Origin of the sequence: Jannaschia pagri, assembly GCF_019655435.1 — a bacterium.
GTDB classification, from domain to species: domain Bacteria; phylum Pseudomonadota; class Alphaproteobacteria; order Rhodobacterales; family Rhodobacteraceae; genus Jannaschia; species Jannaschia pagri.
The window spans coordinates 342,838-387,319 of the sequence record NZ_BPFH01000005.1; the positions used below are offsets into that span (position 1 = coordinate 342,838).

At 64.3% G+C, this 44,482-nt stretch carries 43 protein-coding genes (1 of these 43 cut by a window edge); 23 read left to right on the forward strand and 20 right to left on the reverse strand.

Going from position 1 to position 44,482, the window contains the following annotated elements; genetic code table 11:
• The 6 genes from K5R33_RS14730 to K5R33_RS14755 form a co-directional block, all read right to left on the reverse strand.
• A protein-coding gene (locus K5R33_RS14730; RefSeq protein ID WP_220749819.1) for a hypothetical protein crosses the window boundary here: on the reverse strand, positions 1-856 show its 5' portion. 368 nt of this gene lie to the left of the window's left edge; the window shows 856 of its 1,224 coding nt (coding positions 1-856); its start codon is at positions 854-856; its stop codon lies off the left edge, out of view.
• A 103-nt stretch (positions 857-959) separates the two neighbouring features.
• Positions 960-1,589: a uracil phosphoribosyltransferase gene (gene upp / locus K5R33_RS14735; protein WP_220749820.1), complete on the reverse strand. Its 630-nt coding sequence runs from the start codon at positions 1,587-1,589 to the stop codon at positions 960-962.
• Complete coding sequence (locus K5R33_RS14740; protein WP_220749821.1) at positions 1,577-2,557, reverse strand: adenosine deaminase; 981 nt, start codon at positions 2,555-2,557, stop codon at positions 1,577-1,579. The genes upp and K5R33_RS14740 overlap by 13 nt, the downstream gene beginning before the upstream one ends.
• A complete protein-coding gene (locus K5R33_RS14745) occupies positions 2,554-3,738 on the reverse strand; it encodes a phosphopentomutase (protein WP_220749822.1) in 1,185 nt (394 codons plus the stop codon). Before K5R33_RS14745 ends, K5R33_RS14740 begins: the two co-directional genes overlap by 4 nt.
• On the reverse strand, positions 3,735-5,048 hold the full coding sequence (locus K5R33_RS14750) for a thymidine phosphorylase (RefSeq protein ID WP_220749823.1): 1,314 nt from the start codon (positions 5,046-5,048) through the stop codon (positions 3,735-3,737). The genes K5R33_RS14745 and K5R33_RS14750 overlap by 4 nt, the downstream gene beginning before the upstream one ends.
• Positions 5,045-5,437, reverse strand: coding sequence for a cytidine deaminase (locus K5R33_RS14755; RefSeq protein ID WP_220749824.1), 393 nt, complete (start codon positions 5,435-5,437; stop codon positions 5,045-5,047). Before K5R33_RS14755 ends, K5R33_RS14750 begins: the two co-directional genes overlap by 4 nt.
• Before the next feature lie 144 nt (positions 5,438-5,581).
• Between K5R33_RS14755 and K5R33_RS14760 the strand changes: the two genes are divergently transcribed.
• Both K5R33_RS14760 and K5R33_RS14765 read left to right on the forward strand, forming a co-directional pair.
• Positions 5,582-6,064 (forward strand): YHS domain-containing (seleno)protein, encoded by a 483-nt coding sequence (locus K5R33_RS14760; protein WP_220749825.1) that lies wholly within the window; start codon positions 5,582-5,584, stop codon positions 6,062-6,064.
• A 37-nt stretch (positions 6,065-6,101) separates the two neighbouring features.
• Entirely contained in the window at positions 6,102-6,530 is a 429-nt protein-coding gene (locus tag K5R33_RS14765; protein WP_220749826.1) for a DUF1801 domain-containing protein, read from the forward strand.
• Here K5R33_RS14765 and K5R33_RS14770 read toward each other — a convergent pair.
• The gene (locus tag K5R33_RS14770; protein WP_220749827.1) at positions 6,527-7,441 is read right to left on the reverse strand and encodes an MBL fold metallo-hydrolase; all 915 of its coding nucleotides are present in this window, start codon (positions 7,439-7,441) and stop codon (positions 6,527-6,529) included. The genes K5R33_RS14765 and K5R33_RS14770 overlap by 4 nt on opposite strands.
• A 163-nt stretch (positions 7,442-7,604) precedes the next feature.
• Here K5R33_RS14770 and gltX point away from each other — a divergent pair, with 163 nt between their 5' ends.
• Both gltX and K5R33_RS14780 read left to right on the forward strand, forming a co-directional pair.
• On the forward strand, positions 7,605-8,936 hold the full coding sequence (gene gltX / locus K5R33_RS14775; RefSeq protein WP_220749828.1) for a glutamate--tRNA ligase: 1,332 nt from the start codon (positions 7,605-7,607) through the stop codon (positions 8,934-8,936).
• A 177-nt stretch (positions 8,937-9,113) separates the two neighbouring features.
• Positions 9,114-10,340 carry a bifunctional alpha/beta hydrolase/OsmC family protein gene (locus tag K5R33_RS14780; protein ID WP_220749829.1) on the forward strand — a complete coding sequence of 409 codons (1,227 nt, stop codon included), beginning with the start codon at positions 9,114-9,116 and terminating at the stop codon, positions 10,338-10,340.
• Between the two features lie 66 nt (positions 10,341-10,406).
• Here the strand turns inward: K5R33_RS14780 and K5R33_RS14785 are convergent, their stop codons facing one another.
• Both K5R33_RS14785 and K5R33_RS14790 read right to left on the reverse strand, forming a co-directional pair.
• Positions 10,407-11,894 (reverse strand): hybrid sensor histidine kinase/response regulator, encoded by a 1,488-nt coding sequence (locus K5R33_RS14785; protein ID WP_220749830.1) that lies wholly within the window; start codon positions 11,892-11,894, stop codon positions 10,407-10,409.
• A complete protein-coding gene (locus tag K5R33_RS14790; RefSeq protein WP_220749831.1) occupies positions 11,895-13,790 on the reverse strand; it encodes a propionyl-CoA synthetase in 1,896 nt (631 codons plus the stop codon).
• Positions 13,791-14,008: 218 nt separating this feature from the next.
• On the opposite strand from K5R33_RS14790, the gene K5R33_RS14795 reads away from it, so the two are divergent.
• Genes K5R33_RS14795 through K5R33_RS14815 form a run of 5 tightly spaced genes read left to right on the forward strand, consistent with a single transcriptional unit; the run spans position 14,009 to position 16,138 of the window.
• The gene (locus K5R33_RS14795; protein ID WP_220749832.1) at positions 14,009-14,437 is read left to right on the forward strand and encodes a protein tyrosine phosphatase family protein; all 429 of its coding nucleotides are present in this window, start codon (positions 14,009-14,011) and stop codon (positions 14,435-14,437) included.
• A 2-nt stretch (positions 14,438-14,439) separates the two neighbouring features.
• Positions 14,440-14,793 (forward strand): SH3-like domain-containing protein, encoded by a 354-nt coding sequence (locus K5R33_RS14800; protein ID WP_255576470.1) that lies wholly within the window; start codon positions 14,440-14,442, stop codon positions 14,791-14,793.
• On the forward strand, positions 14,783-15,097 hold the full coding sequence (locus K5R33_RS14805; protein ID WP_220749833.1) for an SH3-like domain-containing protein: 315 nt from the start codon (positions 14,783-14,785) through the stop codon (positions 15,095-15,097). Before K5R33_RS14800 ends, K5R33_RS14805 begins: the two co-directional genes overlap by 11 nt.
• Positions 15,087-15,740 carry a nitrile hydratase subunit alpha gene (nthA, locus tag K5R33_RS14810; RefSeq protein WP_220749834.1) on the forward strand — a complete coding sequence of 218 codons (654 nt, stop codon included), beginning with the start codon at positions 15,087-15,089 and terminating at the stop codon, positions 15,738-15,740. The genes K5R33_RS14805 and nthA overlap by 11 nt, the downstream gene beginning before the upstream one ends.
• Positions 15,737-16,138: a VOC family protein gene (locus tag K5R33_RS14815; RefSeq protein ID WP_220749835.1), complete on the forward strand. Its 402-nt coding sequence runs from the start codon at positions 15,737-15,739 to the stop codon at positions 16,136-16,138. Before nthA ends, K5R33_RS14815 begins: the two co-directional genes overlap by 4 nt.
• 61 nt (positions 16,139-16,199) lie before the next feature.
• On the opposite strand, the gene K5R33_RS14820 is transcribed toward K5R33_RS14815, so the two are convergent.
• The 3 genes from K5R33_RS14820 to K5R33_RS14830 form a co-directional block, all read right to left on the reverse strand.
• Positions 16,200-17,111 (reverse strand): ABC transporter permease, encoded by a 912-nt coding sequence (locus K5R33_RS14820; RefSeq protein ID WP_220749836.1) that lies wholly within the window; start codon positions 17,109-17,111, stop codon positions 16,200-16,202.
• Positions 17,104-18,111: an ABC transporter permease gene (locus K5R33_RS14825; protein WP_220749837.1), complete on the reverse strand. Its 1,008-nt coding sequence runs from the start codon at positions 18,109-18,111 to the stop codon at positions 17,104-17,106. Before K5R33_RS14825 ends, K5R33_RS14820 begins: the two co-directional genes overlap by 8 nt.
• A gap of 599 nt (positions 18,112-18,710) precedes the next feature.
• Complete coding sequence (locus K5R33_RS14830) at positions 18,711-20,426, reverse strand: peptide ABC transporter substrate-binding protein (protein ID WP_220749838.1); 1,716 nt, start codon at positions 20,424-20,426, stop codon at positions 18,711-18,713.
• Between the two features lie 367 nt (positions 20,427-20,793).
• Between K5R33_RS14830 and K5R33_RS14835 the strand changes: the two genes are divergently transcribed.
• Positions 20,794-22,650, forward strand: a complete 1,857-nt coding sequence (locus tag K5R33_RS14835) for an ABC transporter ATP-binding protein (RefSeq protein ID WP_220749839.1) — start codon at positions 20,794-20,796, stop codon at positions 22,648-22,650.
• 115 nt (positions 22,651-22,765) lie between these two features.
• Positions 22,766-23,923: an acetylornithine deacetylase gene (argE, locus tag K5R33_RS14840; protein WP_220749840.1), complete on the forward strand. Its 1,158-nt coding sequence runs from the start codon at positions 22,766-22,768 to the stop codon at positions 23,921-23,923.
• 96 nt (positions 23,924-24,019) lie between these two features.
• On the opposite strand, the gene K5R33_RS14845 is transcribed toward argE, so the two are convergent.
• Positions 24,020-25,357 carry an NAD(P)/FAD-dependent oxidoreductase gene (locus K5R33_RS14845; RefSeq protein WP_220749841.1) on the reverse strand — a complete coding sequence of 446 codons (1,338 nt, stop codon included), beginning with the start codon at positions 25,355-25,357 and terminating at the stop codon, positions 24,020-24,022.
• Between the two features lie 141 nt (positions 25,358-25,498).
• Here K5R33_RS14845 and K5R33_RS14850 point away from each other — a divergent pair, with 141 nt between their 5' ends.
• Entirely contained in the window at positions 25,499-26,668 is a 1,170-nt protein-coding gene (locus tag K5R33_RS14850) for a M20 aminoacylase family protein (RefSeq protein ID WP_220749842.1), read from the forward strand.
• A 567-nt stretch (positions 26,669-27,235) separates the two neighbouring features.
• Positions 27,236-27,664: a hypothetical protein gene (locus tag K5R33_RS14855; protein ID WP_220749843.1), complete on the forward strand. Its 429-nt coding sequence runs from the start codon at positions 27,236-27,238 to the stop codon at positions 27,662-27,664.
• 68 nt (positions 27,665-27,732) lie between these two features.
• Here K5R33_RS14855 and K5R33_RS14860 read toward each other — a convergent pair whose 3' ends face one another.
• Positions 27,733-29,250, reverse strand: a complete 1,518-nt coding sequence (locus K5R33_RS14860; RefSeq protein ID WP_220749875.1) for an AMP-binding protein — start codon at positions 29,248-29,250, stop codon at positions 27,733-27,735.
• Between the two features lie 47 nt (positions 29,251-29,297).
• A complete protein-coding gene (locus tag K5R33_RS14865) occupies positions 29,298-29,792 on the reverse strand; it encodes a hypothetical protein (protein WP_220749844.1) in 495 nt (164 codons plus the stop codon).
• 220 nt (positions 29,793-30,012) lie between these two features.
• Here K5R33_RS14865 and moaA point away from each other — a divergent pair, with 220 nt between their 5' ends.
• The 3 genes from moaA (at position 30,013) to K5R33_RS14880 (ending at position 32,453) form a co-directional block, all read left to right on the forward strand.
• Positions 30,013-31,026: a GTP 3',8-cyclase MoaA gene (gene moaA / locus K5R33_RS14870; protein WP_220749845.1), complete on the forward strand. Its 1,014-nt coding sequence runs from the start codon at positions 30,013-30,015 to the stop codon at positions 31,024-31,026.
• Positions 31,027-31,386: 360 nt separating this feature from the next.
• The gene (locus K5R33_RS14875) at positions 31,387-31,992 is read left to right on the forward strand and encodes a ferredoxin (RefSeq protein WP_220749846.1); all 606 of its coding nucleotides are present in this window, start codon (positions 31,387-31,389) and stop codon (positions 31,990-31,992) included.
• Positions 31,989-32,453, forward strand: a complete 465-nt coding sequence (locus K5R33_RS14880) for a SixA phosphatase family protein (protein WP_220749847.1) — start codon at positions 31,989-31,991, stop codon at positions 32,451-32,453. Before K5R33_RS14875 ends, K5R33_RS14880 begins: the two co-directional genes overlap by 4 nt.
• 110 nt (positions 32,454-32,563) lie before the next feature.
• Here the strand turns inward: K5R33_RS14880 and K5R33_RS14885 are convergent, their stop codons facing one another.
• Entirely contained in the window at positions 32,564-33,043 is a 480-nt protein-coding gene (locus K5R33_RS14885) for an Lrp/AsnC family transcriptional regulator (RefSeq protein WP_220749848.1), read from the reverse strand.
• A gap of 120 nt (positions 33,044-33,163) precedes the next feature.
• Here K5R33_RS14885 and cysG point away from each other — a divergent pair, with 120 nt between their 5' ends.
• The 6 genes from cysG (at position 33,164) to K5R33_RS14915 (ending at position 38,781) form a co-directional block, all read left to right on the forward strand.
• Positions 33,164-34,546 carry a siroheme synthase CysG gene (gene cysG, locus K5R33_RS14890; protein WP_220749849.1) on the forward strand — a complete coding sequence of 461 codons (1,383 nt, stop codon included), beginning with the start codon at positions 33,164-33,166 and terminating at the stop codon, positions 34,544-34,546.
• Complete coding sequence (locus K5R33_RS14895; protein WP_220749850.1) at positions 34,543-34,848, forward strand: DUF2849 domain-containing protein; 306 nt, start codon at positions 34,543-34,545, stop codon at positions 34,846-34,848. Before cysG ends, K5R33_RS14895 begins: the two co-directional genes overlap by 4 nt.
• Positions 34,848-36,500 carry a nitrite/sulfite reductase gene (locus tag K5R33_RS14900; RefSeq protein WP_220749851.1) on the forward strand — a complete coding sequence of 551 codons (1,653 nt, stop codon included), beginning with the start codon at positions 34,848-34,850 and terminating at the stop codon, positions 36,498-36,500. Before K5R33_RS14895 ends, K5R33_RS14900 begins: the two co-directional genes overlap by 1 nt.
• Positions 36,490-37,230, forward strand: a complete 741-nt coding sequence (locus K5R33_RS14905) for a phosphoadenylyl-sulfate reductase (RefSeq protein WP_220749852.1) — start codon at positions 36,490-36,492, stop codon at positions 37,228-37,230. The genes K5R33_RS14900 and K5R33_RS14905 overlap by 11 nt, the downstream gene beginning before the upstream one ends.
• A gap of 124 nt (positions 37,231-37,354) precedes the next feature.
• Positions 37,355-37,774 carry a DUF934 domain-containing protein gene (locus tag K5R33_RS14910; protein ID WP_220749853.1) on the forward strand — a complete coding sequence of 140 codons (420 nt, stop codon included), beginning with the start codon at positions 37,355-37,357 and terminating at the stop codon, positions 37,772-37,774.
• 143 nt (positions 37,775-37,917) lie between these two features.
• Entirely contained in the window at positions 37,918-38,781 is an 864-nt protein-coding gene (locus tag K5R33_RS14915) for a ferredoxin--NADP reductase (protein WP_220749876.1), read from the forward strand.
• Positions 38,782-38,832: 51 nt separating this feature from the next.
• Here the strand turns inward: K5R33_RS14915 and K5R33_RS14920 are convergent, their stop codons facing one another.
• The gene (locus K5R33_RS14920; RefSeq protein WP_220749854.1) at positions 38,833-39,522 is read right to left on the reverse strand and encodes an RraA family protein; all 690 of its coding nucleotides are present in this window, start codon (positions 39,520-39,522) and stop codon (positions 38,833-38,835) included.
• A gap of 105 nt (positions 39,523-39,627) precedes the next feature.
• Complete coding sequence (locus K5R33_RS14925) at positions 39,628-41,028, reverse strand: hypothetical protein (protein ID WP_220749855.1); 1,401 nt, start codon at positions 41,026-41,028, stop codon at positions 39,628-39,630.
• A gap of 58 nt (positions 41,029-41,086) precedes the next feature.
• Between K5R33_RS14925 and infC the strand changes: the two genes are divergently transcribed.
• Positions 41,087-41,764: a translation initiation factor IF-3 gene (gene infC, locus K5R33_RS14930; protein WP_444542930.1), complete on the forward strand. Its 678-nt coding sequence runs from the start codon at positions 41,087-41,089 to the stop codon at positions 41,762-41,764.
• Positions 41,765-41,832: 68 nt separating this feature from the next.
• On the opposite strand, the gene K5R33_RS14935 is transcribed toward infC, so the two are convergent.
• Both K5R33_RS14935 and K5R33_RS14940 read right to left on the reverse strand, forming a co-directional pair.
• Positions 41,833-42,870, reverse strand: coding sequence for a permease (locus tag K5R33_RS14935; protein WP_220749856.1), 1,038 nt, complete (start codon positions 42,868-42,870; stop codon positions 41,833-41,835).
• 29 nt (positions 42,871-42,899) lie between these two features.
• Complete coding sequence (locus K5R33_RS14940) at positions 42,900-43,217, reverse strand: ArsR/SmtB family transcription factor (RefSeq protein ID WP_220749857.1); 318 nt, start codon at positions 43,215-43,217, stop codon at positions 42,900-42,902.
• Between the last annotated feature and the right edge of the window lie 1,265 nt (positions 43,218-44,482).

The window sequence follows — 44,482 nt, forward strand, 5'->3', positions numbered from 1 at the left end:
GCGCGGCGGGAACCGCCGTGCTGCGGCGCGTGGACGGCGTCGACGGATCAATGCGCCGGGCGTTTGCGGGCGGTGTGACCGTGCGCACAACCTGCTCCTGCGCGCGTGCGTTTCGGCCAAGACCGCGCACGGGCTGGCTGGGGGCCGTCACAACCGTTGGCGCGGTCACACTGACGACGCGAGACGGGCGGGCGGATGTCGAGGTTGGGCTGCATCCGGGCAGATAGCGCGCGGACAAGGCCGAGGCGCCGCATCCGGGCGGCAGGGTGACGGCCTGTGGCGTGGGCGCACGGACGACCTGAGGCATGGGACGGGGCGCAGCCGCTCGCCGGGGCGCTGGCGCGGCGGCCCTGCGGGGCGCGCGCGCAGCGGGCGCGGCCGTCCGCGGGGGCGTTGCCACACGCCGGGGCGCTGGCTCTTCGATACGGCGCGGCGTTGCGGCGGCGGGTGCCCTCCGGATAACGGGCTCTGCGGCGGCAACGGGCGCGGTGGTCGCCGGAGTCGTCGCAGTTGCGGCCTCAACCGAAGGTCGTGGCGTCGGAGCCGCCGTCACCTGGCGCGGCTCTGGCGCGGGCGTTGGCGCCGGGGCGACGGTTGGCGTTTCGGCCCTGCGAGACGGCGCCGCGCCACAGACAACACTCCGATCACGGTTCACGCGCGGCACCCAGCGGGTCGCCCCATCCACACCCGCGCGAATGAAGATGCACCCACGGCTGTCGACGTATTGCGCGCCGGTAAAGCTGCTTGGCGGAATCTCAGCCGGGCCAGAAATGGAGCGTGAGCCCTGCGCCCAGACTCCGCTTGCCGCCGCGATCGCACTCGCTGCAACCACCCCAATCGCAAAAGATCTCAACATGCCCAATTCGCCTTTTGTCAGGCGGCCCCCGCCGCGTCGGTTTTTTCGCACCCTGCACGACAGGCCCATACCAAGTAAAGTATGTGGGCACGGCAAAACGCCTCTATTTCGTGCCAAACATGCGGTCACCCGCATCCCCTAGGCCCGGAACGATGTATCCCTGCTCGTTCAATCGCTCATCCACCGCCGCCGTGACAATGGGCACGTCCGGGTGCGCATCCTTCATGCGCGCAATGCCTTCGGGCGCGGCGAGCAAACACAGAAACCGAATATCCTTCGCCCCGGACGACTTCAGCAAATCAATCGCCGCCACCGAGGAATTGCCCGTCGCCAACATGGGATCGACCGCGATGACCAGTCTTTCGTCCATGTGATCGGGCACTTTGAAGTAATATTGCACCGGCTCCAGCGTCTCCTCATCGCGGTAGAGGCCGACAAACCCGACCCGGGCCGAGGGCACAAGCTCCAGGATGCCGTCCAACAACCCGTTTCCCGCCCGCAGGATCGAGACAAGCGCCAGCTTTCGCCCCGACAGGGTTGGCGCGTCCATGGGCATGAGCGGCGTCTCGATCCGCTTCGTTTCCATGGGAAGTTCCCGAGTGATCTCATAGGCCAGTAACTGGCTGATTTCCCGAAGAAGCTGCCGAAAGACCGCCGTGGAGGTTCCTACCTCGCGCATGATGGACAGCTTGTGTTGCACAAGCGGGTGCGTGACATGGGTCAAGTGGTCCATGACGTCTCCAATCGGGTCAAAAGATCGTTGCGGGTGGCATCGTCGCAAAAGGCGGCGCGGGCGGCGGTGCGGTTAATGTCCAACCAAGTCTCCGAACGCCAACCGAAGGCTTTGGTTAGGGCGGCGTACTCCCCGCCCATCGTCGTGTGAAAAAACGGGGGATCGTCGGTCGATACCGTGATCGGCACCCCCCGGGCGTGCAGACGGTCGATGGGATGATCCTCGATCCGCTCAAACAGCCCGAGCGCCACGTTTGAGCCGGGACAAACCTCCAACACGATGCCCTCGGCAGCCAAGCGGTCGACCAGGGCGTCGTCTTCAATCGCACGCACGCCATGCCCGATCCGCGTGACACCCAAGTCATCCAGGGCGGAACGGACGGACTCTGGGCCGCCGAACTCGCCCGCATGGGTTGTTAGATGCAAGCCTGCGGCTTTGGCGCGGGCAAAGGCCCTGGCGAAGTCGCCTTGCGTTCCGACCGCCTCGTTGCCGCCCATGCCAAAGCCAGTGATGAAGTCACCAGCCGTGGCAGCGGCGCACTCCGCGACCTCTTGAGCGGCCTCAGGGCCAAAGTGCCGGATGCAGGTTACGATGCCACGCATGTGGATGTCCGGCACGCTGGCAGCGGCCTCTTGGATGGCTGCCAGGTAATCTCGCCAAGCACCCAGGTCGCGACCCCCGCAGAAATCAGGGCTCAAGAAAGCTTCCGTATAGATGACGCCCTGCGCCGCAGATTGCTGTAACACCGCGTATGTCAGACGACCGAAGTCTTCTGGTGTTCTCAGGACCTGCGTGGCGGCCTCATAAACATTAAGAAAGCCTGTGAAGTCATTGTATTTGTAAGACCCATCAGCATCGAAAACGCCGTCCAACCGCACACCTTGTTCCGCAGCCATCCTTTGGATCAGCTTCGGCGGTGCCGCCCCTTCTAGGTGAAGGTGCAACTCAATCTTTGGACGCATCGTCATAGGAACGCTCTCCCTGGTCCAACGGACGGAATACCCAGATGGGCGCAGATCGTCGCCGCAACATCTACGAAACCCACCTGCCCCAAGGACCCTGCGTCTCCGGTCGCGCCGGCGCAGAGAACAGGTACCCGCTCTCGCGTGTGGTCTTTGCCGTGCCACGTCGGGTCGTTCCCATGGTCCGCGGTAAAGATAATCAAATCGTCAGGGCGCAGGGCGGCCAGCAAATCCGGCAGGCAGCGGTCGAACCATTCCAAATGCCCCGCATAGCCCGCCACATCCCGCCGATGCCCGTACAGGCTGTCGAACTCCACGAAGTTCGCGAAGGTGAGCGAACCATCTGGTTGCTCAGCGAGGGCCGCCTTCAGATGCTCCATCAGTTGCGCATCGGTGCCTTTGGCAACCGTATCGATCCCGCGACCGGAGAAAATATCCCAAATCTTGCCAATGGCATGGACATGGCCGCCAGCCCCCTGCACCGCGTCGCACTGGGTCGGTCCCGGTGGCTCCAAAGCATAGTCTTTGCGGTTGGTCGTTCGCGTCCATGGGCCGTCCCCCACGAACGGCCGGGCGATGACGCGACCGACGCGGCGGGCGTGCAACATGGGCGCCAGGGCCTCACACAGGGCATACAGCCGGTCGAGGCCGAAGTGCTCCTCATGGGCCGCGATCTGAAAAACGCTGTCCACGGAGGTGTAGCAGATCGGCCAGCCCGTGCGGATGTGGGCTTCGGCCTCCTGGGCGATGATCTCCGTGCCCGAAGCGTGGCGATTGCCCAGGATCCCATCGGTCCCGGCCAAGCGACAGACCTCGGCAACGAGGCCCTCGTCAAAGGACGGTTCCGTTCTTGGGAAGTACGTCCAATCCCACGGCACGGGCAGTCCCGCCAATTCCCAATGGCCCGAGGGGGTATCCTTTCCCAAGCTGACCTCCGTCGCCGCGCCCCAAGCCCCTTGCGCGTCCGCCGCCAAGCCGGGGCCGATTTCACCCGAAGCAAGACGCAAGGCTGCGCCAAGCCCCAGTTTGTCGAAATGCGACAGATTTATGGCTCTTCGATCGCCTAAATCTGGGAAATTCTGTAGAATATGTGCAAGTGTATTCGCGCCCTCGTCTCCGAAATCGGCAGCATCCGGTGCCCCACCAATGCCGAGGGAGTCCAACACAACGAGGAATGCACGGCTCATCGCACGGTCTCCTGCACCAGGGTCGGAGGGGTTACGGCGCCGTCCTCCAGGGTGATCGCATGGGCAACCTTTTGGGCGGCGGCTTCGGCGCTATCGGAATCCCGCGCATGGATCCGGGCAAGGGGTTGATCCTCGACCATTGTGGCGCCGAGTTGCGCCAGATGGCTGATGCCAACCGTGGGATCCACGGTATCATCCTCGCGTCGACGTCCACCGCCCAGGTCGACGACTATTTCCCCCAATGCCCGGGTATCGATCTTGGCAACCACGCCAGGTCGATCCGCCCGCAGTTCCGCAACGACAGGTGCGGCGGGCAGGCGGTCGCGCCACCGTTCGAGAAAATCGGCGGGCCCGCCTTGGGCAGCAACCATGTTTCCAAAGACCACCGCAGCGCCACCCGAGGCCAAAGCCCGCGCGATCCGCTCCGCTCCGTCATCCGCATCCGCCGCAAGGCCACCCAGCGCCAGCGCCTCCCCTCCGAGGGCCTGCACAAGGGCCAACAACCGCGCGGATGCGCGCCCCGTCGGGTCCGTCAGCGCCTCCATTGCCGAAATAACCTCCAGCGCGTTGCCCGCACTGGTCGCAGCCGGTTGAGACATATCCGTCAGGATGGCCGAGGTCATAACACCCGCCGCCTGCCCCGTCTCCACAAGGGCCTGCGCTAGGCGCCGCGTCTCTGTCGGGTCAGGCAGGAAGGCGCCGGAGCCGGTTTTGACATCCAGCACAAGCGCCTCCGGTCCTTCGGCCAGCTTCTTCGACAGGATCGAGGCCACGATCAGATCAAGGCTTTCGACTGTGCCGGTCACGTCCCGCACCGCATAGAGCCGTCGATCCGCCGGGGCGATGTCGGCCGTCGCCCCAACGATGGCACAGCCCACCCGCGTGACCACGGATTGCAGCTCATCAACCTGCATCTGAGTACGAAAGCCAGGGATCGCGGACAGCTTGTCCAGCGTGCCGCCCGTGTGCCCCAACCCCCGGCCAGAGATCATCGGCACATAGGCCCCACAGGCGGCTAGGGCCGGAGCCAAGATCAGCGAGACGCAATCGCCGACGCCGCCGGTCGAATGCTTGTCCAACACGGGGCCGTCCACGTCCCAGTGGAGCACTTCGCCCCCGTCGCGCATGGCGCGGGTCAGCGCCGCACGCCCAGCGGCGTTCAGGGGCGTGTGGCAGATGCCCATGGCAAAGGCTCCCGCTTGCGCGTCCGACACACTGCCATCGGCCAGACCACTGGCAAAGGCCGCAAGGGCCTTTGCACTGGGGCGCCGCCCTTGGCCCAAATCCTGGAGAAGTCGGCGCGCCGTCACGCCATGTGATCCGCGTCGAACGCCCCTGGCAGCAGATTGCCGACGGTCGTGGCCTGCTCCTCTCCGGCGACAGTGGCCAGCGTCACGGGCACGGAGCCGCCCGCGAATTCGGCAAGCTTTTGGCGGCACCCGCCACAGGGCGGCACCGGCGCGGGCGATCCGGCCACCACATACACTTCGGTCACGTCCCGTTCTCCGGCGGCGCACATGGCGGCGATGGCCCCCGCTTCGGCGCAGGTGCCCTCGGGATAGGCCGCGTTCTCGACGTTGCAGCCAATGAATACCGCGCCGGAGGCGGTGCGGATGGCCGCGCCAACCTGAAAGTTCGAATAGGGCGCATGGGCGTTTGCGCGCACCGCAAGGGCCGCCGCACGCAGATCTTCGGACATGGGATGCTCCCGCTGGATCACGTCATCAAAGGCTTGGCCCGACGCGCCGAGCGATGCAAGGGGCCAGCCTCGCAACGCCGTGAACGGGCTTGATTGGTCTTTGGCGCCCAGGTCGGAGAAGATCCGCGCGAAAGGAGATCTCCCATGACCCCTACGCGACGTAATCTTATCCTTGGCGGTGGCCTCGTGGTCCTGGCCGGAAGCGCAGGCGCCGCGGTGTTGCTGCGTGACCGACAATTGCCCCCGGCGCGCGTCTACAGCGAGAACGGCCTGGCCATCCGCGGCACGGACCCGGTCGCCTATTTCACCGAAGGCCGCCCCGTTTCGGGCGACCCGACACTCACCCACGATTGGGCTGACACGACCTGGGCCTTCGCCAGCGTTGACAACCGAGACCGCTTTGCCGCCGATCCCACGGCCTACGCCCCGCAATACGGCGGCTTCTGCGCTTGGGCCGTGGCCGAGAAGGGTGAACTGTTCTCCACACAGCCAGCGAATTGGGCGGTCGTGGACGGCAAACTCTATCTCAACTTCAACGACAGCGTGCAGGCCCGCTGGAACGAAGACGTCCCGGGCTTCATCGCAAAGGGCGATGCCCGCTGGCCCGACATCGTGGCCTCAGTCTAGGGGCGACGCCAAACAGCGGCCATGCTAGCGTTCGGGTATGGTCGCTGATGTTCCCAACGGACCGGACGCCTGTCAGGCCGTCATAGGCGCCCTGCCCGAGGCGCGAGCGTTAGAGGCGCGCGAACTCGACACGCTCTACCGCCAGGAAACGGGCTTCGCGCCCCACCTCTGGAACGGCCGGATCATCGGCTACGGCGCCTATGCCTATACCTACGACAGCGGCCGCTCGGGCCAGTTTCTGGCCACCGGATTTGCCATGCGGACAGCGGGCCTAAGCTTTTACATCATGCCGGGGTATGCGGATCACAGTGCGATCCTAGACAGGCTTGGGCCCCACAAGATGGGCAAGGCCTGCCTTAACGTCACCAGATTGGACCGCATCGATCTCGATGCCTTACGGGAATTGATCCGAGCGGGTCTCACCGACCTGCGAAACCGCTGGCCGGTGACACCAGAGCCCGCCTAGAGCATCATCTGGTAGCTCTCCGGCACCCAATGGAAGCCGTCGCCGCGCGTGTCCACATAGCCGACGGCAGGGAACGGCATGTGATATCCGATCATCGGCATCTTTTCTGCGGCAAGCATCCCCAGAACCGCCCGGCGCGTGGCCGCCGCAGCCTCTTTGTCCATGTCGAAACGGACTTCCCAATCGGGATGCGCAAGCGACCAGACGTAGTGATTGGCCAGATCGGCGGCGATCAACAGGCTATTGTCGCCAGAGGACAGACGGTAGTTCATGTGCCCCGGCGTGTGTCCAAAGGCGGCGACGGCGGTGATCCCCGGCGCGGCATCTTGGCCGTCCTCCAGAAACGTCATCTTTTTGGCCAGGGGCACGACGTTGGCCTGAAAGTTTTCGGCCTCGCGTGCGGCCCAGGCGTCATATTCCGCACGACCCGTCATGTAGGACGCATTGGCGAACGTAGGGGCGCCATTGCGCATCAGACCGCCGATGTGGTCGCCATGCATATGGGTGATGACCACCGTATCCACATCGTCCGTGGCATATCCGGCGGCCTCTAGCACGGAGGCGATACCGTCCCCGGACTGACCGGTATCGAACAGAACCAGGCTCTCGCCCGTGTTGACGAGGGTCGGCGTGAAAAAGAACTGGTTCACGTCCGACGGGATATGCGCCGCCTCTGAGACCTCACGGAAGGTCTCCGCATCCACATTCATCCCGAAGATGGTCTGGGGATCCGCCGGGTTCGTGACCGTGTTGGCCAGCAAGGTCGTCACCTCCAGGTCCCCGAGTGCAAAGCGGCGGATGTTTTGCAAGACGGGCCCCTGCTTTGGGGCGGCTGCCGCAACGGGCAAGGCGGCGGCAAGCGGCAAAGCCGCAGTTGCGGTGAGCGCCGCGCGGCGGGTGATCTGCGTCATGGGTCTCTCCTGGGGGCGATTGACGTGGCTGAGACCGTAGGTCGCACCCTGGGCGCGGCAAGGCACATCCCCGTGACCGCCCTGCCCCGCGGGCCTGCCAAACACCCCTTCCCCTGGACAACCGTCACGCCCTTTGCCACACGCCGCTGAAAGGAGCCGCCCCATGCCGTCCACCGATATCGTCACCCGCTTCGCCCCCTCGCCCACCGGCCACATCCACGTGGGCAACCTGCGCACGGCCTTGCTGAATTGGATGATCGCCCAAAAGGCCGGCGGGACGTTCATCTTGCGCCTGGATGACACCGATCCGGAGCGGTCTAAAGACGAATACGCCGACGCCATCCGCGAAGATTTGGAATGGCTTGGCCTGACCTGGGATCGGGAAGAGCGCCAATCGGCGCGCCTCGACCGCTATGCCGCCGCCGCCGATGAGATGCGCGCCATGGGCCGTCTCTATGAGGCGTTCGAGACGCCGGTTGAATTGGACCTGAAGCGCAAGAAGCAGCTGAATATGGGCAAGCCGCCCGTCTACGACCGTGCCGCGCTCGCGTTGTCCGACGAAGACAAGGACCGGCTGCGGGCCGAACGCGGCGGTCATTGGCGCTTTAAGCTGGACCAAGAGCGGATCGAGTGGACCGATGCGATCCTGGGCGACCTGAGCATTGACGCGGCTTCGGTCTCGGACCCGGTGCTGATCCGGGGCGACGGTCAGGTGCTGTATACCATTGCCTCGGTGGTGGACGACACGGACATGGGCGTGACCCATGTGGTGCGCGGCTCTGACCACGTGACGAACACCGCCACGCAAATTCAGATCATGGCGGCACTAGGCCATGGCCACCCGACGTTTGCGCACCACTCGCTGTTGACCGGCCCCCAGGGCGAGGCGCTGTCGAAACGCCTGGGCACCCTGTCGATCCGTGACCTGCGTGCCCAGGGGGTGGAGCCTATGGCCCTCCTGTCGCTCATGGCGCGCCTCGGGTCGACCCAACCTATCGAAGTGCGCGACACGCCTGCTGATCTGGCGGCGGCCTTCGATCTGTCCCAGTTTGGTGTGGCGCCGACGAAGTTCGACGTGGACGCGCTCAAGCCCCTGTCGGGGTCCGTCCTTCAGACCCTGCCCTTAGCCGCCGTGGCCTCAGATGTCGCAGCGCTCGGCGTGCCTAGCGAGCAAGCGGAGGCCTTTTGGACCGTGGTGCGCGACAACATCCAGTCTCGCGCGCAAATGGCCGACTGGTGGCGTCTGATGACCGAGGGCGCGGATCCGCAGATCGCCGAAGAAGATGCGACGTTCGTGGCCGAGGCACTGGCCCTGCTGCCCGACGCGCCCTGGACGCCGGACACCTGGTCGTCCTGGACGGGCGCGGTCAAGGCCGCCACGGGGCGCAAAGGCAAGGGCCTGTTTAAACCCCTGCGTCTGGCGATGACGGGTCGTCCCGACGGGCCGGACATGGCCAGCCTGATGCCTTTGTTACAGCGCAAGCCCTCGGTCTGAGCGCCCCCCTCGGGGCCAGGACCGATTTTCCCGGAAAATCGGGCGCCAGTGGCAGCCGTGGTGCCAAAGGCTCACCGCGCGCGCACGGGGCATCACCCCTGCGTGACGGCGCAGGGCGCACGTCTTGCAGGCAAGGGCGTTGGAACGTCATCTTAGGGTCAACCGAAAGGACCCCAGATGCCGACCGAACGTTTCACCTTTGCCGGACATGACGGCAGCGCCCTGGCCGCCCGTTTAGACCTGCCCGACGGACCGGTGGGCGCCACCGCACTGCTGGCCCATTGCTTCACCTGCGGCAAAGACATCGCGGCCTCCCGCAGGATTGCGGCACGACTGGCAGCGATGGGAATCGCCGTCCTGCGCTTTGACTTCACCGGGCTGGGCCATTCCGGTGGTGAGTTCGAGAACACGTCCTTCACCTCCAACGTGGATGACCTGCGCGCGGCGGCGACGGCTTTGGAGGCCAGGGGCCTCGCCCCGAGTATCATCATCGGGCACTCCTTAGGCGGGGCAGCCGTTTTGCGCGCGGTCGGCGATATGCCGACGGTCAAGGCTGTGGTCACCATCGGCGCGCCGTTTGACCCCGGCCACGTCACCCATAACTTCGACAACGCCCTGGAGGATATCGCCCGGGACGGCGCCGCAGACGTGGTTCTGGGCGGACGCAAGCTGCGCATTGGGCAAGGGTTCGTCGAGGACGTCTCCGCCCAGGCGCTCGCCCCCGCCATCCGGGACCTGAACCGTGCGCTCCTGGTCCTGCATGCACCGCGCGACATGACCGTGGGGATCGACAATGCCACGCGCATTTTCGTTGAGGCCAAGCACCCGAAAAGCTTCGTCACCCTAGACGACGCCGACCACCTTATCACCCGTCAGTCGGATGCAGATTACGCGGCAGATGTAATCGGGGCCTGGGTCAGCCGGTATGTCGACATCACCCAGCCCGCGCCTCCCATCGGCGCGCCAGAGGGTGTGACCCGCGTGACCGAGGCGGATCCAGCGGGGTTTGCCCAGGACATCGTTGCGGGCGGACAGCATCACGCCCGTGCCGATGAACCTGCCGCCTATGGCGGAACAAACCAGGGTATGACGCCCTATCAGTTGCTGGCCGCCGCCCTGGGGGCCTGCACCTCGATGACCATGCGCATGTACGCGCGGCGCAAGGGATGGCCGATGGATCAAGTGGCTGTCGATGTCACCCATGACCGGATGCACGCCCAGGACGCGCCCTCCGCGACGGAGCGGATCGACCGCTTTCGTCGTGAGATCACAGTCACAGGTCCTCTCGATGTCGATCAGCGGCGGCGCCTTCTGGAGATTGCGGACAAATGCCCGGTGCACCGCACCTTGGAGGCCGGCGCCGAGGTCGAGACCGTTCTGTTGGAACCGGAAACCCAAGACTGACCGGGTGTTGCGCGGACAGGATCCGGCCTTCAGACCGGACCGGTCGACGTGTAACCCTGGGGCGGCCTAAGGCCCTGTGCGTGCAAGTTCCGTGCGCAACTCGGACAAACGCCCGAGGCAGACCTTGGTTGCGATGCGAACGGCCGCGACATCCCCCTGGCGCGCGACTTGGTTCAATCGGCGCGCGGCCTCCTGGGTGGGCAAGGCCCCCACAGCGCCGGACAGCGACAACAGGATGTGCGTTTGCGCGCGGATTTCGACCACGTTCACAGGCTCTAGCGCCCCAGACAGCCCGTCGAAGACACCTGCCAGGTCCTCTTTTAGACGATCCAGCAGCACGTTGCCCTGGTCCGGTCCAGCGGCGGCCATAAGCTCCGCCAGGGTAATGGCGCTGAGCGCTGGCGCCCGTTCCGGCACCCAGTCCGTCGGGTCGGGCGCGTTCTCCAGGTAATGGTGCAGGGCCTTCCCAAAGGCCTCGATCGTACCGAGCGGTTTGGCCAAGATACCGTCTGCCCCCGCTTCGTAGATGGCGTCGCGGTTGTCCCGCATCACATAAGCGGTCATGGCAACCATCACCATCGGCGGGGCCACCCCACGAGCCTGGCGCACCCGTTCCGAGCGGATCACGTCCAGCCCGCCAAGCTGCGGCATCTCAAGATCGACGAGCGCCAGATCAAACCGCTCTCGGGACAGCCAGTTCAAGGCTTCAATGCCGTTGGAGGCGATCTCGCTTTCGGCCCCCATGCGGCCCAGCATCCCCTTCAGTAGGGATTGGTTGGTCCCGCTATCGTCAGCGATCAAAACGCGCCAACCGGTGAGGTCAGGGAGCTCCGCGCCCTCATCAGACGGGTCGCGACGCCAAGACAAGGCCGGTATGGTCAGCGTGACGCGCGCGCCGCCCGTCTCCAGATTGCTGGCCGTCATTTGACCGCCCAAACCCTCTGCGTGGGCGGCGGCGATATGCAGGCCCATGCCCGTGCCCGGAGCGGACCCACCCCGCGTGGCGGGATCAAACAAGCGTGGCAAAAGATCCGGTGGGAAGCCGGGTCCATCGTCGCTGACGCAGAAGCGAAGCGCGCCGTCTTCATAGACACCTGCGCCCAGTTCGACGGTTCCGCCGGGGGCGTGGCGCAGGGCGTTGCCCATCAGGTTGGCCACGATACGCCGCAAATGCAGCCCATTCAGACGCACGACCTCTGGCAAAGTCTCTGATCGGTTCAGGGTGACCATCGTGCCCGTTGGGCGGGATGCGCCGTGCCATCGCCGCAGCTCATCATCGAGAAAACGGTGGAGGTTGAGCACCCCCACCTCCGTCTCCACCCCTTGGCCAGGGGTGCCCAGCAACATCTCTTCGACCAACCGCGCCAGCAGTTCCGACGCCACATGAACACGCCCGAACTGCTCGCGCGCGGCCTCCGACAGGTCATCCGGATCAATCAGTCGCAGGCCGCCGATCACATCCGAGACGGCGGCCCGTATATCATGGGCGAGCAGTTCCACTGGGTCTGGGGAGAACCCCTCTCCGGCGGAAGACGTGCGTCGCCCCCCCGTCACCTAGGCCATCGCCTTGGCATAGCCCAAGGTGCCGAGCGCGGTGCCGATCTCATCCATAATGGCGGGATCGTCGATGGTGGCCGGCATCTTCCATTCGGCGCCATCGGCGATCTTGGCCATGACACCGCGCAAGATCTTACCCGACCGCGTTTTGGGCAGGCGATCCACCACCACGGCCAGCTTGAAGGCCGCCACCGGCCCGATCTTATCGCGCACCAGTTTCACACACTCCTTGACGATCTCGTCGTGGGGACGGTCTACGCCCGCCGTCAGGATCAAAAAGCCCAGTGGCAATTGCCCCTTCAGCGCATCGGCCACGCCAATGACCGCGCATTCGGCAACGTCCGGGTGAGTGCCCAGGACCTCTTCCATGGCGCCAGTGGATAGGCGGTGGCCCGCGACGTTGATGACATCATCCGTGCGCGCCATGATCCAGAGGTATCCGTCCTCGTCCAGCATCCCCGCATCCCCCGTCTCATAGTAGCCGGGGAAAGTGTTGAGGTAGCTTTTCTCGAACCGCTCCCGCGCGTTCCACAGGGTGGGCAGCGTTCCGGGTGGCAGCGGCAGTTTCACCGCGATGGCGCCGAGCGTGCCGGGCGCGACCGGGTGCCCGCCGTCATCCAGAACCTGAACATCGTAGCCGGGCATCGGAACCGAGGGAGAGCCGATCTTGACCGGCAGTTCTTCCAATCCCATGGGGTTGGCCGCGATGGCCCAACCGGTTTCCGTCTGCCACCAATGGTCGATGACCGGCTTGCCTGTCAGGCGCTGGATCCATTGGATCGTATCGGGGTCGGCACGTTCACCGGCCAGGTAGATCGCCCTGAGACCAGACAGGTCATGGCCCTTCATGAAGGTGCCGTCCGGGTCCTCCCGCTTCACCGCGCGGAAGGCGGTCGGCGCCGTGAAGAAGGCCGCGACCTTATGGTCAGAGATCACCCGCCAGAAGGTCGAGGGATCAGGCGTGCCCACGGGCTTGCCCTCAAAAACGATCGTCGTGCAGCCATGCACCAGTGGCGCGTAACAGATGTAGCTGTGTCCAACGACCCAACCAACGTCCGAGGCGGCCCAATAGACCTCACCCGGTTTGACGCCATAGATGTTGGACATGGTCCAATCCAGCGCCACAAGGTGCCCACCAGTGGCCCGAACCACGCCTTTGGGCGCGCCGGTCGTGCCAGAGGTATACAGGATATACGCAGGATGATCGCCCCGCACAGGAACGCAAGGATGGGGGTCGGCGGCGGCCACGGCCTCCTCCCAATCGACGTCGCGGGGGCCGAGTTCAATCTCCAGGCCCGGACGCTCCAGAATGATGCACACATCCGGCTTGTGGGACGCAATCTCAATGGCCCCGTCGAGGAGCGGCTTGTAGGGAACGGTGCGGTTCGGCTCGATCCCGCCCGAGGCGGCCAGAACGGCCTTGGGCTGGGCATCGTCGATGCGGACAGCCAATTCGGCGGCGGCAAAACCTCCGAACACGACCGAATGAATGGCCCCCAGGCGTGCGCAGGCCAGCATCGCCTCCAGGGCCTCGGGAACCATGGGCATGTAAATCAGAACCCGGTCGCCCTTTGTCACACCACGGGCGGCCATGGCCCCGGCCAACCGGGCGACACGATCCTGCAGTTGGGCATAGGTGATATGACGCACGGTGTCCGTCACGGGGCTGTCGTAGATGATCGCAGTCCGATCCCCGTTTCCAGCGGCGACATGGCGGTCCACGGCGTTGTGGCAGGTGTTCACCATCCCATCGGCGAACCATTCCGGCACGGGTCCCCCCTGATCATGGAGTGCTTTGGTCGGCGCCGCGTCCCAGTCAATGGAGCGCGCGGCATCCATCCAAAAGCCCTCTGGATCGCTTTGTGCCCTCTCCCACTCAGATTTCCAGCCCATCGTTCTCTCCCGATCGTTCGATGGCCCCATCTAGGGGCGGCATACTCAGGCATGCAAGAAACCGCCGCGCGCTGCGAGCGCTATCATCGCGACATGTCCTGAACTATCCACCATCGCCGCGCCCAAGCAAGCGGCCTTCGACGACAGGGGCTTTGCGCTTTGGGGACAGAGCGTGCAAAACTCCGCCCTAAAGACCTGGAGACCCGGAGACACCGCGAATGGACTTGCTGCCTTTGGACGACACAACATCCGTCGCCCCCCAATTGCATCCCGAAGAGATGGCGGAGCTTGCGGCAACGGGCGTGACAGCCGTCATCTGCAATCGCCCCGACGCAGAGGTCCCGCCCTCGCACCAGGCAGCCGCCATGCAGGCCGCCGCCGAAGCCGCAGGTCTCGCCTTTGTCTTTAACCCCGTGTCGATGCCCAACATGACGATGACGGCCGTCGAAGAGCAGGGTGACGCCATCGACGCCGCGGAGGGCAAGGTTGTCGCTTATTGTGCGTCCGGCACCCGGTCCGCTGTTCTCTGGGCGCTCAGCCAGACCGGACGCATGACCCCGGATGAGATCTTGGCGGCGACGGAACGGGCGGGCTTCCAATTGGGCGGCCTCCGCCCGCAGTTGATCGCCCTGGCCGAGGACGCGTGACCATGGCGGACAGCGATTACTTGGGCCCGGGACGGCGCTGGCACGACATGGGCGGCGACCTTGCCGGTCCTGTCCCCACCGCAGACCACGATTTCGCCCTGTGGGAGAAACGGGTGGACGCCCTGGTGATCCTGTCCGGTCTCAAAGGCGTGTTCACGGTCGATGGGTTGCGCCGCGTCCTGGAAGACATGGGACCGGAGGCCTTTGAGACCATGACCTATTACGAACGCTGGGTTGCGGCCTTGAACCAAAATCATCTGGAGCAAGGCACCTATACGGTGGCCGAATTGGCCACCAAAATGGCCGAGGTTCAGGCCCGTGGCGCCACCTATGGTGCGGCAAACCATGTCCCCTAGCGCGGCACCTGAGGCGCCGACGGGGTGCTGGCTGCCAGGCACGGCCGTCCGCGTCCGCGCGCTGATGCCGCCGGGACATGTGCGCACGCCGGCCTATCTGCGCGGAAAAACCGGCGTTGTGGAACGCGTCCTTGGCCCATTCGGCAACCCCGAGCAGCTTGCCTACGGCCATGCCACGACGCCCCTGCCCCTGTATCGCGTGCGCTTTCATCTATCAGATCTTTGGCCAGACGCTGCGGCCAGCACCGACACCCTCGACGCCGAAATATACGCCCATTGGTTGGAGCCTGCGGATGCCCCATGACCACCCCGATCACGACGCGCCCGACGGGCTGTCGCCCTCTGGCCATCCGTACCGTGCGGATCAGGACACCGACCTGACCTATTGGCAGACGTTGGAAATTGCCGTCCGTGAGTTGATGATCGACAAGGGCGTCGTCACACCTGCCGAAGTCACGGCCCAGGTGGAGGCCATGGACGCGCGCAGCCCCGCCGACGGCGCCGCCGTCGTGGCGCGGGCCTGGACGGACGCGGCATTCCGTGCGCGACTGCTCTCTGACGGCTCCGCCGCCTGCGCCGAGATGGGGTTCGATGTGGGCCCCATGAAGCTGATCGCGGTCGAAAACACACCCGAGGTTCACAACGTCATCGTTCGCACGCTGTGCAGCTGCTACCCGCGGAACCTGCTGGGCCTGCCGCCCGATTGGTACAAAAGCCGCGCCTACCGATCCCGCACAGTGCGGGAGCCGCGCGCCGTCTTGGCGGAGTTCGGATTGGTCCTGCCAAGCAGCACGACCGTCCGCGTTCACGATTCGACAGCGGATATGCGCTATATCGTTCTGCCCATGCGCCCCGATGGCACCGACGGGATGACCGCTCAGGACCTGGCGAAGCTCGTGACGCGAGACGCCATGATCGGCGTTGGCGTCGCACGGGCACCAGCGTGATTTCCCATGTCTGCCTCGGCAGCACCGACCTACCCCGCTCCCACCGGTTCTTCACGGCGCTGCTGACGCCCCTGGGTCTGACCGAGGTTATCATGGGCACGAATGGCGAACCGCCCGTCTTGTGTTGGCACCAGCCAGGGACAACAGCACCGCGCCTTTATGTGGCGATACCGTTTGATGATCGTCCTGCGACGGCCGGCAACGGGTCCATGCTGGCCCTCTCCGCGCCCTCACAGGCGGCGGTCGACGCCGCCCATGCCGCTGGCCTCGCGGCAGGTGGCACCGATGAGGGAGCGCCTGGCCCACGTCCACACTACGGGCCCGACTACTATGGCGCCTACCTGCGCGATCCCGATGGCAACAAGCTGCATCTTGTCCATGCAACGGGCACCGCGTGAGGGGCCTAAGACTTTTCAACGAAAAGTCTTTCCAGAGTTTTCAGCGAAAACTCTGCCCCCTTCATCGACCGCGCAGCCGCGGATCCAGGGCGTCGCGTAGACCATCCCCGACGTAGTTGATCGACAACACCACGAGGGAAATCGCAAGACCAGGCCAGAACGCCCGTCCCGGGTAGTTCTGTAAGTACTGCACCCCGTCATTCAGAAGACGTCCCCACGTCGGGAAATCCGGCGGAAACCCTAACCCAAGGAACGACAAGGCCGACTCCGTGATGATCGCCGTGGCAATACCCAAGGTGGCAGACACCATGATCGGCGACAGCACATTGGGCAGAATGTGCCGCGTGATGATCCGGGCGGGTGGCGTTCCAATGGAGCGGGCGGCCAAAACAAACTCCCGCTCCTTCAGGGCCAGGACATCGCCGCGCACGATCCGAGCCGTTTGCATCCAAGAGGTGATCCCGATGGCCGCCACGATCAGAATAAAGATCCCCGTCTCGACCCCAAAGGCGGCGGTGAGCGGCTCCCGAAACAGCAGCACCATCACCAAGAGCAGCGGCAGCAACGGCAAGGCCAAGAAGAGATCGGTCAGGCGCATCAACAGGCCGTCCAAGCGCTTGAAGTAGCCCGCCAAAACACCGATCAGCGTGCCGAGCAGCAAACTCAACCCCATGGCCGTCAATCCGACCGCCATGCTGATGCGCCCCCCCGCGATGACCCGGGCAAAGATATCGCGGCCCAGTTGGTCGGTGCCCATCGGGTGCGCCCAACTCATCCCTTGGTTGCGAGAGCGAATGTTGGTCTGCGTCGGGTCCAAGGGCCAGAGGTATGGCCCCAGAACGACCAACAGAACGATGGCGAGGAAAAAGCCGGCCCCGATCAGCGCGCCCTTATGGCTGCGAAACTGATCCCAAACATCCCACCACTGACTGCGGGCCGCATGTGTCAGGTCGGTTGCAGTGGCGTCAGTCATAGCGGATCCGCGGGTCTAGGATGCCGTAGAGCACGTCGGCAATCAGGTTGAAGAGAACGATCAGCACAGCAAATATGAAGGTGAGCGTTTGTACCATGGGCAGGTCGTTGGCCTGGATCGCAGTGATCAGCAACTGACCGATGCCATTCACCTTGAACACCTGTTCGGTGATGATCGCCCCGCCAAAAATCGACGGCACGCCCAGCGCAATCACCGTGACCACGGGAATCATCGAGTTCCGCAGGACGTGGACCAGCACCACCGCTTTTTCCCGCAGGCCTTTCGCCCGCGCGGTCCGCACGTAGTCCTGTCCCAGATTGTCCAGCATCGACGCGCGCATGAACCGACTAAGTTGCGAGGTGATTTGCAGCGCCAGGACCATCACGGGCAGGGTCATCTGCAGAACCTGCTGTTTGAACGCGGCCCAGCTGTCGACGACAAGCGTCGTGTCATAGATGGACGGGAACCATTTGAGTTGCACGGCAAAGATCACGATGACCAAAACACCCGAAAAGAAGGGCGGCACCGAAAAGCCGATCATCGTGACGAAGGTCCCGGCCTGATCGAAGACCGAGTACTGTTTGTAAGCGGAATAGATGCCCACCGGGATCGCGATCAGGATGGCGACGATATAGGCGGTGCCCACGACCCAGAGCGTCTGGGGGATCCGCTCGGCAATCGCGATGAAGACAGGCGCGCGGTTTTGCCAAGAAATGATGCGTAACTGCCCTTCTGCGAAGGTGGTCCCAAAGAGGGCATCGACCACGTTGAGCGGCTCGATCCAAAAGAACTGCACGAGCCATTTCCAAAAGCGGATCGGCGCGGGCTCTCCAAGGCCAAGGGCCTGGCGCATCTGCTCCTTCACCTCGGAGGGCACGGTCAAGGGCACGTTGGCCATCGGATCGCCCGGGGCGATTTCCAGCAGAAGGAATATCACCAGGGCGATGAACAACAGCGTTGGGATCGCAAAGAACAATCGTCGAATGGTGAAGGTCAGCATCGCGGGCGGATCCCCATAAGGTCAAAGTGGCCGCAGAGAACGGAGCGACGGATGGGGGCGAACGCGTGACGGCCCGCAGGTACGCGTCGTCGGGACGTCCCCGCCATCGCACGGCTGTCGTAGAGGCACCCGCCACCCATGGCGACGGCGCCTAGGGTCACGTTGAAGCCTTGCGGCAGGCCGACCGCCATCAATCCGGCCAGCCGCAATTGAGGCCGAGCGATTGCGCCGGAGACCTTCGCGCGGTTGTGGAGCCTCCGGGCACCCATAATGCGGGCAACGCCAGGCCGTCTCGAAGGCATACCGACGTGTCCTGCGACCTTTGGCGCGACACGCCCCGACCGTATGGAGTGACCCGATGCAAACCTGTCACCGCGCCCCATGGCATCGCCCCGATCAGCAACCCACGCCAGACGCGGCACATCGGCAGACGGACGGGGCCGAGTCGTCAAACCAACGCCGCAAGTTTCTTGTGGAATTACCATCCAGAGGTCCGCATCACGTGAGGGGCGTCGGGACGACCCCGACCTACGGAAATCAGTGGCCGGACCGCCATAGGTCCGGCCGGTGGGCAGGGCACTACCCCGCCGTGCGGATCATCATTCGCCGATCCGGTACCAATCGGCGATGTTCCAGAGCTCGCTGTCCCAAACGTTCAGCTTCACGCCACCCAAGGTGTTGGCGTGGGCCGACAGACGACCACGGTGCACCAGCGGGATCATCCCACCGCGCTCAATGATCATGTCGTTGAGCTGCTTGGCGATCTCCGCGCGGGCTTCAATGCCGGACGTGCGGGCCAGTTCAGCCCAGAGCGCGTCATACTCCGGATCGCAGAAGCGCGAGATGTTCTCACCCTGCCACTGGGTCGCGGGGCTCGGCGCCTTGTCGCAGAGACCGTTGCCAAGATAGGCCTGCGGATCAGTGCCATTGAAGGTATTCGCGTACATCTCCACGTCGGCATAAAACTTCTGGAAGGTATCGGGCGACCCCGCGTCCCCGCCGAAGAAGACCGATGCGTTGATGTTGCGCAGCTCGGTCGCGATGCCGATCTCCTGCCACCACTCCTTGATCAGAGCCTGGAAGTCCTGACGCACCGCGTTGGTCGAGGTCTGATAGAGAACGCGCAGCTCAATGCCGTCCTTTTCGCGCACGCCATCGCCGTTGGCATCGACCCAACCGGCTTCCTCCAGCATGGCCTTGGCGCCGTCCAGATCCTGGGTGGAACAATCGATGGACGTCGAGGCAAAGACCTCGGGTGCGGGCACCCAGTTGCAGCCGACCTTACCGGCCTGGCCGTAGCCGATTTCCACCAGAAGCGGGCGGTCAATGGCCATGGACATGGCCTTATAGACCGCCGGATCGCTCAGGAACGGATGGGGGCGGACAACCGACCGCTCATCGGGACCCAGCGCCGGATCGGGGTTGGTATTGTTGAGCATGATCCGCTCGACCAGGGGACCGAAGCCCGCGACCGGCGTGCCCAAGCCACCCTCTTCCATCTGCGCGATGACCTCGGGGGCCAATTGCAGGTTCCAGGCGTAGTCGAACTCACCGGTCTGCATCACGGCGCGACCGGCGGCATCCGCGTCACCGCCACCCTTGAAGTTCACGCTCGCGAAGGCGGGCTTGCCCTCTTCGCGGTAGTTCGGGTTCGCCGACAGCGAGATCACGTCATTGGTGCGGAATTCATCCACCACAAACGGGCCAGTGCCGATGGGGCCGAAGTTCTGCTCGGTACAGGTCGAGGCCGCCGCGCCCACGCATGGCTCAAACTGGGCCTCTTGCAGGATCGGGCTCTCGCCCCCCACAAAGGCGCTGTAGGGATAGGGCTGCGGTTCGGAGAAGGTGACCACAACGGTCAGGTCGTCCGGCGTCTCGACGGACGAGATGCCCTCAAACTTGGTCACCTGGGCGCAACCACCCTCGGGATGGGTGCAATACTCATAGGTGAACTTGACGTCCGCGCTGGTGAACGGCGTGCCGTCGGACCAGACCAGCCCCTCCTTCAGCGTCCAGGTCACCTGGGTCAGGTCTTCGGAAATGCCTCCGTTATCAACCGTCGGCACCTCGGCGGCCAACCATGGCTGGATCGTGCCCGTCTCATCGAACCGGGCCAACGGCTCTACGATTAGCGACGCGCTCTCCACATCCTTTGTCCCCCCGGACAAGAATGGGTTCAACGTGGATGGCGCCTGCCAATAGATGATGTTGACCTGGCCATCGCGGCCACGCTCGCCCACGTGGCCGTCGGCATGGGCCATGGGGACCAGGGCCAGGCTCGCCACGGCGCTGAGCAAAGCTGTTTTCACGGACATAAATGATCTCTCCTTGTTGACGCTGCCGGGACCGCCCCCCTCAGGTTGGCTGGTCAGGCGAGTCTGTTGCCCGCCACGTCCCCCCTCTCCGAAGGCTCCATGGTGGGATGCGGTGCTGGGCCCCTTCTGCGGAGACCGTGTGGCCGACGACCGCAAAGGCCAACGACTCTCGTATGACAAACAGATGATGTGCGAATTGCAAGCGTCTTGGTCGTGCCACCAGGGCAAGCGACCGATAAGACGGCAGCGCCGCGCCCAGACGATCAAACGCGCGGCAAATCCGAACACCATCTTTACACCGCAGGTTCGGTCATGTTCGGTGATCGGCAATCGACCCCGTCAGAGGGCCGGACCTGCGGGAGAAACCATGTTAGAAACTGCCCAGCCGCCGCACCATCAGACCGACCGCGTGCCCGTCGCCTCATTCGACCGGCTCCGGGTCGAGTTTCAAACGCGGGGCGGCAGAGTCGTCGGCGTCGATGACGTGAGCTTTGACGTTTTTCCCGGCGAAACCGTCGCCGTGGTGGGGGAAAGCGGGTCCGGCAAATCGGTGTCATCGCTGTCGCTGATGCGATTGGTGGAGTTTGGCGGCGGCCAAATCACCGGTGGGCGCCTGTTGTTCGATCAGGGCGACGGGGCCCCGCCCATCGATGTGGCAGAGGGCAATCCCCATGACCGGCGCGCCCTGCGCGGGGCCGAAATCGGCATGATCTTCCAGGAGCCGATGACGGCGCTCAACCCTGTCTTCACGCTGGAAAAGCAACTGACCGAAGGGTTGATCGAGCATCGCGGCCTGACCAAAGCCCAGGCCCGCGCGCGGGCCTTGGATCTGTTGCGACAGGTGCGCATCCCCGAGCCGGAGCGCCGCCTGTCCCAATACCCCCATGAATTGTCCGGTGGGATGCGCCAGCGCGTTGTGATCGCCATGGCCCTGGCCTGCGAACCCCGCATGTTGATCGCCGATGAGCCGACCACCGCGCTCGACGTCACGATCCAAGCGGAAATCCTGGCCCTGATCGACCGGCTGAAGCGAGAGACAGGCACAGCCGTTATGTTTATCACCCATGACATGGCCGTGGTCGCGCAGATGGCCGACCGCGTCGTGGTCATGTACCGCGGCCGCAAGGTTGAGGAAGGTCCCGTCGAGCAGATCTTTGCGGCCCCGCAACATGCCTACACCAGGGCGCTTTTGGCGGCGGTCCCTCGATTGGGTGAAATGCAGGGCACCAGCCTGCCCGCCCCCATGAAGCTGATGGGGCGAGAGGGACAGAACCTTGACCCCATTCCGGGCACCGGCGAGACTCTGTTGGAGGTCAATAACCTTACCGTCCGCTTTCCGGTCCGTGGCGGGTTGCTGCGGCGACACATCTCGAACGTCCACGCGGTGGAAGACGTCAGCTTTTCGATCAACCGCGGCCAGACGCTCAGCCTCGTGGGCGAATCGGGCTGCGGGAAATCCTCCTGCGGGCGGGCCGTCTTGCGATTGGTGGAGCCTGTGTCGGGCCAGATCGCCATCGACGGCACCGACATCATGGCGCTGAACCAAACCGATCTGCGCAGCGCCCGGCGCGACATGCAGATGATTTTCCAAGATCCCTTCGCCTCGCTCAATCCGCAGCGTCAACTGGCGGACCAAGTATCGGAACCCATGGAGAATTACGGCCTCCATACCCGGTCGGAACGCCTAGACCGCGTGGCGCAACTGTTTGACCGCGTGGAACTGCCGCGCAGCTTCATGCGCCGGTACCCGCACGAAATGTCAGGCGGCCAACGGCAACGGATCGCCATCGCCCGCGCGCTAGCCCTGAACCCCAAGTTGATTGTCGCCGACGAGAGCGTGTCGGCCCTGGACGTCAGCGTGCAGGCGCAGGTGCTGAACCTGATGATGGAACTGCAAGCGGAGTTGGGTCTCAGCTATCTGTTCATCAGCCACGACATGGCCGTCGTCGAGCGGGTGAGCCACCAAGTGGGTGTGATGTATTTGGGCCGGATCGTTGAAATCGGCCCCCGTGCCGCCGTCTTCGAAAACCCGCAACACCCCTACACCCGGGCGTTGATGAGCGCCGTCCCCGTGGCCGATCCCACCCAGCGCAAGTCGGAGCGGGACCTGAATTTCAAGCCGATCCCCTCGCCCATTCACCCAATCGACCATGCGCCCGAACCCTCCCACTACCGAGAGGTGTCGCTCGGTCATATGGTCCTCGAAACCGACAGCGGCTATTAGGTGGCGGACATTTTGTGCAACGACCCTCAGGGCACCCGGAGGCGCCCTGCCAAGTCGAACTGCCGGACGCGATCCAGCAGGCCCCCCCATAGCCCAAGACCATGACTGGACCCCGATGACCCAGCTTTCCGCCCGCGCCATCCTCGACCGCCTGGTGTCCTTTCCCACGGTCAGCCGCGACTCCAACCTGGACCTTGTGGATTGGGTGGAACACTACCTGGGCACCCACGGCGTCTCGGCCCGCCGGGTCTATGACGCCACGGGCACCAAAGCCGCGCTCTACGCCAACGTTGGACCCGAAGTGCCAGGCGGGGTTGTTCTGTCCGGTCACACCGACGTTGTCCCCGTCGATGGCCAAGACTGGACAACCGACCCTTGGACCGTGACCGAACGGGACGGAAAGCTGTTTGGACGCGGCACCTGCGACATGAAGGGCTTCGACGCGCTCGCCCTCGCCATGGTGCCCTATGCCCTGGACCGAGGCATCACCCGCCCCCTGCAACTGGCCTTCAGCTATGACGAAGAAATCGGCTGCGTCGGGGCGCCGCCCATGATCGACGACATGGTCACCCACCTGCCCCGCGCCGCTGCCGCCATTATCGGAGAGCCGACCCTGCTCCGCCCCGTCACCGGCCACAACGCCAGCGTCATGTTCCGCATCCATGTCCATGGCTTTGAGGTCCATTCGTCAAAGCTGCCCGAAGGTGTGAGCGCCATCCACGAAGCGGGCCGCATCCTGCATTGGGTGAATGAGGCCAATGCCCGCATTCAAGCCCAGACACCTGATCCGGTGTCTGCCCTGTTCGATCCGCCGTTCACGACCGTGCATGTGGGCATGATCCAGGGCGGCACGGCCCACAACATCACCGCCAAAGACTGTCACCTGAACGTCGGCTTCCGCTGTCCAGCGGGTGACGACCCCGAAACCTATGCAGTGGATCTGACAGAGGTCCTGGAGGCCCTGGACGCCTCTCTCCGGGCGCGCCACCCCAAAGCTGGCGTCACCTTTGAGCGCAACTTCGGTGTTCCCGGCCTGCGCCCCGAGGCGGAGGGCACCGCCGAGACTCTGATCCGACGCCTGACCGGGGACAATGCCCCCCATGTGGTGACCTATGGGACCGAGGCTGGCCAATTCCAAGAGCGCGGGTATTCCGCCGTGGTCTGTGGCCCTGGCGATATCGCCCAAGCCCATCAGCCCGATGAATGGATCGCCAAAGACCAATTCGAAGCGGGCGAAGCCCTGCTGCGCCGGGTGGTCGACACCCTGGTCTAGGGCAGCACTCGGGCTGCCGCTGCCCCAAGGCCCCGCCTTCATGCCACCGCCCAGGGGTCGCACAGGCCCGGAAGCAACACGCGCGGCCGCGCCGCTTCAGGAAGAGGCGGGCGACCGCTTGCTCCGCTCTGTTCCGGCGGGGGCTGCTTGGGGCAAACGCGGATCGGACATGGTGATCAACCGCGCCGCATTCTGACGCGTCACAAAGGTCCAGAGCCAGTTCCAGGCCACGACAAACCGACTGCGCGTGCCGATCAGGAAATAGATATGGGCAATGCCCCATACCCACCACGCCACGGCGCCCGTCAGGGTCACGCGCCCGAAATCCGCGATAGCGGCCCGCCGGCCCAAGGTCGCAAGGTTCCCGGCATGGCGGTAGACAAACGGCCCAGGCGCTCCCCGCGCGCCCAGTCGCGCGCGAATAACGGCTGCCACATAGGCCCCCATTTGCTTGGCGGCGGGCGCAATGCCGGGCACCGCCTGACCGGCTGTGTCGCTGACCGAGGCCGCATCCCCCACGACAAAAATGTCGGGGTGCGATGCCAGACTTAGATCCGGCCCCACAAAGGCGCGACCGGCACGATCCCGCGAGGCACCCACCCAAGACGCGGCTGGCGACGCCTGGACGCCCGCGGCCCAAATGATCGTGCGGCATGGGATGCGTCTGTCGCCAACCATGACCGCATCGGCGGAGCAGCCCGTCACCGCGTCACCGGTCATCACCTCGACCCCCAAGCCTGCCAAGGACTGTCGGGCGTAAGCGGACAATTGCTCAGGAAAGGCGGACAAAACCGTCGGACCCGCCTCAATCAACAGCACCCGCGCTGCCCGCGTGTCGATCCGCCGAAAATCGCGGGGCAAGATGCGATGGGCCAGCTCGGCAATGATCCCCGCCAATTCCACACCCGTGGGGCCCGCGCCGATCACAGCGAAGGTCAGATGGGCGGCCCGCGCTTCTGGGTCGTCCTCTGTCTCGGCCATCTCAAAGGCCTGGAGCACCTTGCGACGGATCCGCGTCGCATCCTCTAGGGTTTTCAGACCGGGCGCATGGGCCTCCCACGCGTCATGACCAAAGTAGGAGTGCCGCGCCCCCGTGGCCAGGACGAGGTAATCATAAGAAACGGGCGCACCCCGCTTTAGTAAAACGCAACGTTTTGAGGTGTCTACGCCCGTCACACGGCCCATCAGGGTGGTCACATCCTGCCGATCCCGGAAAAGTTGGCGGAGCGGCCAAGCGATCTCCGACGGCGCGAGGATGGTTGTCGCCGCCTGGTACAACAACGGCTGGAACAGGTGGTGGTTGCGCTGATCGATCAGTGTAATCCGCGCCCCCGCGCCGCGCAGGGATTTGATACACTGCACCCCCGCAAAACCGCCCCCCACGACGACGACATGGGGGCGTTTGTCAGGTATTGGCTGATGTGCGGTCTTCATCTTGCGAACTCCGTCTCAAGGAGGACTCGGTGATGTTCGACCGATCTTACGCAGGGTCAGCCACCGGGTACAATCGCCGATCGCCGCACCCCTTGCACCGCCCCCGCATCGGCGTACCTTCCTCCAGGAAGGAGACCGCCCATGCCCGTCAAAAACCGTTTCGCCGAACTGCTGCCCGACATCACCGCCTGGCGCCGGGACCTGCATGAGCACCCGGAAATCCTTTTTGAGACCCATCGCACCTCGGGGATCGTGGCCGAGAAGTTGCGCGCCTTTGGCTGCGACGACGTAGTCGAGGGGATCGGACGGACCGGCGTCGTTGGCGTCATCCACGGCGCGTCGACAGCCTCGGGCAAGGTCATCGGCCTGCGTGCCGATATGGACGCCCTACCGATCCTTGAGGCGACGGGCCTGGACTACGCCTCCAAGACGGCTGGCGCCATGCACGCCTGTGGCCACGACGGGCACACGGCCATGCTCCTGGGCGCCGCGCAGTACCTGTGCGAGACGCGGAATTTCGACGGCACCGTGGTCGTGATCTTCCAGCCCGCCGAAGAAGGCGGCGGCGGCGGCAAAGAGATGTGCGACGACGGCATGATGGACCGCTGGAACATCCAAGAAGTCTACGGCATGCACAATTGGCCCGGCAGACCGGTCGGCAGCTTTTCCATCCGCCCGGGCGCCTTCTTTGCTGCGACCGACCAATTTGACATCACGCTAGAGGGGCGCGGCGGACATGCGGCCAAACCCCAAGAGGTCGTGGACACGACTCTCATGGCCGCCCATTTCGTCACATCCGTCCAAAGCATCGTGTCCCGGAATGCCGATCCGGTGAAGCAAATCGTGGTCTCAGTCACGTCCTTCGAGACATCGTCTAAGGCATTCAACGTCATCCCCCAAAAGGTGGAGATCCGCGGCACGGTCCGCACCATGGCGGAAGACCAGCGTGACTTGGCCGAGGACCGCATCCGAGAGATCGCCGCTGGCGTCTGCGCCACATTCGGCGGCACGGCAGAGGTCACCTACCACCGGGGCTATCCGGTCATGGTGAACCACGAGGAACAGACGGAGTTTGCCGCCGACGTGGCGCGCGCCGTCTCTGGCGACTGCGAGGATGCGCCCCTGGTCATGGGCGGCGAAGACTTTGCCTTCATGCTAGAGGAACGGCCGGGCGCATATATTCTAGTCGGAAATGGCGATACGGCGCCCGTCCATCATCCTGAATACAACTTCACAGACGAGGCCATTCCCGCCGGCTGTTCTTGGTGGGCTGAAATCGTCGAACGGCGACTTCCAAATGCGTCGGTGTAGGACCGGTAGCTGTCGGCCTGGCGTCTATTTCGCGGTTTGGAAGGTGAGCGTTGACCAGCGCTGATCGTTTCCAGTTAATCCACCTGCCGATTAACTAGCCCAGGCTCGGTTTTGTTAGGCCTCGCGGGGCTGCTCAGGTTAAAAACATATGATGAGCGGGACTATCCCGCTCAATTTATTTTACGAGAAAGCGATAGGTTACTGCACACCAGTCCGGACGAGCGCAACGTGGTCCTAAAGTATACCAAGCGCTGCTCCCTATGGCGTTACCAGATTGAGATCATGTGGGGAGTGCAAAAGACTGGCGACATGCGACGACATGGCACGTCAAATCTCGAAAGTCGTTCTGCCAGAAATCATCCTTGCAGCTACGATCTTAACTGCATTTCACACTCATTAGACCCATTCCAGGCGGCATTGGTCCAGCGAGAGCTCAACCCACTGCACCACCAAACGCATCTTAGCCGACAAGAAACAATTAATCCTTGCAGACAGTCTCAATTTCGAATTGCCAATTGATCCAGATCTCTTAAGCAAAAACAGACCTTAGAACGAATCGGATAATCAATGAAACTCTTCACTGCGATCCTTGCATTTCTCATTTTAGCCTATTCCGACCCAGCTAGCGCCCAAGGCCGGGTTTCAGTGGCCTCGAAGGGCGATGATGCCACGGTCTGGGCCACAGGCTGGGGCGGCGGCGGATCGGGCAATCTCGTGGTGGTGTGGTCTCCGGCCAGCCTCAACGACGGTCGCGTCGGCATCTGCGGGGTCTACGCGCTGACCAATGCGACCTTGCGACAAGGCGCGAACCAAGTTCTTGGACGTGCCGTCGTGCGTGTGGACGGTCAGGTCGTTCATCGCAACCTGCGTCGCTTGGCCAAGGCGTCCAGCGTAGGCAGCCTCGGGTCTACAACCCCCGCCTGCATCCCAACGAATGCGCAAGGGAAATGGGACAGCGTGGAAATCACCTTCGGCAACGGATCCTTCCGGAACTGAGGCTTGCTGCATCGCCACGCATCGGTCGTTTGGGTCGCACCCCGGGCAGTCTCCTCGGGGCGGCGACCTCAAGCGTCTCGCAACGCGCGCCGCAGCACTTTGCCCGTGGCCGTCATCGGCAGAGCGTCAATGAACCGAACGGCCCGGGGCGCCATATGTGGGGAGAGGCGCTCGCGCACCCAATCAATGAGGGTCTGCGCCAGCGACTCCTCTGGGCTATCGGTCACCACAAAGGCCGTCACCGCCTCCCCTCGCGTTGCATCCGGAAGCCCGACGACCGCGCAATTCACGACGCTCGGATGCGCCAAAAGACAGGTCTCGATCTCGGTTGGCCCAATGCGATACCCCGCCGACGTGATAATATCGTCATCGCGGGACACATACGTCATCTCCGGCCCATCCAAGCGCGCAAGGTCGCCCGTGCGCAGCCAGCCGTTTTGCCATTTGGCGGCAGTCTGGTCGGGCTTATTCCAGTATCGCAAGAATGTCGCTGCCGACCCCTTGGTACAGATCTCGCCAACTTGACCGTCGGCAACCGGCGCGCCCTCCGCATCCAAGACGGCCACCTCGACCCCAGGAACCGCACGGCCCAAGGTACCTGGAATAACCGTTTGCGTGCCCGCACAGGCCGCCATGACCAGGTTGCACTCGGTCTGGCCATAGATCTCGTTGATGTCCACGCGCAGGCTGTCACGCCCCCAGGCCAAAAGCCCTGCGCCCAAAGCTTCGCCGCCCGACAAAACCGCCCTCAGTTGCAGGTCCTTCGGCGCGGGCTCCCGACGCAACAGCTTGAGCGCCGTGGGCGGCAAAAAACTGGTGGACACACCTTCGGCGGCCATAAGGTCCCAGGCGGTGCGCGCATCGAACTTGCCAAAGCGTTTCGCCACAAGCGGCACGCCGAACCAAAGCGCGGGCATGGCCAAATCCATCAACCCGCCGATCCAGGCCCAATCGGCCGGTGTCCAGGCCACATCGCCAGGGTGTGGAAACCCCTCAAGTGCGGTCTCGACACAGGGCAGATGGCCGTACAGGAACCGGTGGGCGTGCAGCACCCCCTTCGGCGTCCCAGTGGTGCCGGAAGTATAGATCATCATCGCCGGATCTTCGGCGAGGGTTTGAACGGCGGCTCCCAGTGGCGCGCCGCTCAGGTCCCAGGTGGCCACATCCAGCCGCAGGGAAAGCTCCGGCAGATCAAGACCGGACAGTTTCGCCAAACCGGTCGCGTCCGACACAACGGCCCGGGCAGCCGAATCGCGCAACCGGTACTCCAGAGCCTCCGGCCCAAACAGCCCAAACAGCGGCAGAGAGATAGCGCCCAGCTTCATGGCCGCGAAATGGGCCACCATGACCTCAGCCTGTTGCGGCAACAGAAGCGCTACCCGATCCCCACGCCCGACCCCGGCCCGTGACAGAACGCCAGCCAAGCGATCCGAGGCGTCCTTGAGGGCGCCATAGGTCCAGGTGCGGCGCCCATCGGACAGATCGAGAATGGCTATCCGGTCCGGCTCTGCCTCTGCCCAACTGTCGCAGCAGCCATGGGCGATGTTGAATTGCTCGGGAATGGTCCAGGTGAAGGCGGCGCGCATTTCCTCCCACGGGGCAAGACGGGCAATGGTACGGCGCTGCACGGCTGTTAGCCCGCGGTCAGGGTCACCGGATGCAGGCCGGTCAGGGGCAGACCTAGGGCCTGAAGCGCCGACAGGCTGATCTGCGCCCCGCCGTCCCCTGACCCAATGGGCCTCAAGGTCACGGCGATGGCATCCCCATCACCGGTGCGCACCGTTCCGGGCTGTTCGCTGTCAACCAGGGCCGATTTGACCCACAGACCGGGATCGACTGGGTCGCCCAGGGCCACCGTGACCTCCCCCAAAGGCCCGCCCGTCGTCGCTTCGGCGGCGGCCCGGGCGGCGTCTTTGTCGGCATCGGACACCGTATCAAGCACGTCGGGCGATGTGGTGACACCAACCGGGGGCCGGGCGGCCTCCGGCAGCGGGGCCGGGGCGCCGATGTCTTCCTCTGCTTCGGGTGCGGCCTCCGTCCCACCGGGACGTAGTTGATCCAACACGGGCAATTGCGCGCATCCTGCCGCCGACAGCGCGAGGATCAGGGCGGGGGCGAGACGGATCATGGCGGAATCTCTTTCGTTTCGAGGGGGTCACCTAGGACTGCACTCTACTGCCCTCGGCGCGGCTGTCACCCCGCTGCCACCGCCAACGCCCTGGATCGACACTGGATTGCCACCACACCTCACGCGACACGCACACCTTACGGGACAAGCGGCCCAGGTTCGGCGCCCCTCGACGTTCGACCACCTTGTCCCCGCGCGATGCGCCCGATACCGTTCTCCCATGACCGGACCTTTGATCGACCCCTTTGCCCGCTCCATCGACTACCTACGCGTGTCGGTGACGGACCGCTGCGACTTCCGCTGCACCTACTGCATGTCGGAGCATATGACCTTTCTGCCGAAGAAAGAGCTCCTGACCCTAGAGGAGTTGGACCGCCTCTGTTCCGCCTTCGTGCGCATGGGCGTTCGCAAGCTGCGGATCACAGGTGGGGAGCCTTTGGTTCGCAAGGGGATCATGACCTTCTTCGACGGCATGTCCCGTCACATCGGTGCGGGCCTCGATGAGTTGACGCTCACGACCAACGGCAGTCAGTTGGAGCGGTTTGCCCAGCCCCTCTGGGATGCGGGCGTGCGGCGGATCAATGTCTCGCTGGATACGCTGGACCCGGAGAAGTTTCAGGCGATCACCCGTTGGGGGTCGCTGGAAAAGGTGCGTCGGGGCATCGACGCGGCCCGCGCCGCTGGCATGCGGGTTAAGATCAACACCGTAGCGCTCAAGGGCTTCAACGAGGCCGAACTCTTCGACCTGATCGATTGGTGCAAACGCGACGATCTGGACATCACCTTTATCGAGGTCATGCCCATGGGCGACATGGGTGACGGCACCGATGGCACCCTGCGGCTGGGTCAGTATTGGCCCTTGAAGGACCTGCGCGCGCGTCTGGCTGAACGCTTCACGCTGAGCGAACTGAGCTACAAGACCGGCGGCCCCGCCCGGTATTTCGCGCTAGAGGAAACCGGCCAGCGCGTGGGCTTTATCACGCCGCTGACACACAACTTCTGCGAATCGTGCAACCGCGTTCGTCTGACCTGCACGGGCGAGTTGTACATGTGCCTTGGTCAGGAAGACATGGCCGACCTACGCGCGCCGCTCCGCGCCTCTGAGGCCGACGCCCCTGTCGAGGATGCCATCCGCGCTGCCATCGCTCGCAAGCCCAAGGGCCATGATTTCGACTATTCCCGCCAGCGGGCCGATGGACAGATGTCCCGCCATATGAGCCACACCGGCGGCTGACGGGCGACCGACAGCGCGGGTCCTGTGGCCGTTCGGACGGAACAGTCCTCGCAACCATTCGGGCTCGCTCGTTTCCGGCGCTTTCCGGTTTCTCGTGCTTTTTCGAGACAGGGCAAATTGCCTCATCCAAAGGGCCCGCACGGTTGTGACGGCAGCGCATCGCCCGAACAGAAATATTCTTAGGCGACAAGAAATTGACCTCCGCAAAAATCGGCCGCGCCCGCGCGAACAGGCGCATTCACTGGGCGCGCGGGCACAAGGAACGCGAGCAGCCCACCCTTGCCAAATGGGCGCTGGACCGCGCACCGTTACCGCTCGTGCCCGTTCCAACCGACCCACCTCGCTGGCAAAGGCCGCTACATGCTTCTTGATCGCATCGCCGTTCTCGCACGGCCCCATGGCCTCACCCTCCTGGGTGGGCTGCATGACGCCGACCAAACGATCTATCTGCTAGGCCCCGATCCGCAGGCCTTCTGGCCCCACCTGATGGAGCAGCCCGAGGCCGCCGACCCGGACCCTGTGGACCGCTTTTCTGAGCGCGCGCTCACCGACATCGCGGGCCAACTTGGCGCGACGCCCTTGTGGCCGTTCGGCACGCCAGCGCAGCCGTTCATTCGCTGGGCCTTGGCGGCAGGCTGCGCGCAATCGCCTGTTGGTCTGCTCGTTCACCCAGACCAAGGCCTTTGGGTCAGCTTCCGAGGGGCCCTTGTGTTCGAGGACCTCCAGCCGCTGCCCCCTCGCCGCCCATCGCCCTGTCCCACCTGCGCGGATCGCCCCTGCGAAACGGCCTGCCCGGTGTCGGCCCTCAGCGGTGCGGGCTATGACATTCCCGCCTGCCACGGGCACCTGGACGATCCCGCGACCACCTGCATGACGCTTGGGTGCGCGGTTCGGCGGCAGTGCCCTGCCTCGCCCAACCGCCCCCAGGCGCAATCCGCCCACCATATGGCCGCCTTTCACCCATGAAACTGATCTTACTTCGCCACGCCAAGTCATCCTGGGGCGACGCCCTGCTAGAGGACTTCGACCGCCCGCTGAACCGCCGGGGACGGGAGGCCGCGCCGCGCATCGGCGCCTGGCTCCGCACAAACGGCCATACCCCTGACGTGATCCTCTGCTCGTCGGCGCTGCGCACCCGACAGACCCGTGACGGGCTGGGGTTTGACGACGTGACGACGGAATATCACGACGACCTCTACCTGGCGGGCTCGGACTTGATCCTAAAGCGGCTCACCGCCGGTAAGGGCCGGACGACCATGGTCATTGGCCATAACCCCGGGATGGCCGAGGCCGCCGCCCAAGCCGTTTCCGCTCCGCCCGTTCACCCGGATTTCGACCGCTACCCGACGGGCGCCTGCACAGTGGTGCAAGGCCCCCTGCCCGGTCGTCCCATCGCCTTTCTCGTGCCACGCGACCTGCCAGCCTAAGGCGATTTGCACACCCAAACCCTGCCAAAGTGCGCCAGCGGTGCGCGTATCGCGTATGACTGCCGTCACCCCTGGATCACCCACGGGTCACCCCCGCAGGCAGGGGCCGGCTATACCGGCAACGCGGTCTCCGATTTCAGCTCCTCCATGGAGAGAAGGGCCGTGACGTTGAACACGCGCACCTCCGAAATCAGCGCCTGATAGAACACGTCATAAGCCCGGGCATTGGCCACGCGGACCTTCAGGATATAGTCGATGTCCCCTGCCAGGCGGTGGGCCTCCTGAACCTCGGGCCGAGCCCGCAGAGTTGCCAGGAAACGCCGCTGCCAGTCAGCCTCATGCTCTGACGTGCGGATCAGAACGAAGAAACACGCCTCTAAACCAAGGGCCTGGGGGTCGAGCACCACGGTCGAGGCTCCTATGACACCGGCCTCGCGCATCTTGCGGATGCGATTCCACACCGGCGTCTTGGAAGACCCCACCTGACGGGCGATTTCTTCCAGGCTCTGACCTGCATCCGTTTGCAACGCCCGGAGGATTTTCCTGTCCAAGTCGTCTAAGCGGGCCGGTGTCCGGTTTTCATCCTGCATTTAGACCAACATTCCTATTCGATGCGATAAATCACTCATACGTTCCTGTTATGCGCCGTCCACTCCCCAAATACGAGAACAATGTTCTATATTGTGGGTCAGAAACAGGGACGCTTCGCCATGAACCACTTCCCCATCTTCGTCGCCCTAGAGGGCCGCCGCGTTTTGGTTGCGGGCGGTGGCGAGGCGGCTGTCGCCAAGCTGCGCCTGTTGCTGAAGACCACGGCCCATATCACGGTTGTGGCACCGCAGATCGATCCAGTGATCGAAGGTTGGGCGCGCGAAGGCCGTGTGACCGTGATCCGACGCGCGCAGGAGCCGGGCGACGCGCTGTGCTGCGTGCTGGCCTACGCGGCCCATGAAGACGAAGCGCTAGACGCGCGGACCGTCCGGCTGTCTGCCGCCGATGGCGCTCTGGTCAATGTGGTCGACAACCTGTTGGCCTCGCAATTCATCACGCCCGCCATCGTGGACCGCGACCCCGTCACGGTCGCCATCGGAACCGAGGGGGCCGCCCCGGTCCTCGCCCGCAAGATCAAAGCCGATCTGGAGGCGCGCCTGCCCGCGCAACTGGGCCTCCTCGCCCGGATTGCAAAGACGTTCCGCCGCGCGGCGGAGGCCCTGCCCATGGGCGCCGCCCGCCGCCGGTTCTGGGCCGCCTACTACGAAGACGCGGGCCCCCGCGCCGCGGAACAGGGCGACGAGGCGATCCGCCCCGCGCTGGAAGATCTGCTGGCCGATCACCTGTCTGCCGACGCGCGCCCCGGTCATGTGGATCTGGTGGGAGCAGGGCCCGGCGACCCGGAGCTGTTGACCCTGAAAGCACGCAAAGCCCTGGATGCCGCAGACGTGGTGATCCACGACAGGCTGGTCGCGCCCGAGATCCTGGAACTGGCCCGCCGCGAAGCGACGATCATCGATGCGGGCAAAGAAGGCTTCGGTCCTTCGACGGCCCAGGGCGACATCAACGCCCTGATGGTCGAACACGGTTTGCAAGGGACCCATGTGGTGCGCCTCAAAGCTGGTGACCCGACGGTGTTCGGGCGCCTGGACGAAGAAATCGAGGCGCTGGAGGCCGCGGGCCTGGCTTGGTCCATCGTCCCCGGCATCACCGCCGCCAGCGCCGCTGTCGCGTCCATCGGGCAAAGCCTAACGAAGCGGGGACGCAACGGCTCCGTCCGGTTTCTGACCGGTCACGACATGAAAGGCTTCGCCGACCAAGACTGGCGCGCGTTGGCCCAACCGGGCGAGGTCGCCGCGATCTATATGGGCAAGCGCGCCGCACGCTGGATGCAGGGGCGCCTGTTGATGCATGGGGCCGCGCCCGCAACGCCCGTCACTGTCGTCGAGAACGCCTCGCGTGCCGACCAGCGCACCATCGACGCCACGCTCGCCACCTTGCCCGAGGCGCTGGACGGTGTGTCCGGCCCCGCCCTCCTTCTTCACGGCCTGGCGCCCCGCGCCGCCGCCGCAACGCTCGCCCAATCGGAGATCGCGCTATGAGCCGTCGTCCCTTCACCCCCAAGGTCGTCACCGCCAATCTGCTGGTGGAAGGCGACGTGGTCTACCTCTCCGCCGCCGACGCCTGGGTGCCGCATCTGTCCCAGGCCGAGGTCTTCGAGGACGAGGCCGTGGCCGAAGCCCGTCTGCTGGATGCCGCCCGTCAGACCGAGGTCGTGGTCGGTGTCTACCTGGCCGATGTGACCCTTGGCCCCGATGGCCCCCAGCCCAGTCATTTCCGCGAGGCGTTCCGTGCCTCCGGCCCGACCAATTATCCCCACGGCAAAGCCCACGAGGTGGCGTGATGTATCAATACAACGACTTCGACACCGCCTTCCTGGCGACCCGCAACGCGCAGTTCCGCGCCCAGGTCGAGCGCCGTCTGGACGGCAGCCTGACCGAGGATGAATTCAAGCCCCTGCGCCTGATGAACGGCGTCTACCTGCAGCTGCATGCCTATATGCTGCGCGTGGCGATCCCCTATGGGACGCTGAGCGCCGATCAGATGCGCGTGCTGGCCGATCTGGCCGAGCGGTGGGACAAAGGCTACGGCCATTTCACCACGCGGCAGAACATCCAGTACAACTGGCCCAAACTGTCGGACATCCCCGATATGCTGGACCATCTGGGCACCGTTGGGCTGCACGCGATCCAGACCTCCGGCAACACGATCCGCAATGTGACCGCCGACCACTTCGCCGGTGCCGCCGCGGACGAGGTGCTGGACCCCCGTCCCTATGCCGAGCTGCTGCGCCAGTGGTCCACCGACCACCCGGAATTCCAATTCCTGCCCCGCAAGTTCAAGATCGCCGTGACCGGGTCGCCGAACGATCGCGCCGTGGTCCGCGCCCATGACATCGGGCTGGTGGCAAAGATCGTCGACGGCAAGGTCGGGTTCGAGGTCATCATCGGCGGTGGTCTGGGCCGGACGCCTATGATCGGCAAAACCGTGCGAGACTTCCTACCGGTCGAGGATCTGCTGCCCTATTGCGAGGCCATCGTCAGCGTCTACAACCGCCTGGGTCGCCGCGATAACAAGTACAAGGCGCGCATCAAGATCACCGTGCACGAGAACGGCCTGGACGAGATGCGCGACCGGATAGAGGCGCGTTTCGCCGAGCTACGCCCCCTGTTCGACGGAATCGACCAACAGATGCTGGAAGACATCCGCGCGCAGTTCACTCTTCCGGCCTTCCGGCCGTCATCGTCGTTGCCGCCGCTGGTGGACCCGGCTCTGCAGGCTTGGATCGACACCAACACCACGGCGCATAAGCGGGACGACCACGCCATCGTCACGATCTCGATCAAGACCCATGGCGAGACGCCCGGCGATGCCACCGCCCAACAGATGCGCCTGATGGCCGACATCGCCGACAAGCACGCCTATGGCGAATTGCGCATAAGCCATGAGCAGAACGTCATCCTGCCCCATGTGCGCCGCGCCGACCTGCCCGCCGTCTATGCCGCCCTGCGCAACGCAGGCTTGGGTACGGCGAATGTGGGCCTGGCCAGCGATATCATTGCCTGCCCTGGCATGGACTACTGCGCCCTGGCCACGGCCCGGTCGATCCCGGTCGCCCAGCAGATCGCCAAGCGCATCGACGAGATGGGGATCGAGCACGACATCGGCGCGCTCAAGATCAAGATCTCGGGCTGCATCAATGCCTGTGGTCACCACCACGTAGGCCACATCGGGATCCTGGGCTTGGACCGTGCGGGCGTCGAAAACTACCAGATCACCCTGGGCGGGGACGGGTCCGAGACGGCCTCTATCGGGGAGCGCGCTGGTCCGGGCTTTGCTTATGACCAAGTGGTTCCGGCCATCGAACGTCTGATCCTGGCCTATCTGGAGCATCGCGCTGATGCTTCCGAGACCTTCCTCGCCGCTTACCGTCGCCTTGGCGCCGCCCCCTTCAAGGCCGCGCTTTATCCCCAGGAGGCCGCCAATGCCGCTTGACGCCCACGCCCTACTGACCGCCCGCGCGGCGCAGCTGAACGCCGATCTGGCCGAGGCGCCCGCCGCGCGCATCGTAGAGACCGCTTTGCGTAACGCCGCCCTGGGCGAGATCGCCATGGTGTCGTCCTTTGGCGCCGACTCGGTGGTTCTGCTCCACCTCGTGGCCCAGGTGAGTCCCGATACCCCAGTGCTGTTCCTGGAAACCGGTATGCTGTTCGCCGAAACGCTGGCTTACCAGCAAGAGGTGGCCGAGGCCTTGGGGCTGACGGATGTGCGCGTCATTCAGCCCGATCCTGCCGACACCTTCCTGCATGATGCGGAAGGTGTGCTGCACCAGACAGACACGGACACCTGCTGCGCGATCCGCAAGGTGAAGCCGCTGGAGCTGGCCCTACAGGGATTTGATGGCTGGATCACCGGACGCAAGCGCATCCATGGGGGGGACCGTGCGGACCTCAAGATGTTCGAGGTCGACGGTAACCACCTTAAAGTGAACCCGCTGGCCGCTTGGACCGGTACAGACCTGTCCGCTTACATGGATGCCCATGATCTGCCCCGTCACCCGCTTGTGGCGAAAGGGTTCTCGTCCATCGGCTGCGCGCCCTGCACAACGTCGACCCTGCCGGGCGAAGACCCCCGCGCCGGTCGCTGGCGGGCCAGCGAGAAGACGGAGTGCGGCATTCATTTCGACGGCGCGCGCATTTGGCCCGCCAATGCTGTGAAATCGTAGAAGACATCGCGGGGTGTCATCCTCGGGCGCGACCCGAGGATCCCCCGGCCAGAGGTCCTCGGGTCGTGCCCGAGGACGCAGACCGACCCGGCCCCCGCGCCGTGGACCGCAGAGGAGTAGATGGATGCCCATCGTGACCGACACTGGCTTTGGGCCGGATGACCTGAACCACGGCTTCGCGCCGTCGGATGACCTGCCCGCCAATGGCCCGCTGGCCATCGACGTGGCCTCCGACGCCGACTTGACGCCGGTCCTGGCGCGCCTGGACGAGACCTCTGCAATCCGCGTGGCCTTCCCCAGCTTTGCAGATGGGCGCGGCTTTACCATCGCGCGGCAGTTGCGTCAGGCGGGCTACACCGGTCGCCTGCGCGCCCAGGGCCACGTGATCGCCGACCAATACGCCATGGCCCGGCGTGCCGGGTTCGACGAGGTGGAGATTGACGACGCCCTCGCCGCCCGTCAGCCCGAGGATCAGTGGCGCGCCCGTGCCGATTGGAAAGCCCACGACTACCAATCGCGCTTGGGCCGCCGCCGCGCCGGCTAAAGGCGCAGCATAGCACGGCAGGCACCGCCCCGTCTGGGCGCCCCACCCCTGTCAGGTCCGAAGGTCGCATGATGTGTCACCTTCCCCTGACCCAGATCAATGACTAGAGATATGAGGGGGCGCATCCAGCGCCCATGATGGATATGACCGAGCAAAGCCCCGTGACCGAACAGACCGCTGCCCCCGTGAACGCCACCGCCCAGCCGGTGCTGCCCGATGCCCAGACCGTGACTGCCGTGACCCATTGGACGGATCGGCTGTTTTCGTTCCGTGTGACCCGGCCCGCCTCGCTGCGCTTTCGGTCGGGCGAATTCGTGATGATCGGCTTGATGGGCGATGTGAACCCCAAGACCGGCAAGCAAAAGCCGCTGCTGCGTGCCTATTCCATCGCCTCCCCCTCCTGGGACGAGGAGTTGGAGTTCTATTCCATCAAGGTGCAAGACGGCCCGCTAACATCCAAGTTGCAGCACATCCAGCCCGGCGACCAGATCATCCTGCGCCCCAAGCCCGTGGGCACGCTGGTCCATGATGCACTTTTGCCAGGCAAGCGGCTGTGGTTCTTCGCGACCGGAACAGGGTTCGCCCCCTTCGCCTCGCTGCTGCGGGATCCGCAGACCTATGAGGACTACGATCAGGTCATCATCACCCACACCTGCCGCGATGTTGCGGAGTTGGAGTACGGCAAGCAGTTGATCGAGACGATCCGCACCGATGAGATGATGCAGGAACTGCTCGGCGAGGACGGTCTGGCCAAGCTGGTCTACTACCCGACCACCACCCGCGAAGAGAGCCCCAAGATGGGCCGCATCACCACGCTGTTGCAGGATGGGACTGTGTTCAAGGACCTCGGCATCGACGGGATTTCCGCCGAAACGGATCGCGCCATGGTCTGTGGCTCCATGGGGTTGAATACCGACATCAAAGAGATCCTGGAAGGCTTCGGCCTCGAAGAAGGCGCCAATTCGGAGCCAAAGCACTACGTGGTCGAGAAAGCTTTCGTGGGCTGACCCAAAGCGGCGCCCCATTGGGATCCATCCCGATGGGGCCGGGCTGGGTCACTACACCCACTCCACATCCTCTCCGTTGTCGAGCATGTGGGAAATGAAGCCGATTTCGGCCAATCCATCGGCCACCTCGGCATCCAGCGCGTGTTCCGCCTCGGCAACGCGCGCCACAGTGGCGATCACGGCATCAAGATTTGCGAAGGGCACGACGACCACGCCATCGCTGTCCGCGACGATGACGTCGCCCGTCTCGACCCGCTGTCCCCCCACAAGAACCGGCAGGCCCAGGGTGCCGGGTCCGCGCGCGACCGGCGATCCGGGCGTCAGACCGGTGCACCAAACGGGCAGTCCGACCTGCTGTAAGCCAGCCAAATCGCGCATGGGACCGTCGGTGACGTAGCCAGCGGCACCCCGGTTCTTGAGCATCCCCATGACGCGGTCCCCGGCTGCGGCGCAACCTTGGTGGCCCTGGGCCTCGGCCACGACGACATCACCAGGACGGGCGAAATGGATGGCTGCCAGGGTCGCCAAAAGGTCCCCCGGCTGATTGCCTGCCGTAAGCGCTGGTCCGCAGACGGCCTGGGGCAGTCCCGGTAGGGGCTTGATCGCGGCGGCCATAGCGCCTGCGCCCAACATAGCATCCAGGACGAACCCAGTGGGCATCCCCGAGAGCGCCGTGATCTGAGCCTCGGTCGGGCGTCTGAGGTCGCGCGCGATCCTAAGTCGTTTCGGTTCTTCGATCATAGCACCCCCCAGTCGCCCCAAAATCTGGGGCGAGACATGGATAGGCGCAACAAAAAAGGGCCGCCCCGGTACGCCCGGCGCGGCCCTTCGAAGGGTGTGATGGGGTTACTCCAGACCGAATTGGCCCTTCAACGCCAGGATGGCAGCATCGACGAACTCCGGGTTGTCGCGGGCCTGCTCAATGGCTGTCCGCAAAGCGGTCTTGGCCAAAACATTCAGGTCCGAGTCGTCAACGATCGCCAGGATCGCATCTGCGTCAAAGGTCGATTCCGTCAGCAGAGTGGACAGACCGGCGGGCGCGGCCTCTCCCCCATCGGCGGCTTCGGTGGTGACCGTGTCCGTCGTGGCGTCCACACCTTGATCCACACCGGCCTCGGTGGCGGGAACGACCTCCTGCACAACAGCGTCCGACGGGGCAACGGGTTCGCCAAGCGTTGTCTCTTCGGTCGATTCTTCGGTGGCGGCCTCCGGTGCCGAAGTCTCCTCCGACGGGGCAACGGCAGCCTCTGCGGGCGCCTCGGCCTCTGCAGCGGCGGGGGCGTCGCCCTCGATGGCAACACGATCCGCGCCTTCGGTGCCTTCGGTGGCGGCCTCGGCGGCCTCCTCAACTGCGGTGGGCGCTTCCTCGGCAGCAGTCGCCGCGTCTTCCGTTACGGGTGCCGCTTCCTCTGTCGCTTCGGTCGCAGCTTCTTCGGTGACAGCTGCTGTATCATCTACAGCACCTTCTACGGCCTCAACGGCATCCGTGGCGGCCTCTTCGGTTGCGCCGACACCGTCCTGAACGGTCTCGGTGACGGCGTCTTCTGCGGCGGTTGCAGCTTCGGTCGTTGCCTCTTCGGTGGTTTCAACAGCTTCCTCGGTGGCCTCAACGGCATCGGCTGCAGCGTCTTCGGCAGCGGTGGTGGCCGCATCCGTTGCAGCGGCGGCATCTTCGGTGGCCTCGGTCACGGCGTCTTCTGCGGCGGTTGCAGCTTCGGTCGCGATGTCTTCTGCGGCCTCGACAGCCTCATCCGTTGCGGCGGCAGCGCCCTCGGCAGCGTCACTTACGGCATCTTCCGCAGCCGTGACGGCCTCGGCCGCAGCTTCCTCCGTAGCCTCAACGGCGTCTTCCGTGGCGGCGGCGGCCTCTTCGGTGGATTCATCCGCCGCGTTTAAGGCTTCGCTCACCGCGTTGTCCACGGCTTCACTCAGGGAGTCCGTTGCCTCTTCAACGGCGGCTGCCGCGTCGTCCACTGCGTCAGAAACAGCGTCTGCGGCCGTTTCGGTGGCCTCCGCGGCGTCTTCCGCCGCCTCTTCGGAGGCAGCAGCGGCGTCCTCGGCAGCGGCCTCAACATCTGTCGCACCCGCATCAGCCGCGTCTTCGACAGCCTCCGCGGCCTCCTCGACCTCTGGCGGGGTCACGGCGTCCTCTGCGATGGCAGGCTCCTGCGACAAACGGTCGATGGCAATCCAGGCCAGGGCTGCGACGATCAGAACGGCCAAGCCGACGATCAAATTGCGGGACATGTGCGTGTCTCCTCAAACGGGGATAGGTATTCGGTCCAAGCTGTATGTGGCCTAGGACATGTGGACCTTCAACGGCAAAGCGCCCTGTCTGGTTCCCGTGGCGTCCCTTCGCCACCGTTCCGTGCTTGAAGATTGGGCCCAGAATCGCTACTTTGCACCCCTCATCGCGATTATTAAAAGGACCACGATCATCGCCCGCAGACCCCACAATGCCCCTCCGCAACGGGAAACCGGCCCCCGGATCAATGACCGCATCCGTGCCGTTGAAATACGCCTTATCGGTGCCGAAGGCGAAAACGTCGGCGTCGTGAGCCCCGCGCGCGCCCGCGCCATGGCCGAAGACGCGGGTCTCGACCTGGTCGAGATCAGCCCGAACGCCAACCCGCCCGTGTGCAAGATCATGGACTTCGGCAAGTTCAAGTACGAACAGCAGAAGAAAGAAGCGGAAGCGCGCAAGAAGCAGAAGACCATCGAGGTGAAGGAGGTGAAGTTTCGCCCCAACACGGACACGCATGACTACGATGTCAAAATGCGCAACGTCTTCAAGTTTCTAGAGAACGGCGACAAGGTGAAGGTCACCCTACGCTTCCGTGGACGGGAGATGGCGCACCAAAACCTGTGCCGCGAACTGCTGGAGCGAGTCGCCAAAGACACCGAAGAAGTCGGTAAGGTCGAGAACTTCCCCAAGATGGAAGGTCGGCAGATGGTGATGATGATTGGTCCTTCGGGACGCTGACACCGGTCAGGACCGCTAGTTGCAAAGGGCACCCCCGAGGGTGCCCTTCGTCGTTTATGTGGGTGGTGTTAGGCCACCGCACCGAAGAGAAGCCCCGCAAGGACCGAGCCACCCAACGCCAGCCCCAGGTACAGGACAAAGACCGGAGGACGCGCCAGAGCCCAAACGGCGATTGCCGCAGGCAGTGAACTGACGCCCCCCGCCACCAGGAATGCCAGTCCGGCCCCGGCGGCCATCCCTTGATCCATAAGGCCGCCAACAAGGGGCAAGGCCGCGTAGCCGTTCAAATAGGCAGGCACACCGACCAAAGCGGCCACCACCACCGTGAGCACGCCGTCGCCCCCGAGCAGACGCGTCACCGTCTCAGCCGGCACATAGGCGAGCATGAGGCTTTCGAGAATGAAGGCGAGGGTCAGCCATTTCCCCAAGAACAAGGTGGTCGATAGCGCTTCGCGCCCAAACCGCGTGCGGCGGTCGGCATCGGTCCAAAAGCGCCATACGACGGGCTTTGGCGCACGCACCGACGCCCCACCGCACCCACCGTTCCCAATCCCGGGGCGCAGCGGATTGGTCAGCGCGCCCGCCCGCATCAGAAACAGCGTGACATATCCTCCAAGGAGGCCGAGCCCAACCGCAGCAACCGTCTTTGCGATGGCGAATTCGACCCCAAGGACGCCAGCGGTCAGGGCAAACATGGACGGGTCCATCACAGGGGACGCCAGCCAGAACGCCATCACCGCGCTCAGCGGGACCCCCATCACCAAAAGCGCCGCGATCAGGGGAATAACCCCGCAGGAACAGAAAGGTGACAGTGCGCCGACCAGCGACGCGATCACAACCATGACCACCGGCGCGCCCGAAAACGCCTTTGCGATAAGGTTATCGGCCCCAGTTGCGGCGGCGTAGGCTGCAATCGCAATGGACATCAGTAAGAAGGGCGCCGTCTGTAGAATGGCCGTCAGTGTGAACTGCAGCGACGCCGCGCCCTGCGCTGGCGACACCAGCGTCACCCCTACCAAAAGGGCAGCGGAGACCACCCAAACGCGATGCACTCGCCACAGAACGGCGACTGATGATCGATGTTGAGTCAAGGACGTGTCAGCCATGGAACCCTCCGGCGGCACAAGAAAAGCGGTTAAGCGGTATCGGCAGCCACGAGCGCGACTCCGGTACAGCATTCGTCGGTCAAAAACCCCAACAGCGTCTGGGTCGCGTCGAAATCGACGACGCACCAGACCTCGCGCCCACGACGGGTCTGACGGACGAGGCCCGCCTGAACCAATGCCCTCAGATGATGTGCTAGGGTTGAAGGCGCCAGAGCCATGTGCTCGGCGATATCGCCAACGCGCAAACCATCGTGCCCTGCCCTCACCAGCAGGCGAAAAATCGAAAGCCGTACGGTATGGCCCAAGGCGGCCAAGGCGTCGGCGGCGCTGTCGAGTGTTTGTGTCATAGGATCCGATATAACTATATTTCTGGTTGTGTCGAATCTTTTTTAGAACGGCATTGTTTGGCGGGTTCGGACAGGTAGCGGCGTTTCCCGCTTCTGGGGGAACGCCCTGCTTTAGAAAGGCTGCTTTCTGGGGTGTCCTGATCGACGGAGCTATTGAACGCCGCGGCAAAGGCTCCGTCGGTTCGAGAGACCGTGCTATTGTATTGTTTTCAAGCGCGATCCTTGAGCGGCGAGGCCACCGGCAAAAGCGGACCCGATATGAACATCAACGCTGTGGCCCCTCCACGGTCCGAGACGGCATTTCCGGAACATCAGAATGTACAAACCACAGCGCCCATCCGGCATGCGGCGACTTTCGTTGGTCGCACCAGCGCCTCCGCCTTCGGCTCGCGTTTTCCGTGACATCCTTGAGAACAGGCCTCAGTTTCAGAAGCGCGAGCAGCTCGTTGCCCCGACACCCATCGCAACCGGCTGGTTTGAACACCTTTTACCACGATTAGACCTCTCGATGTCTTCCGTTGAAGATGCTGGAGCTTGGTCTTCTCTGGACCCCGGTTGGCGGCTGGGCGTGTTAGGTGACAGCTCTCACCCTGAGATCGGTAAGTGAAATAGCCCCGACGAGCGGCAACCCGCCGCGCATCCTCACCCCATTTCGTTAAATCGCGCGGCTTTCCTTTGCGCTCGTGCTGCCCATGCCGCTCGCGATGGGTGTTCTGAACAGGTCAGTGCGCAGAGTGGCTCGCAGTGTGCTTGTTTGCCCTGCGGTTCTTCAGTGTTTGAGGCGTGGGATGGCGGGGCTTTTCTCCATTTCTATCGAGGTTTGCGAGAGGAAAGCTGCCACAATGTCTCGCTTTCCGTAGGTAGATCCGCGGATGACAGGGTATGGCGCGATGCCCGTTTTGTTTGGTTTTTAATGTATTTGTCGTTCGCGATCCTGTTTGCGGCTGGTGGATGTTGTTTAGTGTTCTTTTGGGTTTGAGGGCGTTGCGGACTTTATTCGGTCGTTGTGGGGGCTTAGGGCGGCGGTTGGTCGGGGAGCGGTGGTGAGTTTGTGGGCGCGTTCTTGTTGCCTGCGTTGGTTGTGGGATGTCGTCTGAGGTCCTGAGGTCCGGGAGGCGCATCGTGTGGCTTTGGGCTTTTGCGGCTTGGGAACATCGTGCCTCGTCTCGGCGCGGCGGTCCTTAATCGGAAGCTGCTGTTGGGCCCTGGTGTTCTGTGGTGCCGTTTGGGCCTGTGCGTTCGGGACCTTGGGGCGTCGGTGTGCT

Bases quoted from the DNA above. Each gene is read 5' to 3' on its own strand.
- K5R33_RS14765 (WP_220749826.1), top strand. From the start codon at position 6,102: ATGGTCGCTGATGTTCCCAACGGACCGGACGCCTGTCAGGCCGTCATA.
- K5R33_RS14875 (WP_220749846.1), top strand. From the start codon at position 31,387: ATGCTTCTTGATCGCATCGCCGTTCTCGCACGGCCCCATGGCCTCACC.
- K5R33_RS14745 (WP_220749822.1), bottom strand. From the start codon at position 3,738: ATGAGCCGTGCATTCCTCGTTGTGTTGGACTCCCTCGGCATTGGTGGG.
- infC (WP_444542930.1), top strand. From the start codon at position 41,087: ATGTGGACCTTCAACGGCAAAGCGCCCTGTCTGGTTCCCGTGGCGTCC.
- K5R33_RS14795 (WP_220749832.1), top strand. From the start codon at position 14,009: ATGGACTTGCTGCCTTTGGACGACACAACATCCGTCGCCCCCCAATTG.
- K5R33_RS14850 (WP_220749842.1), top strand. From the start codon at position 25,499: ATGCCCGTCAAAAACCGTTTCGCCGAACTGCTGCCCGACATCACCGCC.
- K5R33_RS14820 (WP_220749836.1), bottom strand. From the start codon at position 17,111: ATGACTGACGCCACTGCAACCGACCTGACACATGCGGCCCGCAGTCAG.
- K5R33_RS14885 (WP_220749848.1), bottom strand. From the start codon at position 33,043: ATGCAGGATGAAAACCGGACACCGGCCCGCTTAGACGACTTGGACAGG.
- K5R33_RS14910 (WP_220749853.1), top strand. From the start codon at position 37,355: ATGCCCATCGTGACCGACACTGGCTTTGGGCCGGATGACCTGAACCAC.
- K5R33_RS14755 (WP_220749824.1), bottom strand. From the start codon at position 5,437: ATGTCCGAAGATCTGCGTGCGGCGGCCCTTGCGGTGCGCGCAAACGCC.
- K5R33_RS14895 (WP_220749850.1), top strand. From the start codon at position 34,543: ATGAGCCGTCGTCCCTTCACCCCCAAGGTCGTCACCGCCAATCTGCTG.
- K5R33_RS14865 (WP_220749844.1), bottom strand. From the start codon at position 29,792: ATGATCCGTCTCGCCCCCGCCCTGATCCTCGCGCTGTCGGCGGCAGGA.
- nthA (WP_220749834.1), top strand. From the start codon at position 15,087: ATGCCCCATGACCACCCCGATCACGACGCGCCCGACGGGCTGTCGCCC.
- K5R33_RS14805 (WP_220749833.1), top strand. From the start codon at position 14,783: ATGTCCCCTAGCGCGGCACCTGAGGCGCCGACGGGGTGCTGGCTGCCA.
- K5R33_RS14905 (WP_220749852.1), top strand. From the start codon at position 36,490: ATGCCGCTTGACGCCCACGCCCTACTGACCGCCCGCGCGGCGCAGCTG.
- K5R33_RS14855 (WP_220749843.1), top strand. From the start codon at position 27,236: ATGAAACTCTTCACTGCGATCCTTGCATTTCTCATTTTAGCCTATTCC.
- moaA (WP_220749845.1), top strand. From the start codon at position 30,013: ATGACCGGACCTTTGATCGACCCCTTTGCCCGCTCCATCGACTACCTA.
- K5R33_RS14760 (WP_220749825.1), top strand. From the start codon at position 5,582: ATGACCCCTACGCGACGTAATCTTATCCTTGGCGGTGGCCTCGTGGTC.
- K5R33_RS14920 (WP_220749854.1), bottom strand. From the start codon at position 39,522: ATGATCGAAGAACCGAAACGACTTAGGATCGCGCGCGACCTCAGACGC.
- upp (WP_220749820.1), bottom strand. From the start codon at position 1,589: ATGGACCACTTGACCCATGTCACGCACCCGCTTGTGCAACACAAGCTG.
- K5R33_RS14830 (WP_220749838.1), bottom strand. From the start codon at position 20,426: ATGTCCGTGAAAACAGCTTTGCTCAGCGCCGTGGCGAGCCTGGCCCTG.
- K5R33_RS14940 (WP_220749857.1), bottom strand. From the start codon at position 43,217: ATGACACAAACACTCGACAGCGCCGCCGACGCCTTGGCCGCCTTGGGC.
- K5R33_RS14860 (WP_220749875.1), bottom strand. From the start codon at position 29,250: ATGCGCGCCGCCTTCACCTGGACCATTCCCGAGCAATTCAACATCGCC.
- K5R33_RS14770 (WP_220749827.1), bottom strand. From the start codon at position 7,441: ATGACGCAGATCACCCGCCGCGCGGCGCTCACCGCAACTGCGGCTTTG.
- K5R33_RS14845 (WP_220749841.1), bottom strand. From the start codon at position 25,357: ATGAAGACCGCACATCAGCCAATACCTGACAAACGCCCCCATGTCGTC.
- K5R33_RS14740 (WP_220749821.1), bottom strand. From the start codon at position 2,557: ATGACGATGCGTCCAAAGATTGAGTTGCACCTTCACCTAGAAGGGGCG.
- gltX (WP_220749828.1), top strand. From the start codon at position 7,605: ATGCCGTCCACCGATATCGTCACCCGCTTCGCCCCCTCGCCCACCGGC.
- argE (WP_220749840.1), top strand. From the start codon at position 22,766: ATGACCCAGCTTTCCGCCCGCGCCATCCTCGACCGCCTGGTGTCCTTT.
- K5R33_RS14935 (WP_220749856.1), bottom strand. From the start codon at position 42,870: ATGGCTGACACGTCCTTGACTCAACATCGATCATCAGTCGCCGTTCTG.
- K5R33_RS14780 (WP_220749829.1), top strand. From the start codon at position 9,114: ATGCCGACCGAACGTTTCACCTTTGCCGGACATGACGGCAGCGCCCTG.
- cysG (WP_220749849.1), top strand. From the start codon at position 33,164: ATGAACCACTTCCCCATCTTCGTCGCCCTAGAGGGCCGCCGCGTTTTG.
- K5R33_RS14825 (WP_220749837.1), bottom strand. From the start codon at position 18,111: ATGCTGACCTTCACCATTCGACGATTGTTCTTTGCGATCCCAACGCTG.
- K5R33_RS14915 (WP_220749876.1), top strand. From the start codon at position 37,918: ATGACCGAGCAAAGCCCCGTGACCGAACAGACCGCTGCCCCCGTGAAC.
- K5R33_RS14835 (WP_220749839.1), top strand. From the start codon at position 20,794: ATGTTAGAAACTGCCCAGCCGCCGCACCATCAGACCGACCGCGTGCCC.
- K5R33_RS14880 (WP_220749847.1), top strand. From the start codon at position 31,989: ATGAAACTGATCTTACTTCGCCACGCCAAGTCATCCTGGGGCGACGCC.
- K5R33_RS14925 (WP_220749855.1), bottom strand. From the start codon at position 41,028: ATGTCCCGCAATTTGATCGTCGGCTTGGCCGTTCTGATCGTCGCAGCC.
- K5R33_RS14900 (WP_220749851.1), top strand. From the start codon at position 34,848: ATGTATCAATACAACGACTTCGACACCGCCTTCCTGGCGACCCGCAAC.
- K5R33_RS14800 (WP_255576470.1), top strand. From the start codon at position 14,440: ATGGCGGACAGCGATTACTTGGGCCCGGGACGGCGCTGGCACGACATG.
- K5R33_RS14790 (WP_220749831.1), bottom strand. From the start codon at position 13,790: ATGGGCTGGAAATCTGAGTGGGAGAGGGCACAAAGCGATCCAGAGGGC.